Annotated in this window: 48 protein-coding genes, 3 tRNA genes and 1 other RNA gene (2 of these 52 only partly in view); 24 read left to right on the top strand and 28 right to left on the bottom strand. The window is 45.7% G+C overall.

Annotation, left to right across the window (positions count from 1 at the left end; genetic code table 11):
* The 6 genes from KO533_RS03670 to KO533_RS03645 all read right to left on the bottom strand — a co-directional run.
* Window positions 1-345: the start of a sugar diacid recognition domain-containing protein gene (locus KO533_RS03670; RefSeq protein ID WP_219252902.1), read on the bottom strand. It extends 894 nt beyond the left edge of the window; only the first 345 of its 1239 coding nucleotides appear in the window; the start codon lies at window positions 343-345; its stop codon lies beyond the left edge, outside the window.
* An 8-nt stretch (window positions 346-353) separates the two neighbouring features.
* A complete protein-coding gene (locus KO533_RS03665) occupies window positions 354-1034 on the bottom strand; it encodes a uracil-DNA glycosylase family protein (protein WP_219252900.1) in 681 nt (226 codons plus the stop codon).
* Between the two features lie 110 nt (window positions 1035-1144).
* Window positions 1145-1750: a hypothetical protein gene (locus KO533_RS03660; RefSeq protein ID WP_219252898.1), complete on the bottom strand. Its 606-nt coding sequence runs from the start codon at window positions 1748-1750 to the stop codon at window positions 1145-1147.
* A 216-nt stretch (window positions 1751-1966) separates the two neighbouring features.
* The gene (locus KO533_RS03655) at window positions 1967-4054 is read right to left on the bottom strand and encodes an MtrB/PioB family decaheme-associated outer membrane protein (RefSeq protein ID WP_168823633.1); all 2088 of its coding nucleotides are present in this window, start codon (window positions 4052-4054) and stop codon (window positions 1967-1969) included.
* 12 nt (window positions 4055-4066) lie between these two features.
* Window positions 4067-5068 carry a decaheme c-type cytochrome MtrA gene (gene mtrA, locus KO533_RS03650; protein WP_028760483.1) on the bottom strand — a complete coding sequence of 334 codons (1002 nt, stop codon included), beginning with the start codon at window positions 5066-5068 and terminating at the stop codon, window positions 4067-4069.
* 68 nt (window positions 5069-5136) lie between these two features.
* Window positions 5137-7089 carry an OmcA/MtrC family decaheme c-type cytochrome gene (locus tag KO533_RS03645; protein WP_028760482.1) on the bottom strand — a complete coding sequence of 651 codons (1953 nt, stop codon included), beginning with the start codon at window positions 7087-7089 and terminating at the stop codon, window positions 5137-5139.
* A gap of 138 nt (window positions 7090-7227) precedes the next feature.
* Between KO533_RS03645 and KO533_RS03640 the strand changes: the two genes are divergently transcribed.
* Window positions 7228-7389, top strand: a complete 162-nt coding sequence (locus tag KO533_RS03640) for a hypothetical protein (RefSeq protein ID WP_198572185.1) — start codon at window positions 7228-7230, stop codon at window positions 7387-7389.
* 42 nt (window positions 7390-7431) lie between these two features.
* On the opposite strand, the gene KO533_RS03635 is transcribed toward KO533_RS03640, so the two are convergent.
* The 4 genes from KO533_RS03635 to KO533_RS03620 form a co-directional block, all read right to left on the bottom strand.
* Complete coding sequence (locus KO533_RS03635; protein WP_219252896.1) at window positions 7432-9624, bottom strand: OmcA/MtrC family decaheme c-type cytochrome; 2193 nt, start codon at window positions 9622-9624, stop codon at window positions 7432-7434.
* Between the two features lie 248 nt (window positions 9625-9872).
* Window positions 9873-11792 carry an OmcA/MtrC family decaheme c-type cytochrome gene (locus KO533_RS03630; RefSeq protein WP_219252894.1) on the bottom strand — a complete coding sequence of 640 codons (1920 nt, stop codon included), beginning with the start codon at window positions 11790-11792 and terminating at the stop codon, window positions 9873-9875.
* Window positions 11793-11827: 35 nt separating this feature from the next.
* Window positions 11828-13978: an MtrB/PioB family decaheme-associated outer membrane protein gene (locus tag KO533_RS03625; protein ID WP_219252892.1), complete on the bottom strand. Its 2151-nt coding sequence runs from the start codon at window positions 13976-13978 to the stop codon at window positions 11828-11830.
* A 13-nt stretch (window positions 13979-13991) separates the two neighbouring features.
* Window positions 13992-14951 carry a DmsE family decaheme c-type cytochrome gene (locus KO533_RS03620; protein WP_219252890.1) on the bottom strand — a complete coding sequence of 320 codons (960 nt, stop codon included), beginning with the start codon at window positions 14949-14951 and terminating at the stop codon, window positions 13992-13994.
* A gap of 440 nt (window positions 14952-15391) precedes the next feature.
* Here KO533_RS03620 and KO533_RS03615 point away from each other — a divergent pair, with 440 nt between their 5' ends.
* From KO533_RS03615 to glnS, 3 genes are all read left to right on the top strand, one after another.
* Window positions 15392-15631: a FeoA family protein gene (locus tag KO533_RS03615; protein WP_028760477.1), complete on the top strand. Its 240-nt coding sequence runs from the start codon at window positions 15392-15394 to the stop codon at window positions 15629-15631.
* A complete protein-coding gene (gene feoB / locus KO533_RS03610) occupies window positions 15624-17918 on the top strand; it encodes a Fe(2+) transporter permease subunit FeoB (protein ID WP_219252888.1) in 2295 nt (764 codons plus the stop codon). The genes KO533_RS03615 and feoB overlap by 8 nt, the downstream gene beginning before the upstream one ends.
* Window positions 17919-18134: 216 nt before the next feature.
* Entirely contained in the window at window positions 18135-19805 is a 1671-nt protein-coding gene (gene glnS / locus KO533_RS03605; RefSeq protein WP_219252886.1) for a glutamine--tRNA ligase, read from the top strand.
* A 179-nt stretch (window positions 19806-19984) separates the two neighbouring features.
* Here the strand turns inward: glnS and KO533_RS03600 are convergent, their stop codons facing one another.
* Window positions 19985-20581 (bottom strand): Yip1 family protein, encoded by a 597-nt coding sequence (locus tag KO533_RS03600; RefSeq protein WP_105252940.1) that lies wholly within the window; start codon window positions 20579-20581, stop codon window positions 19985-19987.
* A gap of 283 nt (window positions 20582-20864) precedes the next feature.
* Between KO533_RS03600 and miaE the strand changes: the two genes are divergently transcribed.
* A complete protein-coding gene (gene miaE, locus KO533_RS03595; RefSeq protein WP_113938855.1) occupies window positions 20865-21635 on the top strand; it encodes a tRNA isopentenyl-2-thiomethyl-A-37 hydroxylase MiaE in 771 nt (256 codons plus the stop codon).
* Between the two features lie 166 nt (window positions 21636-21801).
* Here the strand turns inward: miaE and KO533_RS03590 are convergent, their stop codons facing one another.
* Together KO533_RS03590 and KO533_RS03585 are read right to left on the bottom strand one after the other, a co-directional pair.
* Window positions 21802-22527 carry a UDP-2,3-diacylglucosamine diphosphatase gene (locus tag KO533_RS03590; RefSeq protein ID WP_105252938.1) on the bottom strand — a complete coding sequence of 242 codons (726 nt, stop codon included), beginning with the start codon at window positions 22525-22527 and terminating at the stop codon, window positions 21802-21804.
* An 8-nt stretch (window positions 22528-22535) separates the two neighbouring features.
* Complete coding sequence (locus KO533_RS03585) at window positions 22536-23030, bottom strand: peptidylprolyl isomerase (RefSeq protein ID WP_105252937.1); 495 nt, start codon at window positions 23028-23030, stop codon at window positions 22536-22538.
* A gap of 140 nt (window positions 23031-23170) precedes the next feature.
* Here KO533_RS03585 and cysS point away from each other — a divergent pair, with 140 nt between their 5' ends.
* Window positions 23171-24550 (top strand): cysteine--tRNA ligase, encoded by a 1380-nt coding sequence (gene cysS / locus KO533_RS03580; RefSeq protein ID WP_105252936.1) that lies wholly within the window; start codon window positions 23171-23173, stop codon window positions 24548-24550.
* Window positions 24551-24698: 148 nt separating this feature from the next.
* On the opposite strand, the gene folD is transcribed toward cysS, so the two are convergent.
* Window positions 24699-25553 carry a bifunctional methylenetetrahydrofolate dehydrogenase/methenyltetrahydrofolate cyclohydrolase FolD gene (gene folD / locus KO533_RS03575; protein WP_014610292.1) on the bottom strand — a complete coding sequence of 285 codons (855 nt, stop codon included), beginning with the start codon at window positions 25551-25553 and terminating at the stop codon, window positions 24699-24701.
* Window positions 25554-25917: 364 nt separating this feature from the next.
* Between folD and KO533_RS03570 the strand changes: the two genes are divergently transcribed.
* The 9 genes from KO533_RS03570 (at window position 25918) to KO533_RS03530 (ending at window position 35015) form a co-directional block, all read left to right on the top strand.
* A tRNA-Pro gene (locus KO533_RS03570) sits at window positions 25918-25994 on the top strand.
* Window positions 25995-26111: 117 nt separating this feature from the next.
* Window positions 26112-26188, top strand: a tRNA-Arg gene (locus tag KO533_RS03565).
* Window positions 26189-26197: 9 nt separating this feature from the next.
* Window positions 26198-26273: transfer RNA gene (locus tag KO533_RS03560), tRNA-His, on the top strand.
* A gap of 261 nt (window positions 26274-26534) precedes the next feature.
* The gene (gene tig, locus KO533_RS03555) at window positions 26535-27839 is read left to right on the top strand and encodes a trigger factor (RefSeq protein ID WP_028760469.1); all 1305 of its coding nucleotides are present in this window, start codon (window positions 26535-26537) and stop codon (window positions 27837-27839) included.
* A gap of 89 nt (window positions 27840-27928) precedes the next feature.
* On the top strand, window positions 27929-28537 hold the full coding sequence (clpP, locus tag KO533_RS03550; protein WP_063883148.1) for an ATP-dependent Clp endopeptidase proteolytic subunit ClpP: 609 nt from the start codon (window positions 27929-27931) through the stop codon (window positions 28535-28537).
* A gap of 84 nt (window positions 28538-28621) precedes the next feature.
* Entirely contained in the window at window positions 28622-29902 is a 1281-nt protein-coding gene (gene clpX, locus KO533_RS03545; protein WP_028760467.1) for an ATP-dependent protease ATP-binding subunit ClpX, read from the top strand.
* 132 nt (window positions 29903-30034) lie between these two features.
* Window positions 30035-32392, top strand: a complete 2358-nt coding sequence (gene lon / locus KO533_RS03540; protein WP_105252934.1) for an endopeptidase La — start codon at window positions 30035-30037, stop codon at window positions 32390-32392.
* Window positions 32393-32651: 259 nt separating this feature from the next.
* Window positions 32652-32924 carry a nucleoid-associated protein HU-beta gene (hupB, locus tag KO533_RS03535; protein WP_006081127.1) on the top strand — a complete coding sequence of 91 codons (273 nt, stop codon included), beginning with the start codon at window positions 32652-32654 and terminating at the stop codon, window positions 32922-32924.
* A gap of 225 nt (window positions 32925-33149) precedes the next feature.
* Window positions 33150-35015 carry a SurA N-terminal domain-containing protein gene (locus tag KO533_RS03530; protein ID WP_219252884.1) on the top strand — a complete coding sequence of 622 codons (1866 nt, stop codon included), beginning with the start codon at window positions 33150-33152 and terminating at the stop codon, window positions 35013-35015.
* Window positions 35016-35209: 194 nt separating this feature from the next.
* Here KO533_RS03530 and KO533_RS03525 read toward each other — a convergent pair whose 3' ends face one another.
* The 8 genes from KO533_RS03525 to pspF all read right to left on the bottom strand — a co-directional run bounded on the left by KO533_RS03525 (window position 35210) and on the right by pspF (window position 43340).
* Window positions 35210-35422, bottom strand: a complete 213-nt coding sequence (locus KO533_RS03525) for a molybdopterin-binding protein (protein ID WP_006085368.1) — start codon at window positions 35420-35422, stop codon at window positions 35210-35212.
* Between the two features lie 138 nt (window positions 35423-35560).
* Window positions 35561-36763 carry an enoyl-ACP reductase FabV gene (gene fabV / locus KO533_RS03520; RefSeq protein WP_219252882.1) on the bottom strand — a complete coding sequence of 401 codons (1203 nt, stop codon included), beginning with the start codon at window positions 36761-36763 and terminating at the stop codon, window positions 35561-35563.
* 105 nt (window positions 36764-36868) lie between these two features.
* Complete coding sequence (locus KO533_RS03515) at window positions 36869-37654, bottom strand: ATP-binding cassette domain-containing protein (protein WP_219252880.1); 786 nt, start codon at window positions 37652-37654, stop codon at window positions 36869-36871.
* Complete coding sequence (locus KO533_RS03510) at window positions 37635-38642, bottom strand: oligopeptide/dipeptide ABC transporter ATP-binding protein (protein ID WP_028760462.1); 1008 nt, start codon at window positions 38640-38642, stop codon at window positions 37635-37637. The genes KO533_RS03515 and KO533_RS03510 overlap by 20 nt, the downstream gene beginning before the upstream one ends.
* A 3-nt stretch (window positions 38643-38645) precedes the next feature.
* Complete coding sequence (locus tag KO533_RS03505) at window positions 38646-39536, bottom strand: ABC transporter permease subunit (RefSeq protein ID WP_006081133.1); 891 nt, start codon at window positions 39534-39536, stop codon at window positions 38646-38648.
* Window positions 39523-40554, bottom strand: coding sequence for an ABC transporter permease (locus KO533_RS03500; RefSeq protein ID WP_113938850.1), 1032 nt, complete (start codon window positions 40552-40554; stop codon window positions 39523-39525). The genes KO533_RS03505 and KO533_RS03500 overlap by 14 nt, the downstream gene beginning before the upstream one ends.
* On the bottom strand, window positions 40554-42179 hold the full coding sequence (locus tag KO533_RS03495) for an ABC transporter substrate-binding protein (RefSeq protein WP_219252878.1): 1626 nt from the start codon (window positions 42177-42179) through the stop codon (window positions 40554-40556). The genes KO533_RS03500 and KO533_RS03495 overlap by 1 nt, the downstream gene beginning before the upstream one ends.
* A gap of 69 nt (window positions 42180-42248) precedes the next feature.
* Window positions 42249-43340 carry a phage shock protein operon transcriptional activator gene (pspF, locus tag KO533_RS03490; RefSeq protein WP_219252876.1) on the bottom strand — a complete coding sequence of 364 codons (1092 nt, stop codon included), beginning with the start codon at window positions 43338-43340 and terminating at the stop codon, window positions 42249-42251.
* Window positions 43341-43517: 177 nt separating this feature from the next.
* Here pspF and pspA point away from each other — a divergent pair, with 177 nt between their 5' ends.
* From pspA to ffs, 8 genes are all read left to right on the top strand, one after another.
* On the top strand, window positions 43518-44201 hold the full coding sequence (gene pspA / locus KO533_RS03485; protein WP_028760458.1) for a phage shock protein PspA: 684 nt from the start codon (window positions 43518-43520) through the stop codon (window positions 44199-44201).
* Window positions 44202-44218: 17 nt separating this feature from the next.
* Window positions 44219-44458, top strand: coding sequence for an envelope stress response membrane protein PspB (pspB, locus tag KO533_RS03480; RefSeq protein ID WP_006081138.1), 240 nt, complete (start codon window positions 44219-44221; stop codon window positions 44456-44458).
* Window positions 44445-44831, top strand: a complete 387-nt coding sequence (pspC, locus tag KO533_RS03475; protein WP_028760457.1) for an envelope stress response membrane protein PspC — start codon at window positions 44445-44447, stop codon at window positions 44829-44831. The genes pspB and pspC overlap by 14 nt, the downstream gene beginning before the upstream one ends.
* Before the next feature lie 113 nt (window positions 44832-44944).
* Complete coding sequence (locus KO533_RS03470) at window positions 44945-46405, top strand: YcjX family protein (RefSeq protein WP_219252874.1); 1461 nt, start codon at window positions 44945-44947, stop codon at window positions 46403-46405.
* Complete coding sequence (locus tag KO533_RS03465) at window positions 46402-47622, top strand: TIGR01620 family protein (protein WP_219252872.1); 1221 nt, start codon at window positions 46402-46404, stop codon at window positions 47620-47622. The genes KO533_RS03470 and KO533_RS03465 overlap by 4 nt, the downstream gene beginning before the upstream one ends.
* A 341-nt stretch (window positions 47623-47963) precedes the next feature.
* Window positions 47964-49157: a methionine gamma-lyase gene (gene megL, locus KO533_RS03460; protein WP_219252870.1), complete on the top strand. Its 1194-nt coding sequence runs from the start codon at window positions 47964-47966 to the stop codon at window positions 49155-49157.
* Window positions 49158-49383: 226 nt separating this feature from the next.
* The gene (locus KO533_RS03455) at window positions 49384-49746 is read left to right on the top strand and encodes a ComEA family DNA-binding protein (protein WP_105252925.1); all 363 of its coding nucleotides are present in this window, start codon (window positions 49384-49386) and stop codon (window positions 49744-49746) included.
* A gap of 259 nt (window positions 49747-50005) precedes the next feature.
* Window positions 50006-50103: signal recognition particle sRNA small type (gene ffs / locus KO533_RS03450), an RNA gene on the top strand.
* Between the two features lie 218 nt (window positions 50104-50321).
* Here the strand turns inward: ffs and KO533_RS03445 are convergent.
* From KO533_RS03445 to dinG, 6 genes are read right to left on the bottom strand one after another with little or no spacing between them, the layout of a single operon-like run.
* Window positions 50322-50612, bottom strand: a complete 291-nt coding sequence (locus tag KO533_RS03445) for a late competence development ComFB family protein (protein ID WP_028760452.1) — start codon at window positions 50610-50612, stop codon at window positions 50322-50324.
* Window positions 50613-50645: 33 nt separating this feature from the next.
* The gene (locus KO533_RS03440; RefSeq protein ID WP_219252868.1) at window positions 50646-51554 is read right to left on the bottom strand and encodes a histone deacetylase; all 909 of its coding nucleotides are present in this window, start codon (window positions 51552-51554) and stop codon (window positions 50646-50648) included.
* 29 nt (window positions 51555-51583) lie between these two features.
* The gene (locus tag KO533_RS03435; protein WP_028760450.1) at window positions 51584-52273 is read right to left on the bottom strand and encodes a DUF2057 domain-containing protein; all 690 of its coding nucleotides are present in this window, start codon (window positions 52271-52273) and stop codon (window positions 51584-51586) included.
* Between the two features lie 9 nt (window positions 52274-52282).
* Window positions 52283-52945 carry a primosomal replication protein gene (locus KO533_RS03430; RefSeq protein WP_105253146.1) on the bottom strand — a complete coding sequence of 221 codons (663 nt, stop codon included), beginning with the start codon at window positions 52943-52945 and terminating at the stop codon, window positions 52283-52285.
* The gene (locus KO533_RS03425; protein ID WP_198572204.1) at window positions 52942-53715 is read right to left on the bottom strand and encodes a TSUP family transporter; all 774 of its coding nucleotides are present in this window, start codon (window positions 53713-53715) and stop codon (window positions 52942-52944) included. The genes KO533_RS03430 and KO533_RS03425 overlap by 4 nt, the downstream gene beginning before the upstream one ends.
* 9 nt (window positions 53716-53724) lie before the next feature.
* A complete protein-coding gene (dinG, locus tag KO533_RS03420; protein ID WP_173245594.1) occupies window positions 53725-55797 on the bottom strand; it encodes an ATP-dependent DNA helicase DinG in 2073 nt (690 codons plus the stop codon).
* Window positions 55798-55934: 137 nt separating this feature from the next.
* On the opposite strand from dinG, the gene KO533_RS03415 reads away from it, so the two are divergent.
* Window positions 55935-57671, top strand: the 5' portion of a protein-coding gene (locus KO533_RS03415; RefSeq protein ID WP_219252866.1) for a DNA polymerase II. The gene runs 711 nt beyond the window's last position; 1737 of the gene's 2448 nt are visible here — the first part of the coding sequence; the start codon lies at window positions 55935-55937; the stop codon falls past the right edge of the window.

Raw genomic sequence — 57671 nt, 5'->3', positions numbered from 1 at the left:
TTCAACAATCATTTCGGCGGTCATTTTGAGTAACTCACCATAATGGGTGAGCTCACGTGGATCACCGGTAATGCCGACAACGCCGATAATTTGTCCTTGATAATGTAAGGGTAAATTGATACCTGGCTTAACGCCATGCAGCCCTGAGGCGACTTCTTGACTGATCTCCACATTGCGATTTTGGGCAATCGCCAGCAGCGCGCCTTCGTGGGTTGACCCTATACGCTTAGGGTCGCCTGAGCCTAAAATCACCCCTTGGCCGTTCATCACATTGATATTGTGGCCAATGATTTTCATTGTGCGGCTCACAATTTGCTTAGCGATGGCAGAATCAAGTAGATACATACAGGCGCCTAGTGGGGTTGAAGGTTTAATAGGGATGCAATACGCATTCTTAATCTGGGTAGCATATCGCGTTCAAACTCAGGATGCTGCTTAAGCCAAAGATTATTACGCGGGCTTGGGTGCGGCAAGACAAGATACTTAGGCCAATATAGCTGCCATTGCGCGCATGCTTGGGTCACAGTTATTGGTTTCAGTTTGGGGATGACTGTTACGTTAGTGCCGGTTGTTTGATGCTTAGTGATCGGCGAAGTAGGGTTTACGGCCTCGGACGATTCGCGCGGTAGATGATAGTCGATGGCATATTGGCCGAGGATCACAATTAGCTCTATTTGCGGCATTAGGGCGAGCAAAGCCTGATGCCAAGTGGCAGCACATTCGGAGCGCGGTGGTTTATCACCCTGCTTTTTACCGTTTTTTTCGATACTGCCCGGAAAACAAAATCCCATAGGGATAATGGCAAAAAGATTGGGGTCGTAGAATTGCTCCCGCGTGACATTCAACCAAGTGCGCAGCCGTTCACCGCTGGCATCGTCAAAAGGTATGCCTTTATGGTGGGTTTTCACGCCCGGAGCTTGGCCTGCAATCAAAATTCGTGCTTGGGTACTGGCCTGTAATATCGGCTTGGGCGCTAAGGGTAAATGGGCCTGACATAAAGTACAGGCGCTGATTTTGGCCAGCAGTTTGGCCATTGATGCTGAGCATGATGGCGATACAGTTACGCAAAGTGGCGATGGCGCTTTAGTGAGATTCATCTTAGTCAATTTAATCGCTAATTTTATCGTTGCTCATTCATTTTCAATCAGGATTGGAGCATCATCACTGTTTGATATACCCAGTAGCCAAAAAGAGAATAGCCAAGGATTAAACTGATATAACTTAATATCTTAGGAATTTGATTTCTGCTTGAAGCCAAACAAATGTGGGCCAGCACAATCGTAAAGAGGGCTAATGGCGCAATCACATAGCTCAAAGCTAAGATGAATAATGCCCCTAGGCTGATGATCCAATCTGCATTGCGATTGGTGGGTTTATCGATTTGGCAAAGCTGTAGTGGCAATAAAATCAGTCCAATACCGACACAGATAATACCTAAGTTAAGGGCGAAATCACTCCAACCTCTATGATCATAAATGGCTAACGCAATGGCAATTAATGGCACTATTAGTGCGCTTAATACATGGCGTCTAGCAAAAGTGGCGCTGCGATACTGACCCGCAAAAAAGAATAAGCCCTGTAGAAACAGATTGATTAAGGTAAAACCACCTAGGCCTAAAATGATAAATAGGCTCGCTGCGCCACCCGATGGGTCGAACGCCATGGCGGGTAAGGGTAATAGGCTTAGCCCCACTAGTGCGGGAATTGATAACAACCACTGAGATTGGGAGAGTGAAGAATAAATACGCATGGGCTCAGAGGATTAACTAAAAGATTGAATTAAGATCCGCTAAAGTGAGCCAAAACTCAAGGATTAAGCTTTTTATGGGCGGACTTTCGCGCCAGATTCTGATCTTATTCAAGATTTTTACTGTTATCTGCCATGATGTTATCGCTTTAAAAGATAATGCTGCGCTTAAACAAAAGCCCGCAACATGCGGGCTTTTCGTGTTATGAAGAGTATCGATTAGAGTTTGTAACTCATGCTCAGCATGATCATTTGCGCTGTGTAGTCATGGCTATTGCTGCCAAAGCCTACGACGTTCCAGATCCCATCGACGGCGATATCATTGGCGGCATCATTGTCTTTATAATTCTCAATTTTATAATCCAAGCGCAGCGCCATTTTCTCGGTGGCTTGATATTGAGCATATAAGTTAATGTTGTGCACTTTGGCAAAATAATCGCCATAGTCGCCTGTGATACCTTGTCTGACTTGAGTGTTACTGTCGGAGTTTGAATAAGTGTAATCCAATCCCATGCGTAACTTGTTCTCAAGCAAGTTGTTGTAGCTCAGGCCTGCCCCGATCACATCTACATTGTCTTCAATGAATCCTGTCCATGTCGGGGTGCTGTAATTACTGCTTCCCGCTTGTTCTGACTCAATGATTTGGTAGTTGTAGAAGGCTGTCGCCAGTAAATCATCGGTGATCATGTAGCTGATGTTGGCATCATAACTGGTGTCTTTTGACTCCGTTAAGCCAATAACTGTGTCAGAGTAGTCATCTAATGCGTAACGGGCACCGAAATCTATGGTCAAGCTGTCGATTGGCGAGTGGGTGACTCGAGCTTCAATCTGGGTTCTGTCGCGGTTAGCCAGATTGTACTTACGTAACAGGCTGTTGGTTTCAGAAGATGTCCATTCAGAAGCTTGATATTGCGAGCCATCACGCTGACCGTAACTGCCCTTAACCCACATATCCCAAGTTTCAAAGCTGTTAACGCGCAAACGTGCCCAAACAGTATTTTCATCCGTGGTTTCACGGTCTTGATAATTACGGTCATCACGTTTGAAGTCATAGCCGCCATCAAGCTTCAGTCCATGGGTAATACGATAATCCGCCGCCACTTTGAAGCGTTGGCTAGTGTTATCGTAAGGGGTGTTATAGGCCACCTTACCATTGACATTGTTGATGCTGACTTGGGTCCACTCTTCAATTTGAGTATTGTTATCACGGTCGCTATAGTCGTAGCTACCACTTAAGCGCAGTGAGTTAGTTACTTTACTGACGACTTTTAAGTTCAACCCAGTGAGGTCAACTTTGGCATCAACGGCCTCTGTCGGCACTTGATAGCCATAGCCTGAAGTGACTAATGCTTGGTCTTGACTCATTTGTCCCGCAAGCACACGACCTGTTAACACATTGGTATTGTCGTTGTATTGGCCCATGAGCGACACTGTGTGTGACTGGTTGTCAGGGTCAAGGGCGAGTGTGCCAGAGGTTTGAGCACCAAAGGTCGGATTGAAGGCACTGTCGAAGTTTAACTGGTTGTACTCGTTCTTAAAAATTGAGCCATTGTAGTTAAGTGCAGTGAACCAACGATCGCCTTTTAGTTTAATGCCAGCTTCAATGGAGTCAGTGGTGTAATCAACTGGCTCAGCTAACATCATGGATTGGTTAAAGAATCCACCTGATGTTTTTTTCAAGCCGGTTTTTTCTTCACGCATGTAGCTCACATGCGTACTCCACAGCGATTCACCTTGATAGTCAAAACCTAACCCTGTGCGCTCACGTTTGAGCGACAGTTCTAAGGCATTTAGGTTGTCCATCAGTAACGGCATCTGGTTGCTTGAACCCGCAGTTACCCAGTTGTCTGGCAAGGTTAAATTATCGCTGCCGACACCAGAGTAGGGCGTTAAGGCGCTATTACTGTTGTAAGTGGCGATTTGGCGATAGTTTACATTGACATTATACTGGCCCTGTTTGCCCGCATTGACATCTAAACGGCCACCATCCATGCCCAGTTGATAAGCTTCAACGCTGGCTTGATAGCCTTTCTCACCACGGAAGGTGACATCGGCATCAAATTTACCCGCAACTTCGTTTGAAGTCCCAAAGGCATTAGCCGAGCGAATATCCTCTTCGCTGTTGTAACCCACGCCCACACCCACAGTGCCAGACGTACCCGTTTCAACAACGCAGCCTTTACAGCTCCAAGCGGACATTTTGACTTTTTCTGTATTGGCATTGGCTAGGCCATACCCGTCGGCCGCTATTGCAAAACCTGTGTTTGCTAGTAACGCCAGAGTGATCAAATTGAGTTTAAATTTCATTTTCTCGTCTCCTTAGCGCTGTAATAGCTTGCCAGATGGATGGTTTGAACCATGGACCTGACTGTGGCAATTTAAACAGCTTCTTCCACCCGTAAAGGCATTGTCGCCGACGTTTGAACCTAAACCAGTGTTACCTAAGTAAGCATTGCTGGCGTGGCCATCGCTAGCGTGACATTGCTGACACAGCTGCGGTGCGCGGGTTTTCAACATGGCATCATTCACACTGCCGTGAGGATTGTGGCAAGTCACACAGTTCTCAGTGACGGGTGCATGTTCCCACAGTTTTGGGCCGCGTTTCTCGGCGTGGCAGGAGTAACAGGTTTCGTTAATGCTAGGCTTGTTTAGATCGGAATCTGTCATGCTCCCATGGGGATTATGACAATCGCTACAGGTCATTTGAGCCCATTTTAGTGGGTGACTTGAGCGTTTATTCATATCTGCTTTTTGCTTAGTATGACAGCTAGTACAGACTTCCATTTCGGTGTTTTTTGATAACACAGGATCTTTTGCGACATGCACTTGGTGGCATGAGGCACAAGCGACATCGGCATTGTCATGGTGACTACCGTTCCAAGATACGCGTTTATCATCTTGGTGGCAGCTCATACAGACACTGTTTTGTTTTTCTGCACTTAAGGTCGATTGCTTACCAAAAGTGATCATCGGCTCGTTGCCGCCTTTATTGTGTTGACCCATAGGACCATGACAGGCTTCACATTGCAGGCCAGCCATTGGGCTCTTTGATGAATCAATGGCGCCATGAACACCTTTGAAGAGGTCCATCACTTTTTCAGATTTTTTGTGGCACATCAAACAAGAATCAGCACCTTTAGGGGAGTAGCTGCCTTCGGCAAACTTCTTATCTAAGGTGGCTTCGACTTGTTCTGGAGTCATTTTGTCATCCCACTTTGAGGCGTGTGCACTCGGTGTGATGCATAAAGACATCACTGCAGACATTGCCATGGAGATGACAAGTGCCGGCAGTAGGTTTTTCATTTTTAGGCTGTTCTTCATAATAGGCTTCCCAATTTGTCCCAACAAAATTCAAGAAAGGGGGAGCGAACTCCCCCTGCTTGGGCAAATTACATCTTCACCTGAGTGTGATCTGTTGGTGTGGGTTTGTGACAGTAGAAACAGGTTTCTGACTGCGCCGCTTGATTGGCTTGAACATAATCACCGTTCACAATCGCGCCCATATTTTCTAAGCCGTGGCCAATAGATTCTGGCGCGTGGCATGAAGTACAAGTGGCAGTGATTGGCGTGGTGTATTTACCCGCAGTTGTTGCCAGAGCGCCTTTGACCTTGAATGCATCTAGGTTGAAGTCGTTATGACATTGGGTACATTCTTTGATGACACCTTGTTTACCATGAACAACGTGTAATTTCATTTCCAACGCACCTTTGTTAGCACCATTTGCATAGGTACCATCTGGGGTATGACAAGCGACACACGCATCCACACCTACGATTGGCTTACCGCTGGCATCTTTTGCATGTGATAGCTGTTCTGTCATCACAAAACCCGCATGGTGGCCTTTGTGAATTTCGAAGCTATCACCGTGACAACCTTGACAGGTACCAAACTCAACTGAGTTAACATGACGCATGCTCGGTGCTTTACCAGACTTAGTGCCAAAAGCTAGTTCGGCTTTCATGCTCGTTGTTGCGCTGTCTGCGGTACATGCGGTTAAGCTTGTACCAGTGCTACACACTTCTAAACCGATAATGGTAAAGGCGGTATCAGTATCGCCTGCACCGAAAGGTAGAGCGGGTGTTGTAAAGATCAATTTACCGTCAACTAAGGTTACACCTTCTTGCAGTGCACCATCTTTGACTAAGTCTTTCGCTATTTTCGCTTTACCGCTACCTGGACTTGGGTTGTAGCCCATGATCGGGAAGTTAGGGCCAACGTTGGTAACGGACTCTAAACGTTTAATCTTATCTTGAACGGTTGCCGCATCAATTGCGTTACCATCTTTGTCTAAGATAGACACGGTTAATACTGCAGTATCATCAGCTTGACCAGCAAGTGCTGCTGACATACCTAACTGAGCGATAACGGCTTTTTTGTCTGCAGTCTTACCTGTGTGCAGTTCTGCAGTCCAATCGCTGTTATGACAGGCGATACAGTTAGAGTTATCTAGCTGTTGTGAGTGACCTTTACCGGCAGCAAAGTCCACTGTGCTATGGCAGCTTCCACATGAGGCGGCAGTTGGGATACGTGACCAATTACTCCAATCAGGCGTAGCCTCATTTGCTGCGTGACAGCTTTGACAGCTTTCTAATGAGCCTAAGGTGAGGTCTTTGTGCTTAGCGTGAACGAGAACATTAAACTCTTTACCTACGCCAACTTTTCCGGCTGTGTGGCAAGTTGCACAGTAATTAACGTCAGAATACGCGCCGCCATGTTTAACATTGGCTAAATCTTGGTGACAAGTATTACAGCTTTCTGTGGCGACAATTTTGCGACTATATGTTGGCAGTGCGCCAGTATCGGCAGTGAAGTCGACAAAGGCGTTACTGTTTGGTACTTGAGTACCATCGGGAAGCGGAGTGTTATAAGCGCGGATTAATACTCGTTGAGCTAACTGTTCGTTATAAGTGACTTTAGTGTTAGCGGTCAGGTTCATACTAAAAGTATAACTGTAGTGACCGTTTTTCTTGTCAACGAAAGTCCCTGGGCATGTTGCAGCGACATCACAGGTTTCATCACCAAAGTATTGCCATTGTGACGCATTACCTGCACCAGTTGCGCCTTGTGGGATTAATTGTGCTGCGGCAAAACGCATTTTTTGTAGGCCAACAACGGGTAAATCATTTTCGTTAGTGACGGTAAACTCAACACTCGGAATACCGTTAGTGACGACAGATTTGTCAAAGGCGAAATTAAGGGTTTGAATCGCTGGAGCAGGTTCGCCACCAGGTTCACCGGGATTACCATCATTACCATCGCTGCCACCACAGCCCGCTAAGGCCATAGTGACTGCACTTGCTGCTAACAGCAGTGCGATTTTAGTTGTTTGTGCGTTCATCATTTTTTTCCCTGCATAGGTTTGGCATTGCTTAAACGCTATGTTCTAGAGCCAACAGATTCTATGTCTGTGTTTTTGGTCACTAGAAGCGACTTAAGTGGATGCTGGAAATAGAATTCCCCAAGGAAAGGCTAACCTAACATGACCTTAAAATCTCCAAGGCCTTTGCTAATGTGTGACTTGGATCTTTCTATTTCTAAAGAGGTATTTAAAGCGAGAGGTAAAAATGATTTTAGAACAAAAAAACAGCGGGGTTTTGAAAGGGAAGAATATAAAGAGAGAGGTAACAACCTCTCTCTTTAATAACAATAAAAACATTGCTCTGAATGAGAGCGTTATCTCTGTTTAGTTACCGTGGACTTCACTCAATTGAGCTGGTGTATGGCAAGTCGCACAGCTTTCAGATGCACGGGTTTGCACATCGGCTGCGCTAGTACCGTTTAAGATACCACCGTTAGCCTCAATATGAGATTTAGCGGCATCAGAGAGATATTTCTGGTGACAGCTTAAACATGCGCCTGCATCAGAAGAGACCCAAATATCGGTACCGTTATTGTTGATGTCACCAAAACGCCATGTGCGTTCAGGTGCACGGCCTAAGGTAATACCTGTAATGACGTTTGATTTATCTACAGTATGACATGTAGCACAATCAGTTTTAAGCACAGTGCCCGATTGTACGCCTGCATATTTTAGATAATGGCCTTCACGTTCGTGAGCTTTCCAAGCAAAGCTAGTTGGGATTTTGCCACCAGGATAGCTTGAATCGGCTTTAAGGGTTTTGTCTGATGTATGACAAGTTTGGCAGTTTACACCATTGTCATAGTGGTGAATTTCTTGATTGTGACAACCTTGACATTTTGTTGGGTCAATAATATCACGACGAGTAGCTGCTTTAGCTGTGCTATCCACAGCATTATCTTTCCAAACGAAGTGATAAGGAGCTTCTTTGACAGGGACTTTGTGTGTGTTAGCTGTCGCACAATCTGTCATCACAACATCCGCAACGCCATAGCCACCATTGTTGAAACATACTTCCAATGTTGACCATAGTTCGAATGTTTTACCATTTGCATCTGCGGGTAAATTGAACTTAGTGCCAGTCAATGAGTAGGTTTTATTGGCTTCGTTATAGGTACCTTCACTTAGAGCAATGCGACGGTTACTGTAAGAAGCCGTAGCAGAACTCGGGAAGTCTTTATCAGAATCCCATGCAACTACAACACGCGAGCCCTGGTTCACGAAGGCTTTGTCAATCGCATTGCCATCCTTATCAATAACTTGAACATCGAAAGTGATTTTGCCTGTGGCATTGACACCTACATTGCTGAACTTAATACCCATAGTTTTAGTGTCAGAGTAAGCTTTCAGCACATCGCCATGACGTTTAGCCGCACTGCCTGTTCCACCATAGGGTTGAGTTGCATTATGACAGGCAACACAGTCATTGCTGCTGTGGTGAGCAGATGGTTTTTCAGTGTGACAACCAATACAGGCTTGATTACTTAAATCAGCCTTAAATAGATCGGCATTAGCTGGCGCGTTCGTTCCTTCTACGTGACAGGCTGCACAATCAGCGGCAGGTTTTAATGGGAAACCAACCTTGCCATAGTCAATGACTTTACCGCCATACCCCACAATTTTATATGGTGCAGGAACTTCCGCTCCAGTTTCATCATAGGTATGACGTTCGCCACCTTTATGGATAGCATGAATCATGTAAGTAAATTCAATGCTATTGCCTGATTCAGGGTCACCAGAGGTTGCCGTATGGCAAGATGCACAGTTCTCAATATCAACTCTGCGGCCGCCGTGTAACTCTAAACTTTCTGGTTGGTGACAGGTGTAACAGGCTGTTATTGAAACAACGTTACGTGTTTGGATTCCTTCTGTTTTACCTGTTGAAGGTTGCCAGTCAAAATGTGCGTTTGCTGAAAGTTGTGGTAACTCAAGCTCTAAGGTTGCACGTTGAGTCGCTTCAGCGCTGTAAGTGATGGCTAAGGGCTCAGTGACATTGGCGATATTGGCTTGATAGGTATAACTGTAGTTGCCATCACCATGATCGACTAAACATGTATCACACTTGGCTGCAGCTTCAACGTTGGCTTGATATTGAGCGGATGGATTGAGGTTATCCACGCCAGAAGGCACTGTGCCAGGTTCTTTTTTCGTATTGATATAGGCTTGCCATTGGTAACCGCGGTCAGCGGGTTTTGCTGGATCTTCTGTTGCTACTGTTACGTGGCTAAGTTGCGCAATACCAAAGCGAATGTCGTGATCTTTATTCAAGCCAAGTACAGCCACACCATTCGCATTTTCTAAGGTGAAGTTGACTGTGACTTTACCTGCATCAATAGTGGCATCAGTAAAGTTTGCTTTGAGTGTTGAAGTTGAATCGATGTTAACACCGATAACGCCAGGTTTTCCGTCTTCACCATCTTTACCGTCACTACCACCGCAACCGGCGAGTAGTAGAGAGAGTAAACCGGCACCCAACATCGCTTTTGTTGCGGTATTGAAATTGAACCGTTTCATCATGATATTTCCCTGCAATAGTTGTAATCATCATCAAACGCTTGGCAAATAAGAATAAATCTCATTACCCGCATAGGATGTGTGGAATTAGTTTTCCATCTGTAAGGCTAACTAAGTCACTGGTATTTATCAGTCACTTTAGGCGGGTAATGTGACTGAGATCTGACTATTTCTTTAGGAGTAGATGACTGCATCGTATGAGTTCCTTTTATATCTGCAGTTGCTGGCCTTTTTAGGCCAGCATCATAGGGTTAGTTTATTGGATGCACTTTCAACACGTCCGCGACTCCACCCTGTCCATGACAGAAAGCACATGTTTCAGTTCCTGCGGTTGCATCGGATTTTGTACCTGCAAAAACAGCACCTTGCTGCGCCATGTGGTTATGAGTGCTGGTATCTGAATGGCAGTTGCTACACACAGCGGCAATTGGACTGGTAAAAGTGCCGTTATTGAGGGCAAGGGGTTGCACCGATGAATTTAAGGGGAGGGCGACGGTAGAAATTCCCGCAGTATCGTTAACATGGCATTGGGCACAGTTACCGATTTTTCCTGGGTAGTTTAGGCTTTCAAACCCCGTGAATTGACTGGTGTGAATACCGTGGATCAGCTGCTTAAAGTCAAATGATGTGATTGAAGGATTGGCTGCCGTCGCATCGGCCAGCATATTGGCGTTATGGCATAGCTGGCATTGACCATCGAGATCGTTACGTGAGCCGTGAATATTCAGTTTTTGATCGCCATGGCAATTACCGCAGCTTGCATTACTCACAACGCTACGACGACCTTCATTGCTCAATGCTGCCATATCAAAATAACTGTGGCTGGATTTAATCACTAACACTTCCGCCAGTTCAGTCGTGCAATCAACCAGTACTTTATCTTTGGCACAGACTCTGCCTTGAATCGCAAGTCCACCATGATCCGTTTCAGTGCCTGCTGGCACGGTAAGGCCCGCTATCGTATAGGTATAAATGCCATTAGAGCCTGATATGGGTGTGGATTCCGGCAGTTTAATCGAGCGAGCTGAACGGGTCGCATAATCAAAACTGGTTCCCCAGTTGGCATATACCCTTAAATCATTGATAAATTTTAGCTTATCGGCACTTTCGCTATACACAGTTCCTGTGGCTGGATTCATCAGCTTAACCGCAACAGTGACCGTACCATTGGCATCCATACTGGCGCTGGTGATACTTGGGCTAAATTGCATCAATGCCGCAGTTTTAGCTTCATCACTGTGTACGCTTGCGGTCCAGTCGGCATTATGACACGCCACGCAGTTACTGTTATCTGTTTGCACTGGGTGTCCTTCGCCTGCGGGGAAATTGATCTGTGTATGACAGGCACCACAGGCTTGCATGGTCGGGACTCTGCGCCAGTTTTGCTGTTCGGTTAACTCAGCCTTATCGACGTGACAGGTTTGGCAGTCACTAATGGGTTGCGGGAAGCCGGTTAAATGTTTGCTGTGGATCATTTGTGGGAAAATATCCGCAGGGTTACTGACTTTTTTGCTGTTATGGCAGGTGACGCAGGTTTCGATTTGATTATATCTACTGCCATGGAAAGCAAGATTACTGTGGCAACTATTACAGGTCTCTATTGTGACTAAGTTGCGGGTGTAAGCGACATTACTACCTGAAGATTGCCAGTCATAATGCTGATTGGTTATAGGTAAGGGCGTGTTATCGGCAAGTTTATCGCCGCCAATTTTGACCACCATTCTTTGGGTCGCTTCGGGCATAAACGTCACTCCATTCATGCCATTAAATGCGGCGCTGAAGGTATAACTGTAGTGACCGTTTTTATGATCTGTGAGACTGCCTGGACAAGTTGCCGCGCAGGTTTCAGCGGTAAAGTGCTGCCATTCACTGCTATTCCCCGCGCCTGTATAACCTTGGGGGAGAAGCTGCGCGGCAATAAATGTCGCCGATGGGATACCAATCACGGCTTCATCATCTTGATTGCTCACTTGAAAATCCACTTGAGCAATGCCATCTGTCATCGCGATTTTATCTACCATGATGTTAAGGCTAGTTATCGTTAATGCAGGTGGTTTCGCAGGCTCACCGGGTTTACCATCTTGGCCGTTATCACCGCCACAGGCGCTTAATAGCGAGACTAAGGCCAGCATAAGACTGAATTGAGTGCGAATTTTTGCAAACTTGTTCATATTTCTATCCTTGGAATGCGCTGTCAGTGCCTAAGTTACATTTGGTAGCTTAAGGTCAAGCCTAAGTAGTGAGCGTTGTAATCGTGGCCCATATCACCAAAACTGAGTACGTTGGGAATCGTGTCCCAGCTTGTGCCTTGGTTTTGCCAGTTAGCATCTTGATATTTTTCGAATAACCAATCGACGCGCAGCGACATACTGTCGGCAAACTTATATTTGGCGTAGGCATTAATATTGTGTTTGCGGGCGTAAAAATCGCCATAGGGACTGGTGATGCCGTAGGTCACTTCTGTATCACTCTGTCCGCCGGAATAGCTGTAATCCAAACCAATATCGAGGTGATGATCGAACAGGTTTTGATAACTAAGCCCTGCACCAATCAAGGTTGATTTTTCCTCGGCAGTGCTGTACCAATCGGGTGTCGAGAAGGAATTACTGCCCGCTTGGTCTGAATCGCGCCAATCTTGGTTAACAAAGGCGGTTAAATTGAGGTCACTGCTCAGCATATATTGGGCTGACAAGTCGTAACCGAGATAGGACACCTGAGTTAGACCTACTAGGGTATGATGATAGTCGTCATCGACACTGTGCAAGCTGGCGCCCAGCGAGAGGCCCATATCAGTTTGATAATCCGTGTGTAAGGTGACTTTCTGTCTTTTTCTATCGGCAAGGTAGGATTTACGTAGCCAAGGATTACTTGAACTTTGAGTGGTTGCGACGGGATGATATTCACTGCCATCTCGCTCTAGTGCTTCTCCTTTCAACCAAGCTGACCATGCGGGCGAATAGCGATAACTTAGTTTAGCAAACACGCCGGACTCGTCGACGGATTGGCGGTCGAGTTCGGCATAATCGTTTTCATTATGGCTGTAACCCGCTTCGGCATAAGCCGCTGAGGTAAAACGGTATTTGCTTTTAAGTTCGAGTTTTTTGGTGCGCTTATCATAAAGGCTATTTTGGGCTGTGCTTTGATTAATACTGTCGGTGACGATCTGCGGAAAGTCTAATTGAGCCGTTTTGTTATCTCTGTCTTGATAGTTGTAACTTGCCTGCATGCTTAAATCTTGGCTGATCCGTCCTGAATATTTAAGGTCCATCTCTACAATATCGACTTGGCCATTTAAGGTATCCGCAGGCAGGACGGGCGATGGGCCATTGATGGTGGCAGGAATAAAGGTGTCATCTTGGGTCATGCGGCTAAAGCCTGCGTGCATCAATATATTTTGACCATTTGCCCCCCCTGAGGCTTCTGCGGCAACTCGGTAGGCTTTATTGTCGGGGTCGACCGCATTCTGACCTAGGTATGCTGCACCAAAGGTGGGAGTGTAGGCAGACTGCCACAGCATGGCTTGGTGATCATTTTTATATTGGCTGATTTGGCTATTGATGCCTGCTTGCCAGCCTGAACCGTTAAAATAAACTCTCGCATCGACTTCATCAGTACTGTCATCAATTGGTTGGGCTAGCATAACGCTATTGGTGAGTATATTGGCGCTGGTCTTTTTGGCGCCGCTGCGGTCTTCATGCTGATAGTTTAGCGAGGCTTTGTAGTGACTGTTATTGTCACCTTCAGGTGATATTTTACCCGCGTAGTAACCACCGATACTAAAGCGATCACGTTGAATACTTAAATCTTGGCTAACAAGGCTGCTCTGTAACATAGGCATAGATTGCGTTGTGCCGCCTGTTATCCAGTTATCGGGCAATAACATTTTATCTTGCACTGAGGTATAGGGGCTTTTGAGTTGATTATGGTTATAGTTTGCTAAGCCTCTATAACCCAAGTTGATTTGATAGTTTCCCGGCCTTCCTGTTGTGAGCTTGGCTGAGCCCGCATCAAAACCTAACTTATCCGCGACCAGCTCGGTTTGATAACCCGACGGTGTTTTGTACACCATATCCGCACCGACGGCGCCAACGAGACCCTCGTTATCTGTCCCAGTGCTGTTACCGAAACGGCTGTCCTCACTATCGTTGTAAGCGAGGCTGGCACTGACATTGCCAATATCCCCTGTCTTAGGTTGGCATTGCTTACAGCTCCATGCCTCTGTCTTTATGCTACTTCGATTCGCTTCTTGCAGCTCATAACCTTCGGCGTGTGCTTGAGTCAAAACACCGCTTATCGCCCAAGCTAGCAAAGTGAGGGAGAAATAAGCGCTAGGGTGAGACATTTTAGCTGTTCGCATGATCATTCCCTTGTTATCTCTGTAGTAATTTGCCAGAAGGATGGTTAGATCCATGCACTTGTCCATGACAATTCATACAGGAATTACCAGAAGTGAAGGCATTGGTTTGATTGCCAAAATAGGCATTACTGCTATGGCCATCCGAAGCGTGGCACTGCTGACACAGTTGTGGCGGTTTGCTGATCAGCATGGCTTCGTTCACGCTGCCGTGGGGATTATGGCAATTAGCGCAGTTGTCGGTGACGGGGGCATGTTCCCACAGTTTAGGGCCGCGTTTTTCGGCATGACAGCTATAGCAATTTTCATTAACACTCATTTGCTTCAAGCTTGAATCGTTTAAACTGCCGTGGGGATTATGGCAGTCACTGCACACCATTTGTTGCCACTGTAATGGATGCGCCGAGCGCTTGTGCATATCGGCTTTTTGTTGGGTATGGCACTGGGTACAAATGGTGACTTCATTGGCTTTATCGCTGATAGGATCTTTTGCGGCATGCACTTGATGGCAGCTGCTACAGGCGACATCGGCGTTATCGTGGTGATTGCCTTTCCATGCAGTACGTTGACTGTCATTGTGGCAACTCATGCAGACACTGTTTTGCTTTTGCGCGGGAACAGGGGAGTTCGCGCCAAAGGTGATCATCGGCTCTTTGCCACCTTTATTATGATTCCCCAACGGGCCGTGGCAGGCTTCGCACTGCAAATCGGCCATGGGTGAACCTTTCACATTTGGGTTGCCATGAACCCCCTCAAATATTGCCATCACCACGGCACTTTTTTTGTGGCACATCAGGCAAGTATCAGCGCCTTTAGTGGAATACTTACCTTCGGCGAATTTTTTGTCTAATGTCGCAACAACTTCTTCTGGTTTTTTGTCATCCCAAGGGGTCGCTGAGGCCGAAACGCTTGCGATTGATAACAAAATACATAGCATAGCCTTAGCTATGCTTCTGAACTTTAGCCCTATTTCCATGGTTATGTTTTCCCGAGTGCATTTATATTTGTTATTTTTACGCTTTCGACATTGCTAATTTAGCTTATTGAACTCGGTTAATATTAGAACAAGTGTGTGACACGTGCTTAACATTGCGTGGTCTTTTCACTGTAAAGAGGGATGATTTTACAGGCGATATAGATTAAGTGTGATTTTGATCACACTTGCTTCGGGTGGGATTTGTTTACAGCGTTTTGACTTCTGTGCATCGCTTGATAGTCACTAATGCTAAGGTGCGGATTTTTATTTTCGGTTGGTCGTTTATTCATTGGAATTTTTATCACATAATACCCAACACAATTGAAAACTATTATCGTTACCAATCAAAAATCTTGATCTAGGTAAAGTTATTAGTGTCATCGCTCGGTTACAATGGGCGCAGTTTTTCGAGCTGAACCTGTTGCAAGGTGGAATACGTAATGAAGTTAAGCGAACTCAGTCCCGGCGATCGCGGTCTTATTTCTGAAGTGGGGCGTTTGGCGCTGCCACAAACCGTGAAGCGCAAGTTGTTGTCCATGGGGATCACGCCAAATACGCGTTTTTTATTGATCCGATACGCACCTATGGGTTCTGGTCTCGAACTGGATATTCGTGGTAGTAAACTTTGTATGCGCAGAGATTTGGCAGACATCATTGAGGTGGAAAAGACGAATGGCTAAGCAGTTTCATTGCGTCACAGTAGGAAACCCTAACGCGGGTAAATCTACACTCTTTAACGCGCTAACAGGCGCAAATCAGCAAGTGGGTAACTGGTCTGGTGTTACGGTCGAAAAAAAGACTGGTCATTTCACCTTAAACGGTGCTGACGTCTATCTGACAGACTTACCGGGTATTTACGACCTTCTCCCTGCGGGCAATAGTTGCGATTGTTCACTTGATGAGCAAATTGCGCAGCAATACCTTGCCGAGCAACGTGTCGATGGCATTATCAATTTAGTCGATGCCACTAATATCGAACGTCACTTATATCTCACGGCCCAATTGCGTGAACTCGCTATCCCTATGGTAGTGGTGCTGAATAAAATTGATTCGGCTGTCAAACGTGGGATTAAAGTCGATTTAAAGAAAATGAGCCAAGAGCTGGGTTGCCCTGTGATTGGCGTGTGTTCGCGAGATCCTGCCGATGTCGCTAAAGTTCAGGCACAAGTACTCGATTTACTTCAAGGCCGAGTCTCAGAAGCCCCATTAGTGCTTCATTATGATGAACAAATTGAAGCGGGCGTGCAGTTACTTTGCAGCAAAGATGCCCAATTAAGTCGCGGCCGCGCTTTGGCTATGCTAGGTAATGGTTCGGGTTGTGGTAGCTGTAAAAATGCTGAACTGCAGGATGAAGTGAATTCCTGTACTCAGATTATCGCTCAGCAAGGCCATGATATTGAAGTGATGGTGGCGACCACGCGCTTTAATTTCGTTGAACAAGTTTTTCAAGGTTCAGTGAAAGAGTCAGGGTTCCTCACCCTCAGTGACAAATTAGATAAACTCGTCTTACATCCTGTGCTTGGCATTCCTGTGTTCTTGTTTGTGATGTATTTGATGTTTATGTTCAGCATTAATATTGGCAGTGCTTTTATTGATTTCTTTGATGTTTTTGCTGGCGCATTGTTTGTCGATCACTTCGGTTCATTCTTGACGAGCATGGGCTCTCCGGCTTGGTTGGTCACTATCTTAGCGGGCGGTGTCGGCCAAGGCATTCAAACCGTATCAACCTTTATTCCTGTTATTGCGGCGCTTTTCCTCGGTTTGTCGATCCTCGAAAGTTCTGGCTACATGGCGCGCGCTGCATTTGTGGTTGACGGTTTAATGCGTCGTATTGGCCTGCCTGGTAAAGCATTCGTTCCTATGATTGTCGGTTTTGGTTGTTCTGTGCCTGCAATTATGGCGACGCGAACCTTAGGCAGTGAGCGTGAGCGTATTGTGACAGGGATGATGGCACCATTTATGTCCTGTGGTGCACGTCTTCCGGTTTATGCACTATTTGCGGCTGCTTTCTTCCCCGATTCAGGTCAGAATTTAGTCTTCTTGCTGTATATTATTGGTATCTTTGCCGCTATCGGTACGGGTTTATTACTCAGAAGCACTTTATTACCCGGCAGCAGCAGTGCTGTGGTGATGGAGCTACCAAGTTATGAACTACCTAAGCTGAAAGCTGTTATGGTTCGTACAGGTAAACGCACTAAGAGTTTTATTTTAGGCGCAGGTAAAACGATTGTTCTGGTCGTGACCTTATTGAACTTTATCAATGCCATAGGTGCTGATGGCACATTTGGCCATGAAGATAGCCAAGCATCTTTGCTGAGTGTCGCGAGTCAAAAAATCACGCCTATCTTCTCGCCTATGGGCATAGAGCAGGATAACTGGCCTGCAACCGTCGGTATTATCACGGGTATTTTCGCCAAAGAAGCGGTTGTTGGTACCTTAAACAGTCTATACAGTAGCGCGGCGCCGACAGATGAAGAGCTTGCACCATTGAGCGAAAGCTTTAATGCGGCTCTGGCAACGATTCCAGCTAACTTGTTTGGTTTAGATCTTGAAGATCCGCTTAAACTGTCGGTCGGTGATTTAACCAATAAAGAAACCGTGGCTGAAGAACAAGGTGTTGCGACATCGACGTTTGGTGCTTTACAAGCAGGTTTTAGTGGTAAAGTTGCGGCTTTCTCCTACTTGCTGTTTATCTTACTTTATACTCCTTGTGTTGCGGCAATGGGCGCCTTAGTGCATGAGTTTGGTTCTCGGTGGGCGACGTTTGCGGCAACGTGGACTTTCTCACTGGCTTATGGTTCTGCAACGGTAGTTTATCAAGCCGCTACCTTTACGCAGCACCCAGTTCAATCAAGTCTGTGGATTGGTTTCTTCTTGTTTGCATTAGCCGCTTTTTATCTGTGGTTGAAACGTAAAGGTAAAAGAAGCCAGCAGATTATTCCTGGGATCCGCATTATCACCGAGTAAGATTTACTGAGTCGGCGTGACTGAATAATAAATGTCAGCTTAGTTAGATCAAAGATAAAAGCAGCTTTCATGGCTGCTTTTATTGTTTTACTATCGCGGTTATAACCCCAGACAGTCAAAAACCAGAGTTTTTAACCCTAGGCATTGTAACTAGTGGTGATCTGTAGGATCATGCTGGTTTTCTTAAAATTGCCATTGTTCGCAAAGAGGAATTCCATGAGTCATGTGGACACTGAAGTACGTCCGAGTAACTTTATTCGTAATATCATAGATGAAGATTTACAAAGCGGTAAGCACACGAGTGTACAGACTCGTTTCCCGCCGGAACCGAATGGCTATCTTCATATTGGTCATGCTAAATCTATCTGCTTAAATTTTGGGATAGCGCGAGACTATAACGGTCTGTGTAATTTACGTTTTGACGATACTAATCCTGAAAAAGAAGACATTGATTATGTGAATTCTATTCAGGCGGATGTGCGTTGGCTTGGATTCCAGTGGGATGGTGACGTTCGCTATTCATCAAACTATTTTGATCAGTTACATCAATATGCGGTTGAACTGATTAATAAAGGTTTGGCTTATGTGTGTTTTTTGAATGCAGATGAAACCCGTGAATACCGTGGTACGTTAAAAGAGCCAGGTAAAAACAGTCCTTTCCGCGACACATCAGTCGAAGAAAACCTCGCCTTATTCGCTAAGATGCGCGACGGTGGTTTTAAAGAAGGCGAGTGCGCATTGCGTGCCAAAATTGATATGGCATCGCCATTCATGTGTATGCGCGATCCTATCATCTACCGTATTCGTTTTGCCCATCATCATCAAACAGGTGACAAGTGGTGCATTTACCCAATGTACGACTTCACGCACTGTATTTCTGATGCGTTAGAACATATTACCCACTCTTTATGTACATTAGAGTTCCAAGACAACCGTCGTTTATACGATTGGGTGTTGGATAATTTGAACGATTTTCAAGCGCCGAATCGTACTCGTCAATACGAGTTTTCCCGCTTAAATCTCGAATATACCTTGATGTCTAAACGTAAGCTGAACGACCTTGTGACCCGTAAACTCGTGTCAGGTTGGGATGATCCACGTATGCCAACGATTGCAGGCTTACGTCGTCGTGGTTATACACCGGCTTCAATTCGTGAGTTCTGCCAACGTATCGGTGTGACTAAGCAAGAGAATATGATTGAAGTCGGCATGTTAGATGCGTGTATTCGTGAAGAATTGAACGAACATGCACCGCGTGCGATGGCCGTATTGCGTCCATTGAAAGTCATCATTGAAAACTATGCTGAAGGTGAACTTGAGTACATTCAAGCGGCCGCTCATCCAAATGATGAGAGCATGGGGACGCGTGAATTAGCCTTTGGCCGAGAAATATTGATTGATGTGGCTGACTTTAAAGAAGAAGCCAACAAACAATACAAACGCTTAGTTACAGGTAAAGAAGTGCGTTTACGTAATGCTTATGTGATTAAAGCTGAACGTTGTGACAAAGACAGCGAAGGTAATATCACGACGGTTTACTGTACTTATGATCCTGAAACTTTAGGTAAAAACCCTGCTGATGGCCGTAAAGTTAAAGGCGTGATCCATTGGGTTGAGGCATCTACAGCCAAGCCTGCTGAATTCCGTCTCTATCAGCGTTTATTTACCGATCCTAATCCTGCTGCGGCAGAGACTGTGGATGAGGTGTTGAACCCTGAATCATTGATCGTTGTACAAGGTTTTGCAGAAGCAAGCTTAGTGAATGCACCTGCGGAACAAGCCTATCAGTTTGAGCGTGAAGGCTATTTCTGCGCTGACAGCAAAGATTCATCGTCGGATAATTTAGTGTTTAACTTAACCGTAGCGCTGCGTGATTCTTTCGAGTGATTTTGCTTAAGTGGAGCTGTTTGACTGAATGAGTCAAACTGATCTGTTAACTCGCTCAGAGCGTTAATTCAACTCAAAAAAGAAGGCCTTTGCGGCCTTCTTTTTTATTTTCTGCTACAAATCAATTGCGACGCAGAGCTTGAGTTGCTGTTGATTAAATTTGTGATGAATTAAAATGGTTATTGGTACATAGGACCAAAGCCTAAGCTCCATAAAATGACACTAGTTGCCATTAGCCCCACCAAGAGTACTAAGCCTGCAGTCACCATAGAGCTGGCATAGATAAAACCTTTCTCTTCAGGGATATTCATAATGATAGGCACCCCCGCGTACAGTAAATAGACTGAGTAGGCTAAACCAATCAACCCCACTATCATGATAAACCATAGCACTGGATATAATGCGGCTAAACCGACCATAAACAACGGGGTTGCAGTGTAGGACGCGAGCTCTAATGCTTGGGTGTAAGTTGGGTTAGCATCGAAGGTTTTTGCCATCCAATAGGCTAAATAGGCAAGGGCGAATACGCCTGCAATTAGGCCTAAATACATGCCTGCGGACATAAACAGGGCACTTTGTGGTGTAAGGTAAATAGGATCGCCAGCGCCAGGATTCCAGCCAATGTAAGCCGTAGCTATATAGCTGCACACCGCCGGAATTAAGGCGATAAGTACTACATGGCTTAAGCTACTTTTCAGTGCCTCATGGTTTTTTTCAATTGTTTGCCACTCTTGTTTTGGATGAGTGTATAGCCCCATTAAGTGATTCAGTATCATTATAATTATCCTTGTTCAGCATTGATGAATGGCTCGCCAAACGTCAGACGAGCTGATAACAGCTCTACAATCGAGGTTAAAATGGTGTCCTGTCTCTTTATCCATCGATTGGTTACACATAGAGAAGTGAGAGGCTGTGTGATCAGGATCTCAGTTCTTTAGAGTGTAGATTATTTATTGAACAAAAAGTTCAGCGCGTCAAGTTTACTTAAGCCTAATGCTATAGCTTATGAGTAAATATGCGTAAAATAGCGTGATATTCAGAATGATATTGAGTGAGTCCATGCTGCAACTTCTTGCCCCCATCCACGCATTTCTTCACTGTGAAACACCGCAAACTTGGATTGATGTCGCGATAAAATCAGATTCCTTGGATGAGTTGCTGATCGACCATTGTAACTGTGAGTTAAAAGCCGCTCAGACAGCGATTTTTTTGCTACGAAAATATGCGTTAGATAAAGACAGTGGTCGAACCCTGTTGGCGTGGGCGAAACCCTATGAAGAGTTTATTTATTCGCAAGAACATGATGTGGAAAGTTTTTTAGCCCGGGATGTGAAAAAGAATGAGTTGGTAACTGACCTTATACCTAAGCCCAACTTTAAGTTTGCTGCGAATTTAGTTTCACCTTTAATCCGCTTGATTAAAGAAGAGTTTCATCATTTTGAACAAGTATTGGATTTAATGCACAAGCGCAGTATTGATTACCGCAATATTCGCGCGGGGCGTTATGCCAAGGGCATGATGAGTCATGTGACAACCCATGAGAAAGATATTTTGCGGGATAAGTTGATTGTAGGGGCATATATTGAGGCTCGCTCGTGCGAGCGCTTCGCTAAACTCGCGCCTTATTTAGACGGTGAGTTGAGTAAGTTTTATGTGTCACTGCTGCGTTCTGAAGCTCGACATTATCAAGATTATCTTGCGTTAGCTCAGTTGGTTTCACCTGAGGATATTAGCGAGCGAGTGAAGTACTTTGGCGAGTTAGAAGCTGAGTTGATTTTGGCGCAGGATGATGAGTTTCGTTTCCACAGTGGGTCGCCTCTATTAAATTAATTTGAACGGCTTTGCTTCCCCAAACGAGTAGAGTTAAGTCCATATAGCAGAAACGATTAACGGTTCGAAAAACCGTTAATCACAGTATTTTCAAGCTATTAAAGCTAAAAATTTAAGCTATTTAAGCTTGAGTAACGCTAAATGAGGCCTACTTAAGCCAATGCCTTTAGGTCATCATCGGGTCGAAGGGTAAGGACTGTAAATTAATCCCTTCAGCGCTCACACTGAGCACACTGCCTTGTTCATACCAATCGCCAACCACTATACGCTTACAGCCATTAGCAAGTTGATGAATGGCTGGTCTGTGGGTATGACCGTGGATCATATGCTTAGTGTGTGTCTTGGCAAATAACACATCGACCGCATTGGGCTCTACATCCATGATAGTGTAGCTTTTTTGCTTATTGCTGTTCTTGCTCTTGCTGCGAATTTTATCAGCAATGCCCTGACGGGTTTTCTTGGATAAACAACCATACAGCCAACGAGACAGCGATAAACTGCGCAGTTTTCGAAAGCGTTGGTAGGCCTTATCTAAAGTACATAAGCTGTCGCCGTGCAAAATTACAGTGTCGACACCGTATAAATTGAGGCGAGTGACTTCGGGTAAAATTTGCATGCCTGCGGCGCGCGCAAATTGTTTGCCTAGCATGAAGTCACGGTTACCATGGATAAAATACACGGGCAACTTTTGTGATACTTGCTTGAGTTTTTCGGCGATGTCGAGGGCAAAAGGCAAGGCAATATCATCACCAACCCAGACTTCAAACAAATCGCCTAGGATATAAAGGGCGTCGGCATCATCGAGTTCAGTGTCGAGAAAGCGAGTGAACGCTTGGGTGATATCAAGGCGATCTGCACTCAGGTGTAGATCGCCTATAAATAGAGTTCGCATTCGCCGTATTATGCCGCGACGCTGACTTTTTCAATCACAATGGCTTCTAATGGCACATCTTGATGCATACCACGGTTGCCTGTGCTAACGGCTTTGATTTTTTCGATAACATCCATGCCTTCAACGATTTCGCCGAATACGCAGTAGCCCCAGCCCTGTGAGGTTTCTGATTTAAAGTCGAGGAAAGTGTTATCGTTCACGTTAATGAAGAACTGCGCAGTAGCTGAATGTGGATCTGAAGTACGCGCCATCGCGACAGTACCAGTACGGTTTGATAAACCGTTATTGGCTTCGTTCTTCACTGGCTCGTTACAACGCTTTTGGCTCATGTCTTCGTTGAAGCCACCACCTTGGATCATGAAACCGTCTATCACACGGTGGAAGATAGTGCCGTCGAAGAAACCTTCGTCAACATATTTCATGAAGTTTGCTACTGTTAACGGCGCTTTTTCAGCGTTCAGCTGCAGTTTAATGTCGCCCAAATTAGTGTGTAATGTGATCATGTTTTCATACTCTGTGTAAATAGTGGCGCGATTCTAACTTATCTCGGATTGCGCGCAAAGTGCAGTATTCAAAACCTGTCAGGCCGTGATAGACTGACTCCTTGATTTTACACCTGAATGTATCATTGAAGAGAATATCGATGTTGAAGATTTACAACAGTATTACCCGCCAAAAACAGGAATTTAAGCCAATTAATCCCGGGAAAATTGGGATGTACGTGTGTGGTGTGACCATATACGATCTCTGTCATATTGGTCATGGCCGTACTTTTGTTTCCTTCGACATGATAGTGCGCTACCTGCGTTACGCGGGTTATGAAGTGAATTTTCAGCGCAATATTACTGATGTTGATGACAAAATCATCAAGCGCGCTAACGAGAATAACGAAAGCTGTGAAGCCTTAACCGAGCGTCTTATTGGTGAAATGCACCAAGACTTCGATGCCTTAAATATGTTGCGCCCCGATTTTGAACCGCGCGCGACCCTTCATATTGCCGAAATCATCGACATGGTTGAGTTATTACTCGCCCGTGGCCATGCCTATGTGGCGAGCGATGGTGATGTGCTTTTCAGCGTGGCCTCATATCCTGATTATGGCCGTTTATCGGGCCAGAATTTAGATCAACTGCAAGCCGGTGCTCGGGTTGAAGTGGACGAAACCAAGCAAAATCCAATGGATTTTGTGTTGTGGAAAATGTCGAAACCTGGCGAACCAACGTGGGAATCCCCATGGGGACCGGGTCGTCCTGGCTGGCATATCGAATGTTCGGCCATGAACAGCAAACATTTAGGTCTGCATTTTGATATTCATGGCGGCGGCTCTGACTTACAGTTCCCACATCATGAGAATGAAATCGCCCAGTCTTGCTGTGCCCATGACACACCATACGTCAACTATTGGATGCACACTGGCATGGTGATGGTTGACCGTGAAAAGATGTCTAAGTCCTTAGGCAACTTCTTCACCATTCGAGATGTGCTTGGTCACTATGATGCTGAAACTGTGCGTTATTTCTTATTATCTGGCCATTATCGTAGCCAACTGAACTATTCAGAAGATAACTTGAAACAAGCGCGTTCAGCCTTAGAGCGTTTGTATACCGCTATTAAAGATGTCGACTTGACTGTCGTTGCGGCGCCTGCAGAAGAGTTTATTGCCAAGTTTAAAGCGGCGATGGATGATGACTTTAATACACCTGAAGCCTATTCCGTTCTATTTGATATGGTGCGTGAGATCAATCGGTTAAAACTGACTGATATGGCACAGGCATCGGCATTAGCGGTCACCTTGAAGCAATTAGCGGATGTGTTAGGTCTATTAAGCCAAGAGCCAGAGGCCTTCTTTCAAGGCGGCGGTAGTGACGATGAAGTGGCCGAAATCGAAGCCTTAATTGTTGAACGTAACCGTGCTCGTACCGAAAAGGATTGGGCTGCTGCGGATGTGGCGCGTAATCGTTTAGATATTTTGGGCGTTGTGCTTGAAGATGGTCCAAGTGGCACCACTTGGCGTAAGAAATAAGCTTATTCGCTATATTTTTAATTCAAGAAAATCTTCAGCAAATAAAAAACCTGCATCATGCAGGTTTTTTTATGCTTGCTAGAACCTAGAACCTAGAACCTAGAACCTAGAACCTAGAACCTAGAACCTAGAACCTAGAACCTAGAACCTAGTCATGATACTGCTCGGCGGCATATAAGGTGTTTTCTAATAGGCTTGCAATCGTCATCGGGCCGACACCGCCGGGGACTGGAGTGATAAAGCTGGCATTTTGCGCAGCAATGTCATATTGCACATCGCCGACTAAGGTGCCGTTATCTAAACGGTTAATACCCACATCTATTACAATCGCGCCAGGCTTGATCCACTCGCCAGGAATAAAGCCGGGTTTACCCACTGCAACGACCACGAGATCTGCCTGACGGATTTTTTGTTCGAGATTCTTAGTGAAGCGGTGGCAAGTAGTGGTGGTGCAGCCAGCAAGCAGCAACTCTAAGGTCATTGGGCGGCCGACAATATTCGATGCGCCAACCACAACAGCATCTAAACCATAGGTATCAACGCCGGTGGATTTGATGAGTGTCATTATGCCCATTGGGGTACAAGAGCGCAGCACCGGAATACGCTGGGCTAAACGGCCGACGTTGTACGGGTGAAATCCATCGACGTCTTTATCTGGGCGGATACGCTCGATGACTTTTGAGTCTTCGATATGCGCGGGTAATGGCAGTTGCACTAAGATGCCATCAATTGTCGGATCATCATTAAGACTATCAATCAGGTTGAGTAATTCATCTTCAGTGCAGTTTGTTTCTAAATCGTATGAACGAGAAATAAATCCAACTTCTTCACAAGCCTTACGTTTACTGCCAACATAAACTTGTGATGCCGGATCGGCTCCCACTAATATTACGGCTAAACCCGGTACGCGCTGTCCAGCCTCTTTGCGGGCGGTGACTTTTTCGCTGAGCTTAGTGCGGATGGATTGAGCAATCGCCTTGCCGTCGATTATTTGGGCTGTCATGGGTGTAGGATATCCTTTATATGGGCGATGGTGAAAACAGTAGTTAACACAGAGATTGGCAATCGTGGCTATTTTAACAGGGCACAGCTACTGTGTCATGGTTAAAGCCGTTGCCAAGTGGATAAAAAAAACCAGATTAGCCTGATAATTCAGCACCTAGAGTCGAACGATAAAAAAATCGTTGACGGGTGTAAAGTGAGGGGATAAGATGCGCTCCGTTCTCAGGCAGATGTGTTCATCTTGCGCTGAAACTTTCATGCAAGACCTTCGGTGATTAGCGTAGTCCGATAGTGCATCCAGATTTTGGATGAGAGCGGGCCAGAGGGAACCCTCTGAGCAGATACCAAGTAAAATGTAAGACCTTCGGTGATTAGCGCAGTCCGGTAGCGCATCTGGTTTGGGACCAGAGGGTCAGAGGTTCGAATCCTCTATCACCGACCACTTTGTTATCGTTTGCTTCAATGAATTCAAAGATAATTTGGACTCAAATAGGCGAGTGATAGGGTTAGCATAAATGCTTTCCAAATCGGTTAGGATACAGAAAATTCTGTAAACCATGCGCCCGTAGCTCAGTTGGATAGAGCACCCGCCTTCTAAGCGGGTGGTCGCAGGTTCGAATCCTGCCGGGCGTACCAGTTTCAGTGGTGATTGTAGCTCAGTTGGTAGAGTCCCGGATTGTGATTCCGGTTGTCGTGGGTTCGAGCCCCATCAGTCACCCCATTTTTAGTACTTTGAGTACAAATTAAAAAAAGCGACCTTGTGTCGCTTTTTTTATACCCCAGATTCGGCTGTTGAGGCTCGACTCTGCAGAAAACGGTGGCTATAATGTCGCGTCTTGATAGATATCAACTATGAGCGACCTGTGCCTAAAGCCAGTTGTGGTGGGCATTGTAGTCAAATTTAATGATCAAGAAACGAATACCTGAATAGTTGATGAATCGGCTATTACAAAGGACGTTAGACAAATTTCGAGGTAAAACAATGCAAGTTTCTGTTGAAGCAACCCAAGGCCTAGAGCGTCGCCTGACCATTTCTGTTCCTGCTGAACAAATTGAAAAGCTGGTTAAAGACAGTTTACAACGTGAAGCTAAGCGTGCTCGTATCCCAGGTTTCCGTCCTGGTAAAGTGCCTGTTACTGTTATAAACAAACGTTACGGCGCAGCGATTCGTCAAGACATCATGGGTGAAGTGATGCAACGTAACTTCATCGAAGCAATTATTGCTGAGAAGTTAAACCCAGCGGGTGCACCGACTTTTGTTCCTGGTTCTACTGATGGCGAAAAATTCGAATTTATCGCTACCTTTGAAATCTATCCAGAAGTTGAGCTGAAAGGCTTAGATGCAATCGAAGTAGAACAACCAAAAGCTGAAGTGACTGACGCTGACGTTGACACTATGATTGAAACCTTACGTAAACAACACGCGACTTTCGCTGCTGTTGAGCGTGAAGCTGCTGATGGCGACAAAGTGAAAATGAACTTTGTTGGCTCAGTTGACGGTGAAGAATTTGAAGGCGGCAAAGCTGATGATTTCGAACTGCAATTAGGTAGCGGCCGTATGATCCCTGGTTTTGAAGCAGGTATCTTAGGTCACAAAGCGGGCGAAGAATTTGTTATCGACGTGAACTTCCCTGAAGAATATCACGCTGAAAACCTGAAAGGTAAAGCGGCTAAGTTTGCGATTACGCTGACAGAAGTGCAAGCGGCTAACCTGCCAGAAGTAAACGATGAGTTTGCTGCTCTGTTTGGTATCAGCGAAGGTGGCTTAGAAGCCCTTAAAACTGAAATCCGTAAAAACATGAACCGTGAACTTGAGCAAGCGTTAAAAGCTAACGTGAAAGAGCAAGTGATCAATGGTCTGTTAGCTAACAACGATATCACTTTGCCAAAAGCATTGATCGATGGCGAAGTTAACGTTTTGCGTCAACAAGCCATGCAACGTTTTGGCGGCCAATCGGCTAACATGCCAGAACTGCCAGCTGAATTGTTCACTGAACAAGCTGCACGTCGTGTTAAAATCGGTCTGCTATTAGGCGAAGTCATCAAGACTAACGAACTGAAAGCGGAAGATGAACGCGTACAAGGCTTGATCGCTTCTATGGCTTCAGCCTACGAAGATCCAAGTGAAGTGGTTGCTTATTACAACAGCAACAAAGAGCTGATGCAAAACATGCGCAACGTTGCTTTAGAAGAGCAAGCGGTTGAAGCACTGTTGAAATCTGCCAAAGTGACCGAAAAACAAGTCGCTTTTGAAGAATTTATGAACAAGGCTACCGGTCGCGCATAAGCTAAGCTTGACTTGATTAGCTGTTCGCCATTTATAATGGCTCGTATGAGGCTCCTCATGCGAGCCATTTTTATTTAGGGAAGTGAATAATGCATAATGCGTCAGACATACAAAGTGCTTTAGTGCCTATGGTGATCGAACAGACTGCTAAGGGTGAACGCTCATACGATATTTATTCTCGTTTGTTGAAAGAGCGGATTATCTTTTTGGTAGGTCAAGTTGAAGAACACATGGCAAACCTTATCGTGGCGCAACTATTATTCTTAGAATCAGAAAGCCCAGATAAAGATATCTTTTTATACATTAACTCTCCAGGTGGCTCAGTCACCGCAGGCATGGCGATTTATGATACCATGCAGTTTATCAAACCGAATGTTAGCACTGTCTGTATCGGCCAAGCCGCTAGTATGGGCGCTTTCTTGTTAGCCGGTGGTGAGAAGGGTAAGCGTCACTGTTTACCAAACTCTCGCGTGATGATCCATCAACCGCTGGGTGGTTTCCAAGGTCAAGCATCAGATATTGCTATTCATGCCAAAGAAATCTTAGGCATTAAAAATAAGCTTAACCTAATGCTCGCTGAACACACAGGTCAACCGCTCGAAGTGATTGAACGCGATACCGATCGTGACAACTTCATGAGTGCAACTCAAGCCGTCGAATATGGCTTAGTTGACTCTGTGATGACGAAACGCGGCTGATTTTTGCTTTTGACTGAGCTATGCTTTGTAAAAGTTAAGCAAATTTAAGACAGGCAGTAGAGCAGACTGCAAATGAGGTAATTAATGGGCGACAACAAAAATAATGGTGACAGCGGTAAATTGCTGTACTGCTCTTTTTGCGGAAAGAGCCAGCATGAAGTCAGAAAACTCATTGCTGGCCCATCAGTGTATGTATGCGACGAATGTGTTGAGTTATGTAACGACATCATTCGCGAAGAGATTAAAGAAATCTCTCCAAAGCGTGATAGCGATAAATTACCGACACCACATGAGTTGCGTGCACATTTAGACGATTATGTTATTGGCCAAGACAGAGCGAAAAAAGTGCTTTCTGTGGCAGTGTATAACCACTATAAGCGTTTAAAAAATGCATCGCCTAAAGATGGTATCGAGCTGGGCAAGAGTAATATTTTGCTTATCGGTCCAACGGGTAGCGGTAAAACCCTACTGGCTGAAACCCTTGCGCGCTCACTCAATGTGCCTTTCACAATGGCAGATGCTACTACGCTGACTGAAGCGGGTTATGTGGGTGAAGACGTTGAAAACATCATTCAAAAGTTGCTGCAAAAGTGCGACTACGATGTTGAGAAAGCGCAGCGTGGTATCGTTTATATCGATGAAATCGATAAAATTAGCCGTAAGTCAGACAATCCATCAATCACCCGTGACGTATCGGGTGAGGGTGTACAGCAAGCGCTGCTTAAGCTGATTGAAGGTACTGTTGCCGCGGTTCCACCACAAGGTGGCCGTAAGCATCCACAGCAAGAATTCTTACAAGTCGATACTTCTAAGATCCTGTTTATCTGTGGTGGAGCGTTTGCAGGGCTTGAGAAAGTGATTGAGCAACGTGCGCACGTTGGCTCGGGTATCGGTTTTGGTGCTCAGGTAAAAGGCGAGAAAGAGAAGGCGACGATCTCTGAAACATTATCGCAAGTAGAACCTGGCGATTTAGTCAAATACGGTTTAATCCCTGAGTTTATTGGTCGTCTACCAGTGGTTGCGACTCTGACTGAGCTGGATGAAGAAGCTTTAGTACAAATTCTATCTCAACCTAAAAATGCCCTAACTAAGCAATACAGTGCGTTATTTGAGATGGAAGGGGTTGAGCTTGAGTTCCGCGAAGATGCGCTTAAAGCGATTGCTCACAAAGCCATGTCTCGCAAGACAGGTGCCCGTGGCCTACGCTCCATCGTTGAAAGTATTCTGCTGGATACTATGTACGATATCCCATCCGTTGACGGTGTGGTGAAGGCCGTTGTGGATGAATCAGTAGTGAAAGGGGAATCTGCCCCAATCTTGATTTACGAGCACAATGAGGCCCAAGTGGCATCAGGCGAACAATAATTGTACTGATCGCTAATAAACTGAAAAACAAGGAGTCCAATGGACTCCTTTTTTCGTATTAGCCATTGAAACTCCATAAAGCGTCCCAATATACTCCAGTATTAATCCATTTCACCAAAACGGAATCGAACTATGACCCAAGAGCGTGAAGCGCATATCGAACTCCCCGTGCTGCCACTGCGAGATGTGGTGGTCTATCCCCATATGGTAATTCCGTTATTTGTCGGACGAGAAAAATCTATTCGATGTCTCGAAACGGCAATGGCGCAGGATAAGCAAATTATTTTAGTGGCGCAGCGTGATGCCGAGCTCGATGAACCATCAAAAGATGACATCTTCGAAGTGGGTACGGTTGCCTCTATTTTACAGTTACTTAAGCTGCCAGACGGTACAGTCAAAGTGCTGGTTGAAGGCGGTCGTCGCGCCCGTATTACCCGTTATACCCAAGAAACAGAATTTTTTGTGGCTAAGGCTGAGTATCTGGAATCAGAACCGCTGGAAGACAAAGAAGAAGAAGTGTTAGTGCGCAGTGCTATTGGTCAGTTTGAAGGTTATATCAAGCTGAACAAAAAGATCCCGCCAGAAGTCTTGACCTCTTTATCGGGTATCGATGAAGCGGCGCGTCTGGCCGATACTATGGCCGCACACATGCCTCTTAAGCTTGAAGATAAGCAATCTGTGCTTGAGATGGTCAACGTCGGCGAACGTCTGGAATATCTAATGGCGATGATGGAATCGGAGATCGACCTATTACAGGTTGAGAAACGTATCCGGACTCGCGTTAAAAAACAGATGGAAAAGAGTCAGCGTGAGTACTATCTGAACGAACAGATGAAAGCCATCCAGAAAGAACTGGGTGACCTAGATGAAGGCCATGACGAATTTGAAGCCTTAAATCGTAAGATTGAAGAGGCTAACATGCCCGCTGAGGCGAAAGAGAAAGCCCTCGCCGAGCTTAACAAGTTACGCATGATGTCACCAATGTCGGCTGAAGCGACGGTTGTTCGCAGTTATGTCGATTGGATGACAGCGGTGCCTTGGAGCCAGCGCTCTAAAATCAAACGTGATTTAGCCAAAGCCCAAGAAGTACTCGACACCGATCATTTTGGTCTTGAAAAAGTCAAAGAACGTATCTTGGAATATTTGGCAGTCCAAAGCCGAGTGCGTCAGCTTAAAGGGCCAATCCTGTGTTTAGTGGGGCCACCAGGTGTGGGTAAAACCTCGCTAGGTCAATCGATCGCTAAGGCCACCGGTCGTAAGTATGTGCGTGTTGCTCTCGGTGGCGTGCGTGATGAAGCGGAAATCCGTGGTCATCGCCGTACTTACATTGGGTCTATGCCGGGTAAAGTCATTCAAAAGATGGCTAAAGTCGGCGTGAAAAACCCGTTATTCTTGCTTGATGAAATCGACAAGATGAGTTCTGATATGCGCGGCGATCCGGCTTCTGCTTTATTAGAAGTGTTAGATCCTGAGCAAAATGCGACCTTTAACGATCATTACCTCGAAGTCGATTATGACCTATCCGATGTGATGTTTGTCGCTACTTCAAACTCCATGGATATTCCTGGGCCACTACTTGACCGTATGGAAGTCATTCGTTTATCGGGTTACACCGAAGACGAGAAACTGAATATTGCTAAGCAACATTTGCTGAATAAGCAAATCGAGCGCAATGGTTTAAAAGCCACTGAAATTAAAGTAGATGATAGTGCTATCGTTGGCATTATCCGTTATTACACCCGTGAAGCGGGTGTGCGTTCACTCGAGCGTGAATTGTCTAAGATTTGCCGTAAAGTCGTGAAAATGATTTTGCTCGATAAGTCGGTAAAGTCTGTGACTGTCAACCAAGAGAATCTTAAGTCTTTCCTTGGCGTGCAGCGCTTTGATTACGGCAAAGCCGAGTCTAAGAACCAAATCGGTCAAGTGACTGGCTTAGCTTGGACTCAGGTGGGCGGTGACTTACTGACGATTGAAGCAACCTCAGTGCCAGGTAAAGGGAAGTTAACCTATACCGGTTCCCTTGGCGACGTGATGCAAGAGTCGATTCAAGCAGCGATGACAGTTGTTCGCGCCCGTGCGGAACAATTAGGTATTAATGCGGATTTCTACGAGAAGCGTGATATCCACGTGCATGTGCCAGAAGGTGCGACACCCAAAGATGGTCCATCTGCTGGTGCGGCTATGTGTACTGCGTTAGTATCAAGCTTAACGGGTAACCCCGTGCGTGCTGATGTGGCCATGACAGGTGAAATAACCTTACGTGGTGAAGTGTTACCTATCGGTGGTTTGAAAGAAAAACTGCTAGCAGCACACCGCGGCGGCATAAAATTGGTGCTTATTCCAAAAGAAAATGAGCGCGATTTGGAAGAAATTCCTGCCAATGTGATTGCCGATTTAGAAATTCGTCCCGTGCGTTGGGTCGATGAAGTGTTAAAACTGGCCCTAGAAAGACCAGTTGAAGGCTTCGAAGTGGTTAAAAACTTGGCATAACGCAAGAAATTGCGCTATCGCGTTAAAAAAAATGAAAAAAGGGGCTTAACAAAGCGCAGACCTGTGGTAGCCTAGGTCTGTGGAGAGCCAGCTGCTCCAAGCCCTTGGCGCAACTGGCTTTGAGCTGTATCCAGTTTTAATTCTTTGGTTTTCGAACTCAGCTTGAACTTTGAATTCAAGCTTGTTATAAAAGCCTCCGCAGACCGCTCTAGAGACGGATTTGGTTGCGGCGCAAAAAAATTACATTCAAGGGGATGACATGAACAAATCTGAACTAATCGAGAAAATCGCATCTGGTGCTGACATTTCTAAAGCCGCTGCTGGCCGAGCACTGGATTCTTTTATCGCTGCTGTGACCGAAGGTCTGAAAGAAGGTGATAAAATTTCTCTTGTTGGTTTTGGTACTTTTGAAGTGCGTGAACGCGCTGAGCGTACTGGTCGCAACCCACAAACGGGTGAAGAAATCAAAATCGCAGCAGCTAAAATTCCTGCATTCAAAGCTGGTAAAGCACTGAAAGACGCTGTTAATTAATCATTAATATCGTAGCCTTTGTAAGGCGTTCGTAATGACAAGCACTGTTTATCAGTGCTTTTTACGAATTGAAAGTAATGGAATATGAAGCTTAATTTCTACCATTACTCGGGGTTTTAGAATTTACCAGTGGTAGCGTCTGAATATTCCCCATAAATTACAGAAAGGCGCATCTCAACCTGATGCGCCTTTTTATTTTGTTAATCGCAACAAGCGAGAAATCTGATGTTAGAAAAGATCCGCGATGGTTCGCAAGGCGTGATTGCTAAAGGCATTCTCGTTCTTGTGATTTTATCTTTTGCATTTGCAGGAGTCAGTAGTTACTTAGGTTCAACAACTGATGTTCCTGCGGCAGAAGTGAACGGTGACAAGATCACTAAAGCCGAGCTAGAGCAGGCGTACCAGAGCGAGCGCTCTCGCATGGAGCAACAGCTAGGTGAAATGTTTGCTGCGTTATCTGCTGACGAAAAATACTTACAAAGCATTAAGCAGAGCGTATTAGAACGCTTAGTGGCTGACAAGTTGATAGATCAAGCTGCTAAGGCTATGGGTCTACGTGTATCTGACGAGCAAATTGTTGCTGCAATGAGAGCTGAACCGGCATTTCAAACTGATGGCAAATTTGATAACGATCGTTATCAGGCGATTCTGCGTCAGTTAGGTTATCAGCCACAGACTTTCAGAGACATGATGCGTGTCGATATGACCCGTCGTCAGTTAACTGCAGCCCTTGTGGGTACTGAATTCGTGTTAGCTGGCGAAGCTAAGCAATTGGCTGAGTTACAAGGCCAAACCCGTGATGTGCGCTATGTTATTGTCGATTCTGCACCATTCTTAGCGACAGCGGTTGTGACTGACGAGCAAGTGAAAAACTATTATGACGCAAACCAAGGGCAGTTTATGAGCCCAGAGATGGTGAGCTTAGAATATGTTGAACTGAATGCTGCTGATTTTGCTAAAAATAATCCAGTTTCTGATGAAGAAGCACAAACGTATTACGAAGAACATAAAGCACAATATGTTTCTAACGAGAAGCGTCTTGCCGCGCATATTTTGGTTATGCCAGGTAACGATGAAGCGGCAGCAAAAGCCAAGGCTGAAGATCTCGCTAAGCAATTAGATAGCGGTGCCGATTTTGCTGATCTGGCTAAAGCTAACTCTGATGATACTTTGAGTGCAGAGCAGGGCGGTAAACTGGATTGGTTTGAACCTGGTGTAATGGACCCCGCATTTGATGCCGCTTTATTTGCATTAAATAAAGGCCAACATTCTGCGGTGGTTAAAACAGACTTTGGTTTCCACATTATCAAGCTATTAGATGTGCAATCTGGCGCGACTGTACCGTTTGCTGATGTGAAAGCTAAGATAGTGGCTCAATTGCAAGATAAGAAAGCGGTTGACCAGTTCTATAGCTTACAAAGTAAATTAGCGGATACCAGCTATGAAGTGCCAGATACACTATCTGAAACCGCAAAAGCTGTTGGCGTTGATGTTAAGACTACAGCATTGTTTTCTCGCGATAATGCACCTGCTGAGCTAAACAAGCCTGACTTAGTTAAAGCAGCCTTCTCTGAAACTGTGATGCTGAAAGGTTTAAACAGTGAAGTGATTGAGCTTGAACCTAACCATGTGGTTGTTATCCGAGTGAAAGAACATCACGATGCGGGTACTTTGGCCTTAGCTGAAGTGAAAGCCAACATCACTGAGCGCTTGAAGCAAGATCAAGCAAACGAAGCCGCCCGTGCAAAAGCACAGGAACTGATGGCACAAGTTAAAGCGGGTGCAACTGATCTTGGTTTAGTGTCTAAAGCGAAACTAGGCCGTGGCGCGCAAGACGTTGATGCTGCGATTGTAGGCAAAGCGTTCCAAATGCCCACACCAAGTACAACTCCTGTTGTCGATACCGTTGGTTTAGCAAACGGTTATGCTGTGGTTGCACTGGATAAAGTCAATGCTGCAGAAGGCGTGAGTGATGAGCTAGTTAATGCACTTAAACAACGTCTGAACGCACAATACAGTGAAGCAGACTACCGTGGCTTGATCGATTCGCTTAAAGCCAATGCCAAGGTGCTTTACCCTGTAGAAGAATAATTTCAGTGAGGATAGCGAGTTATTAAATTTACTATCCGACTGATTAAATAGAAAAGGCCAAGTGAGTTCACTTGGCCTTTTTGTTTTTTTAATTCGATAAAGTTTACCAATGAAGTTCGAAAGATATCTGCTATAGCAACACTGTCAGACTCCATATTCCATTACTTCAATCGCCACGTTACTGAATTGAATGGTTAATCATCAACGCCAATCATTACGCTGCTGGCTTTGATGAGGGCATAAGCCGAATCACCCACTTTGAGCCCTAGGCGCTCACAGGAAGCTTTAGTCACCACAGAGGTCAGTACGACACCGGGTGCAAGTTCGATTGTTACTTCATTGTTTACAGCGCCCATTTCTATGGATTTGATTGTACCGCTGAGGGTGTTTCTTGCGCTAATTTTCATTGATTTTCCTTATTGAGGGATTATTAGGGGTCAACTGCAGCTAGTGTAGCGCATCTTAATCTGGGAGTTATAAATAAAAACGCCACTAAAAAGTGGCGTTTAACGTTTGTGATAAGCAGTGATTCGCTATCGAGTTGATTAGAGTTCGATAACGTCAAATTCAACGTATGGGTTAACGTCGACATCGTAATCAATGCCTTCGATACCAAAACCAAATAACTTAATAAATTCAGCTTTATATTCACGGTAATCAGTCAATTCTGATAAGTTTTCTGTGGTCACTTGTGGCCACAAATTACGGCAGTGTTGCTGAATATCTTCACGCAGTTCCCAGTCATCTAAACGTAAGCGATTATCACTGTCGGTCTCAGGTTTTGCACCATCGGCACGGAATAGACGCTCACTGAATAAGCGATAGATTTGCTCCATACAACCTTCATGGAGACCTTCCTGACGCATTTTCTTGAATACCATAGCGATATATAAAGGCATGACAGGAATGGCCGAACTCGCTTGAGTCACAACGCTTTTTAGCACTGCAACATTTGCGCTGCCGCCAGTGGCTGACAGTTGTTCATTTAACGCTTTTGCTGCGCGGTCCAGATCCATCTTGGCCTTGCCAAGGGCGCCGTGCCAGTAAATTGGCCACGTCAGTTCTGTACCTATATAGCTATAGGCTACGGTTTTGCAGTTATTGGCTAATACACCGGCTTCAGATAAGGCTTTGATCCACAGTTCCCAATCTTCGCCGCCCATAACGGTTACAGTATCAGCAATTTCTTGCTCAGTTGCTGGCTCAACGGTGGCTTCAATGATGCAGTCTTTATTGGTATCAACGGCAGTTGCTGTGTAAGTTTCGCCAATGGGTTTTAAAGCTGATCGGATAAGCTCACCTGAATCAGGGAGTTTGCGCACTGGTGATGCCAGTGAGTAAACAACCATGTCAATTTCACCAAGATCTTGCTTGATAAGCTCGATGACTTTTTGTTTAGCTTCATGGCTAAAGGCATCGCCGTTAATGCTTTTAGAATATAAACCTTCCGCTTTAGCAAATTTGTCGAAAGCGGCAGAGTTGTACCAACCTGCAGTACCCGGTTTCGCTTCAGTACCTGGCTTTTCGAAGAACACGCCAATCGTTGCAGCATCGCTACCAAAAGCGGCTGCGATACGTGAAGATAGACCATAACCACTTGATGAACCGACCACTAATACCTTTTTCGGGCCGTTAGCGATCTTGCCTTTTGCTTTAGTTAAGGTGATTTGTTCTTGAACGTTTACTTCACAACCGACAGGGTGTGTAGTGGTACAAATGAATCCACGAATTTTTGGTTTGATAATCATATTTAAGCTTCTTCTATCAAAATGACCAATAGGATAAATATTTCGGCGGGTAAATGGCACCTATTTTTAGCCAATTCACCTGATTATTTAAGTGGTTGGAGCAGTTTAGCGTTTATGAACAAACAGACTCTGCTCTTGGACCAACCTCTGGGTGTATTCATGTTTTGGTGAGTTAAATATTTGTTCTGTATCAGCTTTTTCAACCATTACACCTTTGTGCAGTACCATAATTTTATCGCTGACATGGCGAATAATATTGAGATTATGGGACACGAAGATATAAGACAAGCCGAGATCTTTTTGCAGTTTTAACAGCAAATTAAGAATTTGCGAACGCACCGAAAGGTCCAGAGCGGTTAAGGCTTCATCGGCAATGATAATTTTAGGATTGAGCATTAAGGCTCGTGCTACTGCGACTCGTTGTTTTTGCCCTTCGGAAATCATGTGCGGATAAAACTCCGCATGCTCAGGTAATAAACCTACTTTTCGTAAGGTATCGACCACTTGGGTGTGCCGCGATTGCGCTGACATTTGGGTGTTGAAACGCAGCGGCTCATCGAGTAATTGACCAATCGTTAGGCGCGGGTTCAGTGAAGTATTCGGATCTTGGAAAATCATCCGAATTAAGCGGCATCTTTGCTTCACATTGCGACTGTCTAAGGCTTCACCTTCGAAAATTATCTCACCACCGCTGCGGGGCTCTGCACCGACTAAAATGCGGGCGAGGGTACTTTTACCTGAACCCGCCTCACCCACTATCGCTAAGGTTTCACCGCGTTCGAGTTCAAAGGATACGGGCGCTAATGCATCGTTATATTGGCGGGAAAAGCCCTTATAACCAGTATCATATCTTTTATAAAGGTCATTAACTTTAAGCTGTGGGGTCGTCATTATGGGTTTCGCCGTGATAAGGGAAATGACAGGCAAAATAGCGGTCTTTGATATGACTCAAATTTGGCTGATTAACGCATTTTTTTTGTGCTTCAGGGCAGCGTGGCCCTAAACGACAACCAATTGGCAAATGCTGTAAGGCGGGCGCAGAACCCGGTAGGGTAGGCATAATCGCCTTGTGACCACCTGAGCCTGAATAGTCGGGCATATTTTCGAGTAACGCCTTAGTGTAAGGATGATAAGGCTGCTTAATCACTTCGTCCGTTGGCCCAGATTCCATGACTTGACCGCAATAGAGCACGGATAAGTGATCGCACCATTGGGCTAAGGTTTCCAGCTCGTGGCTGATCAATAGAATCGATACGTTTTGTAATTGATTTAATTGGGATAATAATCTGAAAATTTGCGCCTGAGTGCTGAGCTCCATTGAGCTTGTGGGTTCGTCTGCAATCAATAGGCGAGGCTGGTTAGCAACCGCCATCGCAATCATCACCTTTTGGCATTCGCCTTCGGATAATTCCCATGCGTAGCTAGACATCACCTGCCGCGGATTCTTGATCCCGACTTTATGCAGCCATTTCTGTGCTGTAAGTCTTGCATGCCTGCGCCGTTGCCAAAAATAGGCGCTAGGATTTTTAGGCATAGCTTGCATTAACTGACTGCCGACGGTTTGTGCTGGATCTAAGCTGCCAGACGGATCTTGGAAGATCATCGCCATGTCTGAACCCATCAGATTACGGCGCTCTTTTGAGCTCATGGCCATCAAGTTATTGCCATCCCACATCATGCGGTCTGCTGTGATAGTCCAGTTAGGGCCGGGGATGCCTAAAATTGCTCTGGCTAACAAACTTCGTCCTGAGCCAGATTCACCGACTAGCCCATGAATTTCGCCCGCATTGAGCGTTAAGCTGACTTTTTCTAGCGCCCGCACTCTACCGTGGGGCGTATCGAGTTCAATCGTTAGATTTCGTACGTCGAGTAAAGGCATAAGTTAGTTTCTGATGGGCGCAAGCGCCGACCGTAGGCCATCGCCAACCAAGTTAATGGAAAGCACACTGAAAAGAATCGCTAAGCCTGGGATAGTTACGGCCCAAGGCGCAGTTAGTAAATTATCCATCCCTTGGGCAACCATAGCGCCCCATTCTGGACTCGGCGCCTGTGCGCCCAAGCTTAAAAAACCGAGGGCAGCGATGTCTAAAATAGCAGCTGAAATGGCAAGTGTGGTTTGAATTATCACCACTTCCCAGACGTTTGGCATAATGACGTACCAAAAAATTTGCATCGAGTTCGCACCGTCTAAACGTGCGGCTGTGACATATTCTTTTTGTAATTCTTCATGCACTGACTGGTGTATGGAGCGCACAAATTGTGGGGTTAAGGCAATCCCGACCGCCCAGAACACGTTTTCAAGCCCTGGTCCCATTACAGCAACCACTAAAATGGCCATTAACAATGAAGGAATCGATAACAGCGCATCGAGCAAATGACCGAGAATACTGGATTTTAAGCCCCGCATCATGCCCGACAACGACCCTATGATAAAGCCTGTGAATAATGCGGTAACGACGATCAGCAGCGCCATGCCAAAGGTCAAGTGCGCGCCGTGTAATAATCGGCTAAAAATATCGCGGCCGAGATCGTCAGTCCCTAAAAAGTGCGCCACTGTCCCTGAAGGGTCCCAAGAGGGGGGCAACAGCAAGGCTCTTGGATCTTGTGCCTCTGGCGGAAAGGGCGCAATCATAGGGCCAAACAGGGTTAGCAAGAGCAGAAATGCAATCGTCCACAGACCCGCTAAGGCGAAAGGATTAGCCGAAAAGTTAAGCCAAACCCGCATAGTCGGGGAGGCAATTTGATCTTCTTGATAAATTTTAACTGGTGGCATAAAGGTCTTTTCTGCTCAGTGGATTAAAGGCTGTGTGCAGCACTTCAATCAAGATACTTAGGAAGATAATCAATAGGGCCACGGCTAAAATCCCACCTTGGATAACAGTATAGTCCCGTTGGTAAATCCCTGAAACTAGCCAAGATCCTACACCAGGCCAAGAGAAAATCATTTCAACCACTATGGCATAACTGGCAAATGAGCCAAGCATTAGCCCTAAATGTTTAAGTACGGGGATTAACGCATTGGGCAAGGCGTGGCGCAGTATAATCGTGCCAGTATGCATGCCTCTGGCTTCGGCGGCGCGGATAAAGGTTTGATTCATCACATTCACCATTGCCGAACGGGTGCTACGAACCACTACAGTAAAAGGTAACACGGCCAGTGTTGTGGCAGGCAAAATGATATGCAGCAGGGCATCTTTAAATGCCGACATGCCGTATTCAGACTCTGACAACAAGGTATCCACTAGCATAAAGCCAGTGACGGGCTTGATTTCATAGAGCAAATTGATTTGTCCCGAAATTGGTAACCAACCAAGATCGACGCCAAACCAAAGCGAAAGATAAAGGCCTAACCAGAATACGGGTACAGAGTAGCCCGTTAGGGTAATCGCCATAATGGTATTTTGGGTGAGCTTATGTTGACTCTGGGAGGCGAGCACGCCCAAGGGCACGCCCAAGCAAATTGCGATAATGCCCGCCATCACAGCAAGTTCGAAGGAGGCGGGCAGGACGGCACTGAGTTCTTCGGCGACTTCTTGATGTGACGTGACTGAAATCCCTAAATTACCGCTAAGCCTTTGTTGTAGGTAAGCGATAAATTGCCACGCTTGGTTTTTATCTAATTTGTAGTCTTGTTCTATTTGAACCAGTTGGCTCGCCGTCGGTGTATGTATGCCAGTGAGTGCATAGGTGCGCTCAACTGGAAACAAGCCTGTAGCGTAAAATAATACACCAATCATCACTAAAGAGGTGGCGAGGAACAGATTGAGGCGACGCAGTAGGTATGTAAACATTAATTCGCCTCCTGTGGTGCTTGGCTAGTATGGGTGAAGGAAATCCCACCAAAAGGCGTAAGCTGCATATCCTTGATATCACTGCGAGTTAATGCCACACGTTTGGCATGGGCCAGACTCAGCATAGGTACTTGTTCAGCTAAAAAGGCTTCTGCTTGTTGATAAATCACTTTACGTTCCGCTTGATCTGATACTTCCCTTGCGCTGTTTAAGATGGCATCAAACTCAGGGTTACACCAGCGAGAACGATTGTTGTTTGATTGCATTGCTGCGCAGCTCAGCAGCGGATTAAAAAAGTTATCGGGATCGCTGTTATCAGCATTCCAGCCAATCAGCACAGAATCATAGTCGTCGCGACTGAGTCTCTGATTAAATACGCTCCAATCGTAACTGACGATATTCACTTTTACGCCGATGTTTGCTAAATCGGATTGAATTAATTCGGCCGTTTTCAACGAATTGGGGTTATAAGCGCGGGCAACCGGTATGGCCCAAATATTGATGCTGAGATTTTTTATACCAGCTTCTTTTAATAGGTCGCGTGCTTTTTGCGGATTGTAATCGACAAGTCCTTTGTTATTTTCGTAGGCCCATGATGCTGGCGGCAGAACGCCGGTGGCTTCAATGGCAGTATTTTGATAAACCGCTCGCAGGATATTTTGTTTATCAACAGCATAGGCAAGTGCACGACGTACGCGAACATCATCTAACGGTGGCTTTTGTGTATTAAAGGCCCAAAATGCTACGTTAAGCCCTGGTTGTGATTCGATGTTTAATTCTTGATGCTGTTTGATAACAGGCAGTTCACCTGCTTTGGGCAGCGCAGAAACGCTGCAATCCCCCGCGATAAGCTTAGCGAGCCTAACTGTACTTTTGGGCGTGATATCAAATACCAGCATATCGATTTTTGCTGGCTCTCCCCAAAAATCGGGATTACGGCGATAGCGGATATATTCGTTTTTAGCGTATTGCACTAAAGTGAACGGTCCTGTACCAATGGCAAAGTGGTCGACGTTTTCAGGATGACCTAAAGCTAACTGCTGCTGCGCGTATTCGTTTGATAAGATCACCGCAAAGTCGGTGGCTAAATTCGACAGAAAAGAAGCGTCTTTGCGGGTTAAGTAAAAGACCACTTCATGATCGTTTATCTTCTCTATCCCTTTAACTTGCTGAGAAAAGCCAATACTTTGGAAGAAGGGATAACCCGTGCGGGAGACAAAATGATAAGGATGCTGGGTATCGATAATACGATTAAAGGAGAACAACACATCGTCGGCATTAAAGGGGCGAGTTGGGTAAAAACGCTTTGAATGCTGGAACTGCACGTTTTCCCTGAGAGTGAAGCGATAGCTTAAGCCATCATCAGACATGGCCCAACTCGTCGCCAAGGCAGGGACAAGCTTGCCTGACTGGGTGTCATAATCCACTAGGCGACTATAAATTTGATGCGAGGTGGCATCGATTGTCGTGCCAGATGTCACCAATTGTGGATTAAAAGACTCAGGGTTCCCTTCGGAGCAATACACCAAACCAGAAGGGAGTTGTTGGGGGCCACACGCGACCAACAACCAACTCATGCAAGAAACTGCAGTTGTTAGGCACAGGCGTCTAATTAGCACACTCATTTATAAATCATTATTTTATCGACTATGAACGGCTATTTTAGCAGTGCATCTCCCCCGTGAGCAATCTGCTTATGCTTTATCAAGTAAATTGTACTTTTTAAGGATGCCACGCAGTTGGTGGTAGCTTAATCCGAGCATGTCGGCGGTTTTCTTTTGGTTATATTGGCTGTTTGAGAGTGCCTGCTGGATCAGATCCATTTCGTACTTCTCAGTTTGCTCTTTAAAATCCAGCGGAAAATTAAAGCAATTCGTTGAATACTCAGTATTGACTTGTACTTCAGCCTCAAGTATCGGCGCAGATTGTGACGTACTGGCAACAGTTGTTGGCGCGACTGAGGTGATTTGGCGTTCGCGAGTCTTGATCCGCGTTTGGGGCCGATACGGTGAAGCAAAGGGATCGAGGGTAATATGATCGATGGGTCTATTTTCACCGCCATTACGGTAAACGCTGCGCTCTACAACGTTTTTAAGTTCACGGATATTACCCGGCCAGTCGTGGGTCATTAATTGCTCGACCGCATGGGCGCTGAAACCGCTGAACAGCTGCAGCTTTAATTGGCGCGCCATGCCAACGGCGAAATATTCCGCCAGCGTCATTATGTCATCTGGGCGGCAACGCAGTGGGGGCAGAGTGATTACATCGAAGGCGAGTCTATCGAGCAAGTCGGCACGAAATTCGCCTGCGTCAGCAAGTGATGGTAAATCTTCGTTGGCGGCGCAGATTAAACGAACATCAGCCTGCACGGTTTTACTGCCGCCGACCCGCTCAAATTCGCCATATTCAATGACGCGCAGGAGCTTTTCTTGGATAAGTCCTGAGGTGTTGGCTAATTCGTCGAGGAATAAGGTGCCGCCGTCGGCGCGCTCAAAGCGGCCTTCGTGTTTGCCTTTGGCGCCAGTAAAGGCTCCTGACTCATGGCCAAATAATTCACTCTCGAGTAAATTTTCACTCAAAGATGAACAGTTTAGCTTAATAAAACTTTGATCCCAGCGCTTAGACAGATAATGTAAGCGTTCGGCAATAAGCTCTTTACCTGTACCACGTTCACCAATAATCAGTACGGGTTTAGACAGAGGCGCTATTTGCGACACATGTTCTAACACTTCGAGTAGGGCGTTGGATTGACCGATGAGGTTGTCTTGCTGAAATTTATTATCCACGATATTTTTTAGTCTTTCGCGCTAAAATTTGGTGAAAATGATAATAAGTGGCTTGAAGCGTAAAAGGAAGTAAAAGTTAATATTTTGTTTAAGTTGCTGTATTTAAATAAGAAGTAAAAGTTGGCACGGTTAGTGTATTGCCTTGTACGAGACCAACATCAATTTGAGGATAGGATTATGGGAATTTTCTCTCGTTTCGCCGATATCATTAACTCTAATATCAGCGCATTGCTGGATAAAGCCGAAGACCCAGAAAAAATGGTTCGACTGATTATCCAAGAAATGGAAGACACACTCGTTGAAGTGCGTTCTACCTCAGCTAAAGTGTTAGCTGAAAAGAAAGAGCTGCAACGTCGTATCAACCGCGTGTTAGAGCAAGTGCAAGATTGGCAAGATAAGGCTGAACTGGCACTGTCCAAAGACCGTGAAGACTTAGCGAAAGCCGCTTTAGTTGAAAAACAAAAAGCGACCGGTTTAGCAGATACGCTGAATCAAGAGTTAGCCGTCATCGATGAACATATCGCACGCTTGAAAGATGAAGTGGGCATGTTGCAAGAAAAGCTGCTCGATGCAAAAGCGCGTCAAAAGACCATTATTTTGCGCACTCAAACAGCGTCATCACGCTTAGAAGTGAAAAAGCAGCTAGATTCAAGCAAGATCGACAATGCTATGCTCAAGTTTGAGCAATATGAGCGCCGTGTCGAAGGCTTAGAAGCCCAAGTTGAATCTTACGATCTTGGCAGCAAGAAGACCTTAGCCGATGAGTTTGCGGCGCTAGAAGCGGAAGATTCTGTGAATGCAGAACTGGCAGCGCTCAAAGCCAAGGTAAAAGGTAAAGCGCCAATTAAGTCAAAAGAATAACAATTCAGAGGTGAGTTATGGATATGGACGTGCTAATGGCGCCGATTATTATTTTCATGGTGATAGTCGCGCCAATATGGTTAGTTCTTCATTATCGCAGTAAGCGACAAGTGAGCCAGGGACTCACTGAGGAAGAGTTTTCACAACTCAATGATTTGATATCCAAGGCCGATAAAATGGCGGCGCGTATCGAGACCTTAGAGGCCATTCTGGATACAGAATCGCCCGAATGGAGGGGGAAACATGAGAGGATCTAATGGCCGTACTTTGTACCGCATTCCCCAGTCAGGCAAAATAGCGGGTGTATGTGCAGGGATTGCCGAGTACTTTGCGATTGAAACTTGGTTAGTGCGAGTGCTGACTGTGTCTATCTTCTTACTCGGCGGCTCAGGTGTGGTATTTATCATCTATGTCGCTTTGTGGGTGATTTTAGACATCAAGCCGCAAAAGCATTACGATAGAGACGATATCGAGGTGAAGAAGAAGCCGTGGCAGTCGGGAGAACCCGCAAAGCAAGCGCTAAGCGACGTGAGTCGTCAATTTCGAAGTCTGGAAGTCAGGCTACAAAATTTAGAACGCCATGTCACCTCTGACAACTTTGATTTAAAAAGACAAATCAATAGTTTGTAACCCTTCTAAAGGGCGGCCATGTCCGCCCTTGTTGCTTAATCTCTGCTCCATTCCAGTGTATAGTCAACATCACTTGACATAAGTTAACATCATTCGACATAAGGGAAGTCTCTATGGGAATGCTTGATGCCTCGCTCCATAAATTAACCCAAAAGGGCCAATCCCTGTTACATCGCACCGCGGACCGGCATTTACGTTTGGCCGTGACGGGGCTTTCTGGTGCGGGAAAAACGGCGTTTATCACGGGGTTAGTCAATCAGTTACTCAATTCTGGACCTGTCTCAACCTTACCTCACGCCCGTAACAACAGCGCTTTGCCACTGTGGCAGGTGAGCCGCGATCAGCGTTTACTCGGTGTTAAGCGTGCCATGCAGCCGGATCTTGAAATCGCTAGTTTTGATTATCAAGGCGCCATGTTAGCGCTCACTTCCGAACCTGCGACTTGGCCAGCCTCTACCCGTACTATTTCTGAATTACGATTGGCTATTAAATACCAACCTAAGAAGGGCTTACTGGCCAAGTTTTCTGATACCGCCACCTTGTATTTGGATATAGTCGATTATCCTGGCGAATGGTTACTCGATTTACCTATGCTGCGCCAAGACTTTGTAACTTGGTGTCGCGCTCAACAAGTTCGCATCGAGAATCTTAAAAGCTCTCCCTTGTATGCCGAGTTTGAGCAATCTTTGACATCATTGGATTTAGCCGCGAGCGCCGATGAACAGCAATTAAAGCAGATTGCCGATCAATATCAGCTATTACTCAATGATTTAGTGCACGTGCAAGGTTATTACCAAGCGCAACCTGGACGCATGTTATTGCCGGGTGAATGGCAGGGCGCTCCCTTATTGGCTTTTTTCCCCCTGTTATTGGTTAATGATGAAAAGTTTGCTGCGCTTTCGCAAAGCGATAAACACAGTGGATTCCATGTACTGGAAAAACGCTATCAAGAATACGTGGCTAAAGTGGTTAGGCCTTTCTATAAAAACCACTTTGCCGGTTTTGATCGGCAGCTAGTACTCGTTGACTGTTTTAGTGCGTTGAATCGCGGTAAAAAGCAATTTGAGGATATGGGCGCGGCGCTCAATGCCATTATGGAAAGTTTTCAGTTTGGCCAATCGAGTTATTTACGGCGTTTATTTGCCCCCCGCATCGACCGTTTGTTGTTTGCCGCGAGCAAGGTTGACCATGTGACTCGCGATCAGCAGAGCCATGTTTTGTCCCTGCTGACCGATATGTTGAAACACAGCCAGCATTTTGCCAGTTTCGATGGTTGTAAAGTGGAGACTATGGCGATTAGCGCCATTAAAGCGACTCGCCATGGCATGGTAACGACCCAAGAGGGCGAGGTGGAAGTCGTGCAGGGGACGGGACTCAACGGTAAAGCCCTGACCTTGTTTCCCGGCGAAGTGCCCACTCGCTTACCTGAGCCCGATTTTTGGCGTGACCAAGGGTTTAACTTTGTCAGCTTTGCACCGCCGAGCAATGCCAATGTTGACCCATCTCAAGTGCACTTTGACCATATTCGCCTCGATCATTTGCTGCAGTACTTACTGGGAGATAAGTTGGAATGACGCTAAAGCTATCGGATAACGCTAACGAGCAGGCTTCTAATTCTTCTGCGAACTCATTTGCACACTCAGTTGAACATAAGCCGCTGAAAAAGCAGCAGCTGTTTGACCCAGAAGTCGTGGAGCTCAAACCCAGCAAAGAGGAGCTCAAAGGGGCGAAAGCCTTTGATCCGCATACGCCAGTGCAAGAAGTGGCTGCTGATATTGAGGAATTGATGGATGAAACGCTGTCATCCCATCCAAAAATGATCGATGCTAAATCGGTATCGCCTCAACTTGTAAAATCACGCCGTTGGTCTTGGCTCGCTCGTCTGGCAGTAGCGAGTTTATTGCTGCTCGTAGTAGTTCAAACAGGATTAGGACTGAGGGATGCTTGGCTTGAGAGCCCTTGGTTGTTCAGTTTTTATGGTGTGGTGCTTGGGGTGGTCAGTGCGTGGGCATTGGCGGGCGCAGTCAGTGAATACCGTAAGCTCAAGCGACTCAAACAGGTCGCTGATACTCAAGAAACAGGTGCAAGGCTAGCGCAGAGCATGCAAATGGGTGAAGCAGACAGCTTTATCGATAATATCGTTTGCCACTATGAAGACAGCCAAGGTTTGCAGCAACTTCGCCGTTCATTAAAAGATGAACATAATGATGCCGAGAAAGTCTTGTTATTCGAGGACTTAGTCCTAACGGAGCGAGATGAACTGGCCAAAAAAGTCGTGCGACGCTATGCGGCTGAGTCGGCAGTGTTACTGGCGGCGAGTCCGTTAGCTGTGCTCGATATGGCGATTATCCTCTGGCGTAATCAACGTATGCTGCGCGATGTCGCCCGCTGTTATGGCATTGAACTTGGTTACTGGAGCCGAATTAAACTTATCCGCAGCATTATTATTAATATCATCTACGCGGGCACCACTGAGTTAGTTACCGATTTAGGAACACAGCTGTTATCGGTTGAAATGACAGGTAAATTGTCTGCTCGCTTGGCCCAAGGCTTAGGGGGCGGCATGTTAACAGCGCGCCTTGGATATCAAGCCATGGCGCTGTGTCGGCCGATTGTGTTTAGAGAAGATCAAAGGCCTAAATTGTCTAAAGTGCATCAGGAATTGTTGATCGAACTGAAGCAGTTTTCAGGCAAGCTGTTTACCAAAGAAGGTCGCGACGCATTAAAAGGCCAGTTCGCCGATGTTGATGATAGGGTATCGCGGTCATCTAAAGATAAGTCTAAAGAGTAGATGCTATTGAATATCATATGATTAAACGATTCAAATAGCCGAAAGTAGATGCGCTAATGGACTTGTTCCTTAGCGCATTTTTTATGATTTTTGCAGATAAAGAGAATGACTAAGTGCGACGTAAAAGTGCTATGTAACAAGTTAATTACACTTTTGATCGCTGCTATTTTCGTCATGCTACTGGCTTCAGTGCTTGGCCGCGTTATGGTAGGGCTTATTCGATAGGGCTAATGTTTCATTAACTTATCTATTAGATTATCCATAATGCGGGCATTGAGCGCTCCACACCAACAATCAATCAAGAACGGGAACTGCTCAATGCCAATGACAAGGAGCTAGGTATGCAAGATGAGTCAGGCAAGATGTGGAAGGCGGCAACACATGTTATTCATGGCGGCCATGAGCGAGAGGCCTTTGGTGCCTTAGTGACGCCGCTTTACCAAAGTGCGACTTTTGTGTTTGAGTCTGCACAGCAAGGTGGTGAGCGATTTGCGGGTAATGAGTCGGGGTATATTTACACGCGCTTAGGGAATCCGACAACTGCCGAGCTTGAACGTAAAATGGCGATTTTAGAAGGGGCTGAGGCCGCAGCAGCAACTGCTTCTGGTATGGGCGCAGTATCCGCCGCATTGCTGGCTAATTTGCAGATGGGCGATCACTTAGTGGCGTCGAATGCCGTATACGGTTGTACTTATGCGCTAATGACGACTCAGTTTGCCCGCTTTGGTATTGAAGTGTCCCTAGTGGACTTTTCATCGGAAGCAGAAATAGAAGCGGCGATTAAATCCAATACTAAGGTCATTTTCTGTGAAACCCCTGTCAATCCGCATTTGCAGGTATTTGATTTAGCGTCAATTGCGAATATTGCCAAACGTCATCAGTTGGTCAGTATTGTCGATAATACCTTTATGACCCCATTACTGCAGAGGCCGCTGGATTTTGGTATTGATTTGGTGATCCACAGTGCGACTAAATATCTCAATGGTCATGGTGATGTGATTGCGGGGATAGTGTGTGGCAGTGAAGAACAGCTCCATAAAGTGAAGTATGAAATTTTAAAGGATATTGGCGCTGTGATATCGCCACATGATGCTTGGCTGATCTTACGCGGCCTTAAAACCTTAGATGTGCGTTTGCAGCGCCATTGCGATAGTGCCCAGCGCGTGGCAGAGTTTTTGGCGGAACATCCAAGCATTACACGTGTGTATTACCCCGGGCTTAAATCTCATCAAGGGCATAAATTCATTGGCCAGCAGATGAAACGTGCTGGTGGTGTTATCGCGTTTGAACTGGCGGCAAATTTAGAAGAAGCCATGGCCTTTGTCGGATATCTAAAGTTGTTCTCAATTGCGGTGAGTCTAGGTGATGCTGAATCCCTGATTCAACATCCTGCATCGATGACGCATTCACCTTATACGCCAGAGGCAAGGGCTACCGCTGGGATTGGTGATAATTTGCTGCGGATCTCTATTGGTTTAGAGGATTGTGACGACATCATCGCCGACTTGAACCAAGCGTTAGCTCGGTTAGCTTAATGAATGTTGTTATTTTAAAGACCGTTAGCTATTTGAATGGTAAAAGGATGCTTTTTGCATCTTTTTATCATAGTCAAGCACTGACTCATTGAGCCGAAGACAGAAGTTTAGCGATAGTGAATATTTATGACGCCGATTTGGTATTTCGGGACAGCTTAGACTATTTTTGATTTGAGGCCACGGAAGTAGGACGAAAGGCCGCAAATCATGGAATAGAGGAATTGTTATGAAAACCACAAATCGTATACCTGCTTTTATGAGTGCCATAGCATTAACGGCTTTTTTGGCAAGCCCAGCAATCGCAACAGAAACTCCAACCAAGGCCGCCGTGAAAGTACAGGCTAAAACTGAAGCGGGTGAAATGGCATCTGATGCGAAAAAATCTATGCCAGATGCCGCTCAAGTCAACATCAATACCGCTTCAGCCGAGCAGTTACTCGTACTCAAAGGGATTGGTGCCGCAAAGGCTCAAGCGATTGTCGACTATCGCACTAAAAATGGTAAGTTCAATGCCATAGATGACTTAGCGAATGTCTCTGGTGTTGGGGCTAAGATAATTGAGCAAAATCGCCATTTGATCAAGTTGTAACCACCTTTGGCGATGATTGCGGTGTAGCCTGCTGATTTTTATGATAAGAGATTCAGTAAAACATATATAAAAGTCTGCATTTGCAGGCTTTTATCATTTCAATCACTCCATTTGCTTATAGATTGTGCAGTTAGGTGGGATATTAAGAGATCTTATCGATTAGCGCTTGATCCCATAGGGTCCATGGGGGATAATCCTTCGCGTTCAAGCAATGCTTTGGTTTATGTCATTCAAAGTAATGTTCGAAGTTATGGTGACCCTAGGGTCCCCCCGCAATGATAACTTGTGAACTCGGCCAGGCCCGGAAGGGAGCAACCGCAGCAAGCGACTCGTGTGCCGGGGTGTCGGCTCTAGGGGAACCTCCAATTCAGCAGTCCTTCTGCTTATTTCCGTTGTGCTTCTCTATATCTACTCAATTTATGTTATTCAATATTTTAGCTTGCAGACTATTTCCGTTTTCTGCTGTTAATCATTTATAGCGTTAATATTTCTGCACAATGAGATAATCCATTGCCAGCTTCTGTTCTTGCCACTACAACGGCTAAAAATGCTCTCAACAGTAACCTTTAACTAAATCAACGATTGGCTTCGGCTTCTTCCTGTAATCTTTTTTGCAGATTTTGTTTAAGAAAAGCGCGGGACTTTTCGAGTGCGGTTTGGATCTCACGCTTTAATTCCTGTAGCTCGTTATAGTCTTCAAAGAAGTAAGTATCGACGAGGTGGCGTATGTAGCGGACTGGCAGTTGATTTAAGGTCACGCAACATAAGTCGGCGAGATAGTCCTCAGGAAGTTCGTCCATAAGTCCTTCATCTGACAATATTTCCATTAAAAGAACTTCGTAGTAATTACGGATTTCGAGTTGCATTGTTATGCTCCATGACGGTTTTCATTGAGTTTGCTACCACAAATGATTTGCCGCAATAAAAAGTTGGCTGTGTCTTTGGCTTAATTGTAGTGCGTCTCTGCTGTAGCCGCCGCCTATCACGGCTGCAATTGGAATATTTTCCGATTTTGCCATTGATAACACAGTTAAATCCCGTCTGAACAGTCCTTCTTGGCTGATATTGAGCAAGCCAAGATCGTCATTTTGATGAATATCGACCCCAGCATCATAAAGAATCAGATCTGGTTGATGGATTCGCATAAGGAGGGCGAGTGTCTGCTCCACGGTTTCAAGATATGCGCTATCGTCCGCTCCTTTGGTTAGTTCAATATCATGGTGGGAATGCTGCTTACGACTCGGGAAATTCTCTTTGCAGTGAATCGAGCAACTGATGATCCCTTGATATTGGTGGCTAAGGGTTGCACTGCCATCACCTTGATGCACATCGCAATCAAAAATCAGTACCTTGTGTACTTGCTGGCTCGCGATGGCATTTCTGGCCGCGAGGATAAGGTCGTTGAAAATACAATAGCCGCTGCCAAAATCGTAATGAGCGTGATGGTAGCCACCCGTGAGATGCAGGGCAATACCTTGATTTATGGCTAATGAAGCTGTGAGTGTGGTGCCAGCCACAGAATGCAAGGTACGCTCAACTAAGGCTTCACTCCACGGGAAACCAATCCGTCTAAGCGCCGCTGTTGGCAAGGTTCCCGCGATAAATTGCTCTACATATTCGCGTTGATGCACTTGTATTACATCTTCTGCATTCATGGCCGTTGGTGCGTGGAACTGTGCAGTCGTGGCAATGTGGTTATCGAGTAAGTACTGCCGTAAATGTGCGTATTTAGTGGTGGGAAATCTGTGATGGGGAGGAAGCGCCAGCTTGGAATAGCTGGCGTGATAAACCAGTGGGATCAGAGTCAATATTGACTAAACCTCGTTATCGCAAGTTGTTATAGCTGTGAAATTGCCCAGCTCATAAATTCTTTACGGGTTTTTTCATCCGCTTGTAGCCACCAGTATTGCAACATTTGTTGTGGGTTGGCTCCTGCTGCTTTAGAGGTGTCTACGGGGGCTGTGAGTGATGTTGCGTTAACGGTCGCCGATGTTGTCACGGGGGCTGGTGCAACAGCTACTACTGCTCCAGCGGCACCGGTTGCTGCTGCGGCAGTACCGGATACGTCAACGGCTTGATTACCACTGAAAAGGCGAGAGACGAAGCTTTCTTCTTCTAAATTGGTATTCACCACTTGGTAATTGACGCTGCCTTTGTCACTACGGGTTAATTTGACTTGTGGGTTTTGCGCGTAAACTTTAGGCTTTTTAACGACTTCACCTTCGGCCGCTTGCAGGTAATATTGATGGTCGCCATCAACATCTAAAGTAACGATGAAAGGTGCTGACTTAACAAAGGTTTGGCTGTCACTAAAATCATCCTCTACCATTTCATGATAACGAATGGCGATTTTGTGAGTGCCGGGGGCCAATTCTAAGCTGCTTTTATGGTTGAATACGCTCGACTCGACTTTTTTACCATCAAGAGCAAGATACTCAAATGACATAGGAATGTTCAGATCTGCAGCGAAGGCTGAGGCAGATCCGAGTAATACTAGCAGGCTGCTAATTGGCAAAAGTGATTTCATTGTTACTCCTTAACGGTTATTACTCTGATACGGGCGTTCGAATATTTGAATGCGATCTTCTATATAACTAATAGCTTGCCTGCATTTTCCTAGACGACGATGCATCAAAAGGATGTCATTTTGCAATTTTATTTTGTCAGCACTATGACAGTTTTCAAGTTTTGATTCCATTTCTTCAATTTTTTGTTCAAATTTTTTCGCCCAATTAAGATGTTTGTTCAATTCTTCGTAGATCTCATGACTATTTTGCATCACGTTATTGGCGATCCAATCGAAACCACTGGCTTGGTGAGACTGATTCTGGCGTTGTGCAAAACGGGCACGGCTACTGGCACGCTGCTGAGTTTTAGACTTAATGTCGATAGAAGTGGTCAGCAAGGCTCGTTTGACTGCGGTAAATCTATCTTGGATCCGCTCACAGCTCAGGGCAATGGTCTGGGGGGCGAGTTTAAGCTTAATTTGTTTTTCGAGCTGCATAATACTGCTACGAATTTGTTCAATACAGGGGCCGAGTTGGGCGCCGTGTTGGACAAACAGCGAGTGATTAAAACGCTCCGTTTCTTGCAGAAGTTTACGCTGCGGCGGCGCGAGTCGATTATCGTGTTGCAGCACTTCTTGTTCTAAGGCTTTAAGCTGATTCTTCAGCATCACCATTAATTGTTGGGTGTTCACAACCATGCGCTCCATGCCAAATTCGCTGCAATCATTAGCACGATCAAAATAAACAGTGGACGGATAAAGGGCATACCAAATTTAATCGCACAGCGGGCGCCGATAAATGAGCCTAACATCATGCACAATCCCATCCACAGACCTATTTGCCACTCTACCTGTCCAAGCCAGCCAAAGATAGTCAGTGCGGTCAAGTTGCTGGTAAAAGTCATCGCACGGGCAAGGCCACAACTGTGCAGTAAAGGCAGTTTATACAAAGAGCCAGATGTGACGGTCCAAAATGCGCCAATGCCTGGGCCTGCAAAACCATCATAAGTGCCTAAAGCCAGTCCCTGTAGCCATTGTTGCTTGGCTGGCGGCTTGCTGGTTGGTACTTGGCAGTTAACGTCTGACATCGCATTGGGACTGACTAAACTGTAAATGGCGATGCCAATGATCAGCAGCGGCAGGACTTTTTCGAGCCATTGGGTATCGACTAAATAGACTAAAAAACTGCCCAATACCGCGCCGATAAAGGTGGCGATAAAAGCCATGTACCAAAACGAGGGTTTAAAGAGATGTTTGCGATAATAGGTCCAAGCCGCCATAAAAGAGCCAAAGCTTGCGGCTAACTTATTGGTGCCTAATACGGTATGCGGCGCAATGCCTAAGGTTAACAGTGCGGGGATCGACAATAGGCCACCGCCACCCACGACGGCATCAATGAATCCAGCGATAAGACCTATGACTGCCAACAGGGCCCAATGACTGGGCTCGAGTAACAACTCCAAATTTTAATCCTACTCTATAACACGTCTAAAGGGCGGTAAGGCATCCAGTAAGGACTTGCCATAGCGTTTAGTGACTAACCGCCTATCTAAAATGGTCACTCGGCCATAATCTTGCTCTTTACGCAGTAATCTACCACAACTTTGAATAAGCTTACGTGAAGCATCTGGGATCGTCAGTTGTAAGAAGGGATTACCGCCTTTGACTTTGACATATTCTGCATGCGCTTGCTCAACGGGCGAGGTTGGTACGGCAAAGGGCAGTTTAGTGACGATCAAGTTAGTCAGATAATCGCCGGGCAAGTCGAGACCTTCAGAAAAACTGCCGGTGCCAAACAAGATGCTTGGTTCGCCTTTATCGCATTTAGCTTTATGATTTTCTAACAATTGTTGCCGTGGCGCATTGCCTTGGATAAGTAGCTCAGTGGTGAGTTTACCTTCAAGTAATTCAACCACTTTTTCCATCTGCCAGTAGGAGGCGAATAGCACTAAGGTTGCCATTTCGCCTTCAATAAGGGTGATGATTTGTTCGGCAAGTTCAGCTGTATAGGCATCATCCGTCGGCTCAGTGCGCATTTTGGGTAAATAAAGTGTCGCATTATTGGGGTAATCGAAGGGCGATTGTAAGGCTAAATAACGACTGCCATCGTTGAGTGATAACCCCACCTGATGTACGAAATGGTCGAAGTTATTGAGTGCGCGCAGCGTGGCGCTACATAAGACTACGCCTGCGGCCTTTTGCCACAGCATGGATTCCAGCATAAAGCCGACTTCGATAGGTGAAGCGCTAAATAGATAATCCACTTGTTTACCTGTGATAAGTTCAACCCAGCGCGCCATAGGGGCACCTTTATGTTTATCTTCCTTGGCCATCATCCTCCATAGTTTCTGCAGGTTTTCGAGCCTTTGCAGCATAAATCCGGTTTCGGCCAATAGCGCTTCGGATTGATGTTTAGGAATGTCGCCATCTTTAATCGCCTCTGCCAGCAGTGACAGCATTTTATTAAACTGCTTGAGGGCAAGATTAGAGGTCACTGCAAGGTTTTCGGCGAGAATGAGTAATGACTCTGGTAGTTTGCCGTGCTCAAAACGCAGACGGTTTTCAGGATTGGCAAAGTGTTTGGTCTGGGTATCGCAATAGTGGGCCACTTGATTGAGCTGGGCGATAAGATCGCCTAAGTGATCCTGCATCGCCTGCGCAGGAGCAATAATGTTGTTGCTCTTTATTTGGTTTTGCAACTTAGCGCAGGTTTTGCCAATTTTTTCGAGCCAGTCGCATGCGCCCCTCAGCGTGGCCTGAGCACTGGAGAAATCCCGCGCCACAATGGGTAAGTGATGTGCCTCATCGATAACATAAAACACGTCTTCGGGATCGGGCAAAATCACGCCGCCACCTAGCTCTAAATCGGCGAATAACAAGCTGTGGTTGGCGATGAGCACGTCCCAGGTATCAACATCTTCGCGGGCTTTATGGAACGGGCAATTTCTGTGGCTGGCGACTTGACGATGACAGCTGTGTTTGTCGCAGGCGATTTGTTGCCACAGGTGATCGGGCAGCGGCACGGCTAAGGTATCGATTTCGCCGTTCCAGCGACCTTCGTTATAGTCTTTTAACAGGCCATGCATCATAGCTACTTGGCTATTGTCAGGTTTAGTTTGCCACATGGCCATTTGTGTACTGTTGTCGTCACCGATGAGCATCGCCAGTTTCGATAGACATACATAACGTTGTCGACCTTTAACTAAGCCAAAACGGAAATTTAAGCCGGATTGCTCAAGAAAAAAGGGTAAATCTTTATGCAGTAATTGTTCTTGCAAGGCGACGGTTGCGGTAGCGATGCAGACCTTTTTCTTGCTCGCTAATGCCAGTGGAATGGTACCGAGGATGTAAGACAATGATTTACCGATCCCAGTGCCTGCTTCGACCACTATGATGCGCCTATCTTTATCATAGTCGCCAGCGAGGGTCTTAGAGATTTCCGCCACCATATAGTTTTGTTCGCGGCGCGGCCTAAAATTAGGCAAGGCGGTAGCAATATCCTTATAGATGGCGCGGATCTGGGTTTTTACATTGTCAGGTAACATGCGTCACTACTTTATCGAATTAATGCTGTACATAATAACAGTGATTGCATAGCCTAAGAAACTTTTCTGCCATTTGGCGGCATTTAAATTGAGGAACCATCTAAATTGACTAGCTATGCGATTTGGGAACCCATGCGATGAAGTCAGAGGCTACCGCGGCCGTTAGTGTACAAGGTCGAGTCTTAACACGCCATGCGATTCATCGTCATGGGAGTTTAGTGTTGCAGTATTATCTGGCTACCGCCCAAGGCCCTGTGCTGGTGGAAGTGCAAGGCACTGAACACATTTGTTTTTGTCATCAAACTGATGTCACGGCTTTGCAGTTGCAAACGCCGGGTCAAGCATTGCGGTTTGTACCGTTAGCGCTCAAAAGCTTTAAAGGCGGCGCGGTTAGTGGTGTTTATGCTAAATCTAGCAATAGTTTACGTACCTTACAGCGCATCGCTAAAGATGCCGATATCCCTTTATTTGAAGCCGACATTCGCCCCGAACAGCGTTATTTAATCGAGCGGTTTGTGGCGCTGGATGTGGCATTTTTAGGGCATTTCTCTGCGACGAGTAACATATACGCGCCGACTAGCGACAGTCTTGAGGCTAACTCGCTGCCCGTGTTTATCGCCGAGCGGGCTAAGAGTATTGCCCCTTTAACGGCTGTACATTTCCGCTGTATTTCACTGGATTTTGAATGCAGCTTTGAAGGTTTACTCTATTCAGTTGCACTATATGGTCAATACAGTGGCCGAGACGAAGAGCAAGACAGTCTCAAGCAGACTTATGAAAAAGTGATTATGGTGGGTGAGGCTGAATCAAACTCTCCCGAATATATTGAATGGGTGGCCGATGAGGCTGCACTCATTCATCGATTAATCGCGTGGTTCCATGAGTTTGATCCTGACTTTGTCATAGGTTGGTCAGTGGTGAGTTTTGACCTCGCACTCTTGTCACGCCGGGCATTATTACACCGTATTCCGCTCACCATTGGCCGCGGAGGGGCAAAGCTTGAGTGGAAAGTCGATAATAAATTTCGGCCAGAAACCTTAGTTTTACCGGGCCGTGTGGTACTCGATGGTATCGATTGGCTTAAGGCGGCTTTCTATCATTTTGAGCGGTTTTCGTTGGAATTTGTTTCGCGGAAATTATTAGGTGAAGGCAAGGCCATTCATAACGTGGATAATCGCGTTGAAGAAATTGATCAGTTGTTTAAGGCCAATAAACAAGCCTTAGCCCATTACAATCTTACTGACAGCCGTCTGGTGTGGGATATTTTTAGTCATACTCAATTATGGGAGTTCGCCCTCGCGCGAGCTGAACTAACAGGTTTAGAGTTGGGGCGGGTTGGGGCTTCGGTGGCGGCATTTAATCATTTGTATTTACCGCATTTACATCGAGCCGGTTATGTCGCACCCGATGCTCCTGCGAGTGATGGGATCGAAAGCCCCGGTGGCTATGTGATGGATTCTGTACCGGGACTTTATAAGCATATTTTAGTGTTCGATTTTAAAAGTCTATATCCCTCCATTATTCGTACCTTTTTGATCGACCCTAAGGGATTAATTGAAGGTTTGCAATTGCCCGAGTCTGACTGTGTTGTGGGGTTTCTCGGTGGCCGTTTCAGTCGGCAACAGCCCATTTTACCTAAGCTTATCCAAACATTATCTGAGCAGCGCGAAAAGGCCAAACGTGAGCACAATGCGCCTTTATCCCAAGCGATAAAAATTATCATGAACTCGTTGTATGGGGTTTTAGGTTCTCAAGGTTGTGTTTTCCACGATGCAAAGTTAGCAAGTTCGATCACTATGCGCGGCCATCAAATCATGAAACAAACCCGCGCATGGATAGAAGAGATGGGCTATCAAGTGATTTACGGCGATACG

Source organism: Shewanella sp. NKUCC05_KAH (assembly GCF_019345585.1).
In the GTDB taxonomy this organism is placed as follows: Bacteria; Pseudomonadota; Gammaproteobacteria; order Enterobacterales; family Shewanellaceae; genus Shewanella; species Shewanella oncorhynchi.
Note: the sequence above shows the minus strand (reverse complement) of the source record. Positions and strands in the feature narration are given on the sequence as shown.

What these genes read in the sequence shown, in the direction of transcription:
- KO533_RS03665 (WP_219252900.1), bottom strand. Translation starts at nt 1,034, where the DNA reads ATGGCCAAACTGCTGGCCAAAATCAGCGCCTGTACTTTATGTCAGGCC.
- KO533_RS03640 (WP_198572185.1), top strand. Translation starts at nt 7,228, where the DNA reads ATGACCTTAAAATCTCCAAGGCCTTTGCTAATGTGTGACTTGGATCTT.
- KO533_RS03615 (WP_028760477.1), top strand. Translation starts at nt 15,392, where the DNA reads ATGAAGTTAAGCGAACTCAGTCCCGGCGATCGCGGTCTTATTTCTGAA.
- glnS (WP_219252886.1), top strand. Translation starts at nt 18,135, where the DNA reads ATGAGTCATGTGGACACTGAAGTACGTCCGAGTAACTTTATTCGTAAT.
- KO533_RS03515 (WP_219252880.1), bottom strand. Translation starts at nt 37,654, where the DNA reads ATGACGACCCCACAGCTTAAAGTTAATGACCTTTATAAAAGATATGAT.
- KO533_RS03660 (WP_219252898.1), bottom strand. Translation starts at nt 1,750, where the DNA reads ATGCGTATTTATTCTTCACTCTCCCAATCTCAGTGGTTGTTATCAATT.
- KO533_RS03585 (WP_105252937.1), bottom strand. Translation starts at nt 23,030, where the DNA reads ATGATCACATTACACACTAATTTGGGCGACATTAAACTGCAGCTGAAC.
- KO533_RS03630 (WP_219252894.1), bottom strand. Translation starts at nt 11,792, where the DNA reads ATGAACAAGTTTGCAAAAATTCGCACTCAATTCAGTCTTATGCTGGCC.
- KO533_RS03445 (WP_028760452.1), bottom strand. Translation starts at nt 50,612, where the DNA reads ATGCAACTCGAAATCCGTAATTACTACGAAGTTCTTTTAATGGAAATA.
- fabV (WP_219252882.1), bottom strand. Translation starts at nt 36,763, where the DNA reads ATGATTATCAAACCAAAAATTCGTGGATTCATTTGTACCACTACACAC.
- cysS (WP_105252936.1), top strand. Translation starts at nt 23,171, where the DNA reads ATGTTGAAGATTTACAACAGTATTACCCGCCAAAAACAGGAATTTAAG.
- lon (WP_105252934.1), top strand. Translation starts at nt 30,035, where the DNA reads ATGACCCAAGAGCGTGAAGCGCATATCGAACTCCCCGTGCTGCCACTG.
- KO533_RS03435 (WP_028760450.1), bottom strand. Translation starts at nt 52,273, where the DNA reads ATGAAATCACTTTTGCCAATTAGCAGCCTGCTAGTATTACTCGGATCT.
- hupB (WP_006081127.1), top strand. Translation starts at nt 32,652, where the DNA reads ATGAACAAATCTGAACTAATCGAGAAAATCGCATCTGGTGCTGACATT.
- KO533_RS03505 (WP_006081133.1), bottom strand. Translation starts at nt 39,536, where the DNA reads ATGCCACCAGTTAAAATTTATCAAGAAGATCAAATTGCCTCCCCGACT.
- clpX (WP_028760467.1), top strand. Translation starts at nt 28,622, where the DNA reads ATGGGCGACAACAAAAATAATGGTGACAGCGGTAAATTGCTGTACTGC.
- folD (WP_014610292.1), bottom strand. Translation starts at nt 25,553, where the DNA reads ATGACAGCCCAAATAATCGACGGCAAGGCGATTGCTCAATCCATCCGC.
- KO533_RS03465 (WP_219252872.1), top strand. Translation starts at nt 46,402, where the DNA reads ATGACGCTAAAGCTATCGGATAACGCTAACGAGCAGGCTTCTAATTCT.
- KO533_RS03500 (WP_113938850.1), bottom strand. Translation starts at nt 40,554, where the DNA reads ATGTTTACATACCTACTGCGTCGCCTCAATCTGTTCCTCGCCACCTCT.
- KO533_RS03635 (WP_219252896.1), bottom strand. Translation starts at nt 9,624, where the DNA reads ATGATGAAACGGTTCAATTTCAATACCGCAACAAAAGCGATGTTGGGT.
- KO533_RS03495 (WP_219252878.1), bottom strand. Translation starts at nt 42,179, where the DNA reads ATGAGTGTGCTAATTAGACGCCTGTGCCTAACAACTGCAGTTTCTTGC.
- miaE (WP_113938855.1), top strand. Translation starts at nt 20,865, where the DNA reads ATGCTGCAACTTCTTGCCCCCATCCACGCATTTCTTCACTGTGAAACA.
- megL (WP_219252870.1), top strand. Translation starts at nt 47,964, where the DNA reads ATGCAAGATGAGTCAGGCAAGATGTGGAAGGCGGCAACACATGTTATT.
- dinG (WP_173245594.1), bottom strand. Translation starts at nt 55,797, where the DNA reads ATGTTACCTGACAATGTAAAAACCCAGATCCGCGCCATCTATAAGGAT.
- pspB (WP_006081138.1), top strand. Translation starts at nt 44,219, where the DNA reads ATGGATATGGACGTGCTAATGGCGCCGATTATTATTTTCATGGTGATA.
- pspA (WP_028760458.1), top strand. Translation starts at nt 43,518, where the DNA reads ATGGGAATTTTCTCTCGTTTCGCCGATATCATTAACTCTAATATCAGC.
- KO533_RS03525 (WP_006085368.1), bottom strand. Translation starts at nt 35,422, where the DNA reads ATGAAAATTAGCGCAAGAAACACCCTCAGCGGTACAATCAAATCCATA.
- KO533_RS03470 (WP_219252874.1), top strand. Translation starts at nt 44,945, where the DNA reads ATGGGAATGCTTGATGCCTCGCTCCATAAATTAACCCAAAAGGGCCAA.
- KO533_RS03645 (WP_028760482.1), bottom strand. Translation starts at nt 7,089, where the DNA reads ATGATGAACGCACAAACAACTAAAATCGCACTGCTGTTAGCAGCAAGT.
- KO533_RS03530 (WP_219252884.1), top strand. Translation starts at nt 33,150, where the DNA reads ATGTTAGAAAAGATCCGCGATGGTTCGCAAGGCGTGATTGCTAAAGGC.
- KO533_RS03600 (WP_105252940.1), bottom strand. Translation starts at nt 20,581, where the DNA reads ATGATACTGAATCACTTAATGGGGCTATACACTCATCCAAAACAAGAG.
- KO533_RS03510 (WP_028760462.1), bottom strand. Translation starts at nt 38,642, where the DNA reads ATGCCTTTACTCGACGTACGAAATCTAACGATTGAACTCGATACGCCC.
- KO533_RS03625 (WP_219252892.1), bottom strand. Translation starts at nt 13,978, where the DNA reads ATGCGAACAGCTAAAATGTCTCACCCTAGCGCTTATTTCTCCCTCACT.
- feoB (WP_219252888.1), top strand. Translation starts at nt 15,624, where the DNA reads ATGGCTAAGCAGTTTCATTGCGTCACAGTAGGAAACCCTAACGCGGGT.
- KO533_RS03455 (WP_105252925.1), top strand. Translation starts at nt 49,384, where the DNA reads ATGAAAACCACAAATCGTATACCTGCTTTTATGAGTGCCATAGCATTA.
- KO533_RS03590 (WP_105252938.1), bottom strand. Translation starts at nt 22,527, where the DNA reads ATGCGAACTCTATTTATAGGCGATCTACACCTGAGTGCAGATCGCCTT.
- pspC (WP_028760457.1), top strand. Translation starts at nt 44,445, where the DNA reads ATGAGAGGATCTAATGGCCGTACTTTGTACCGCATTCCCCAGTCAGGC.
- tig (WP_028760469.1), top strand. Translation starts at nt 26,535, where the DNA reads ATGCAAGTTTCTGTTGAAGCAACCCAAGGCCTAGAGCGTCGCCTGACC.
- KO533_RS03620 (WP_219252890.1), bottom strand. Translation starts at nt 14,951, where the DNA reads ATGGAAATAGGGCTAAAGTTCAGAAGCATAGCTAAGGCTATGCTATGT.
- clpP (WP_063883148.1), top strand. Translation starts at nt 27,929, where the DNA reads ATGCATAATGCGTCAGACATACAAAGTGCTTTAGTGCCTATGGTGATC.
- mtrA (WP_028760483.1), bottom strand. Translation starts at nt 5,068, where the DNA reads ATGAAGAACAGCCTAAAAATGAAAAACCTACTGCCGGCACTTGTCATC.
- KO533_RS03655 (WP_168823633.1), bottom strand. Translation starts at nt 4,054, where the DNA reads ATGAAATTTAAACTCAATTTGATCACTCTGGCGTTACTAGCAAACACA.